The sequence below is a fragment of the Pseudomonas sp. MDV22-iso1 genome (assembly GCF_058145095.1).
Window position 1 is genome coordinate 183,068 of the sequence record NZ_JBYVMF010000006.1, and the last position, 57,616, is coordinate 240,683.

General features: G+C 59.0%; 41 protein-coding genes. 22 read left to right on the forward strand and 19 right to left on the reverse strand.

The features are described from left to right. Positions 1-16 precede the first annotated feature (16 nt). Positions 17-1,477 carry a membrane-bound lytic murein transglycosylase MltF gene (gene mltF, locus AC3ZVB_RS10160; RefSeq protein ID WP_162438717.1) on the reverse strand — a complete coding sequence of 487 codons (1,461 nt, stop codon included), beginning with the start codon at positions 1,475-1,477 and terminating at the stop codon, positions 17-19. A gap of 274 nt (positions 1,478-1,751) precedes the next feature. Between mltF and purL the strand changes: the two genes are divergently transcribed. Both purL and AC3ZVB_RS10170 read left to right on the forward strand, forming a co-directional pair. Continuing rightward, on the forward strand, positions 1,752-5,648 hold the full coding sequence (purL, locus tag AC3ZVB_RS10165) for a phosphoribosylformylglycinamidine synthase (RefSeq protein ID WP_490146422.1): 3,897 nt from the start codon (positions 1,752-1,754) through the stop codon (positions 5,646-5,648). A 5-nt stretch (positions 5,649-5,653) separates the two neighbouring features. After that, complete coding sequence (locus tag AC3ZVB_RS10170; protein WP_162438719.1) at positions 5,654-5,965, forward strand: YqfO family protein; 312 nt, start codon at positions 5,654-5,656, stop codon at positions 5,963-5,965. Between the two features lie 195 nt (positions 5,966-6,160). Here AC3ZVB_RS10170 and AC3ZVB_RS10175 read toward each other — a convergent pair whose 3' ends face one another. The 3 genes from AC3ZVB_RS10175 to AC3ZVB_RS10185 form a co-directional block, all read right to left on the reverse strand. Beyond that, positions 6,161-6,982 carry a peptidoglycan DD-metalloendopeptidase family protein gene (locus tag AC3ZVB_RS10175; RefSeq protein ID WP_162438720.1) on the reverse strand — a complete coding sequence of 274 codons (822 nt, stop codon included), beginning with the start codon at positions 6,980-6,982 and terminating at the stop codon, positions 6,161-6,163. 3 nt (positions 6,983-6,985) lie between these two features. Further along, positions 6,986-8,365 (reverse strand): exodeoxyribonuclease VII large subunit, encoded by a 1,380-nt coding sequence (gene xseA, locus AC3ZVB_RS10180; protein ID WP_194692762.1) that lies wholly within the window; start codon positions 8,363-8,365, stop codon positions 6,986-6,988. 124 nt (positions 8,366-8,489) lie between these two features. After that, positions 8,490-9,386, reverse strand: coding sequence for a LysR family transcriptional regulator (locus AC3ZVB_RS10185; RefSeq protein WP_490146423.1), 897 nt, complete (start codon positions 9,384-9,386; stop codon positions 8,490-8,492). Between the two features lie 100 nt (positions 9,387-9,486). On the opposite strand from AC3ZVB_RS10185, the gene AC3ZVB_RS10190 reads away from it, so the two are divergent. From AC3ZVB_RS10190 to guaA, 4 genes are all read left to right on the forward strand, one after another. Further along, a complete protein-coding gene (locus AC3ZVB_RS10190; RefSeq protein ID WP_162438722.1) occupies positions 9,487-10,254 on the forward strand; it encodes a sulfite exporter TauE/SafE family protein in 768 nt (255 codons plus the stop codon). Between the two features lie 190 nt (positions 10,255-10,444). After that, positions 10,445-10,993: a sugar ABC transporter ATPase gene (locus AC3ZVB_RS10195; RefSeq protein WP_162438723.1), complete on the forward strand. Its 549-nt coding sequence runs from the start codon at positions 10,445-10,447 to the stop codon at positions 10,991-10,993. A gap of 240 nt (positions 10,994-11,233) precedes the next feature. Continuing rightward, positions 11,234-12,703 (forward strand): IMP dehydrogenase, encoded by a 1,470-nt coding sequence (gene guaB, locus AC3ZVB_RS10200; RefSeq protein ID WP_162438724.1) that lies wholly within the window; start codon positions 11,234-11,236, stop codon positions 12,701-12,703. 99 nt (positions 12,704-12,802) lie between these two features. Then, entirely contained in the window at positions 12,803-14,380 is a 1,578-nt protein-coding gene (guaA, locus tag AC3ZVB_RS10205) for a glutamine-hydrolyzing GMP synthase (protein ID WP_162438725.1), read from the forward strand. 151 nt (positions 14,381-14,531) lie between these two features. On the opposite strand, the gene treR is transcribed toward guaA, so the two are convergent. Continuing rightward, entirely contained in the window at positions 14,532-15,236 is a 705-nt protein-coding gene (gene treR / locus AC3ZVB_RS10210) for a trehalose operon repressor (protein ID WP_490146424.1), read from the reverse strand. A gap of 237 nt (positions 15,237-15,473) precedes the next feature. Here treR and treP point away from each other — a divergent pair, with 237 nt between their 5' ends. From treP to AC3ZVB_RS10235, 5 genes are all read left to right on the forward strand, one after another. Next, the gene (gene treP / locus AC3ZVB_RS10215) at positions 15,474-16,916 is read left to right on the forward strand and encodes a PTS system trehalose-specific EIIBC component (RefSeq protein WP_490146425.1); all 1,443 of its coding nucleotides are present in this window, start codon (positions 15,474-15,476) and stop codon (positions 16,914-16,916) included. Between the two features lie 115 nt (positions 16,917-17,031). Further along, entirely contained in the window at positions 17,032-18,681 is a 1,650-nt protein-coding gene (gene treC, locus AC3ZVB_RS10220) for an alpha,alpha-phosphotrehalase (protein WP_490146426.1), read from the forward strand. Between the two features lie 94 nt (positions 18,682-18,775). After that, positions 18,776-19,999, forward strand: coding sequence for a maltoporin (locus AC3ZVB_RS10225; protein ID WP_490146427.1), 1,224 nt, complete (start codon positions 18,776-18,778; stop codon positions 19,997-19,999). Between the two features lie 44 nt (positions 20,000-20,043). Continuing rightward, complete coding sequence (gene ptsP, locus AC3ZVB_RS10230; RefSeq protein ID WP_490146428.1) at positions 20,044-22,578, forward strand: phosphoenolpyruvate--protein phosphotransferase; 2,535 nt, start codon at positions 20,044-20,046, stop codon at positions 22,576-22,578. A gap of 2 nt (positions 22,579-22,580) precedes the next feature. Next, entirely contained in the window at positions 22,581-22,874 is a 294-nt protein-coding gene (locus AC3ZVB_RS10235; protein WP_162438731.1) for a PTS sugar transporter subunit IIB, read from the forward strand. Between the two features lie 131 nt (positions 22,875-23,005). On the opposite strand, the gene AC3ZVB_RS10240 is transcribed toward AC3ZVB_RS10235, so the two are convergent. Beyond that, the gene (locus tag AC3ZVB_RS10240; RefSeq protein ID WP_162438732.1) at positions 23,006-25,078 is read right to left on the reverse strand and encodes a TerD family protein; all 2,073 of its coding nucleotides are present in this window, start codon (positions 25,076-25,078) and stop codon (positions 23,006-23,008) included. 508 nt (positions 25,079-25,586) lie between these two features. Between AC3ZVB_RS10240 and AC3ZVB_RS10245 the strand changes: the two genes are divergently transcribed. Continuing rightward, positions 25,587-26,963, forward strand: coding sequence for a multicopper oxidase family protein (locus tag AC3ZVB_RS10245; protein WP_490146429.1), 1,377 nt, complete (start codon positions 25,587-25,589; stop codon positions 26,961-26,963). After that, a complete protein-coding gene (gene tadA / locus AC3ZVB_RS10250; protein ID WP_194692668.1) occupies positions 26,963-27,460 on the forward strand; it encodes a tRNA adenosine(34) deaminase TadA in 498 nt (165 codons plus the stop codon). The genes AC3ZVB_RS10245 and tadA overlap by 1 nt, the downstream gene beginning before the upstream one ends. Before the next feature lie 168 nt (positions 27,461-27,628). Here the strand turns inward: tadA and cmoB are convergent, their stop codons facing one another. The 9 genes from cmoB to AC3ZVB_RS10295 all read right to left on the reverse strand — a co-directional run bounded on the left by cmoB (position 27,629) and on the right by AC3ZVB_RS10295 (position 38,720). Next, positions 27,629-28,585 carry a tRNA 5-methoxyuridine(34)/uridine 5-oxyacetic acid(34) synthase CmoB gene (cmoB, locus tag AC3ZVB_RS10255; protein WP_490146430.1) on the reverse strand — a complete coding sequence of 319 codons (957 nt, stop codon included), beginning with the start codon at positions 28,583-28,585 and terminating at the stop codon, positions 27,629-27,631. After that, on the reverse strand, positions 28,582-29,361 hold the full coding sequence (cmoA, locus tag AC3ZVB_RS10260) for a carboxy-S-adenosyl-L-methionine synthase CmoA (RefSeq protein WP_178114314.1): 780 nt from the start codon (positions 29,359-29,361) through the stop codon (positions 28,582-28,584). Before cmoA ends, cmoB begins: the two co-directional genes overlap by 4 nt. A 122-nt stretch (positions 29,362-29,483) precedes the next feature. Continuing rightward, on the reverse strand, positions 29,484-30,119 hold the full coding sequence (locus AC3ZVB_RS10265) for a lysoplasmalogenase (RefSeq protein ID WP_490146431.1): 636 nt from the start codon (positions 30,117-30,119) through the stop codon (positions 29,484-29,486). Between the two features lies 1 nt (position 30,120). Further along, on the reverse strand, positions 30,121-30,513 hold the full coding sequence (locus AC3ZVB_RS10270; RefSeq protein WP_490146432.1) for a protease inhibitor I42 family protein: 393 nt from the start codon (positions 30,511-30,513) through the stop codon (positions 30,121-30,123). 130 nt (positions 30,514-30,643) lie between these two features. Beyond that, on the reverse strand, positions 30,644-31,096 hold the full coding sequence (locus AC3ZVB_RS10275; protein ID WP_490146433.1) for a hypothetical protein: 453 nt from the start codon (positions 31,094-31,096) through the stop codon (positions 30,644-30,646). Positions 31,097-31,270: 174 nt separating this feature from the next. Beyond that, positions 31,271-33,688 carry an endopeptidase La gene (gene lon, locus AC3ZVB_RS10280; RefSeq protein WP_194692663.1) on the reverse strand — a complete coding sequence of 806 codons (2,418 nt, stop codon included), beginning with the start codon at positions 33,686-33,688 and terminating at the stop codon, positions 31,271-31,273. Between the two features lie 202 nt (positions 33,689-33,890). After that, positions 33,891-34,190, reverse strand: coding sequence for a DUF6124 family protein (locus AC3ZVB_RS10285; protein WP_490146434.1), 300 nt, complete (start codon positions 34,188-34,190; stop codon positions 33,891-33,893). 514 nt (positions 34,191-34,704) lie between these two features. Continuing rightward, entirely contained in the window at positions 34,705-37,116 is a 2,412-nt protein-coding gene (locus AC3ZVB_RS10290; RefSeq protein WP_490146435.1) for a glucose/quinate/shikimate family membrane-bound PQQ-dependent dehydrogenase, read from the reverse strand. A 221-nt stretch (positions 37,117-37,337) separates the two neighbouring features. Next, positions 37,338-38,720 carry a carbohydrate porin gene (locus AC3ZVB_RS10295; RefSeq protein ID WP_490146436.1) on the reverse strand — a complete coding sequence of 461 codons (1,383 nt, stop codon included), beginning with the start codon at positions 38,718-38,720 and terminating at the stop codon, positions 37,338-37,340. 404 nt (positions 38,721-39,124) lie between these two features. Between AC3ZVB_RS10295 and AC3ZVB_RS10300 the strand changes: the two genes are divergently transcribed. Next, the gene (locus tag AC3ZVB_RS10300) at positions 39,125-39,355 is read left to right on the forward strand and encodes a VF530 family protein (protein ID WP_162438744.1); all 231 of its coding nucleotides are present in this window, start codon (positions 39,125-39,127) and stop codon (positions 39,353-39,355) included. 2 nt (positions 39,356-39,357) lie between these two features. After that, positions 39,358-40,002 carry a Pr6Pr family membrane protein gene (locus tag AC3ZVB_RS10305; RefSeq protein WP_194692659.1) on the forward strand — a complete coding sequence of 215 codons (645 nt, stop codon included), beginning with the start codon at positions 39,358-39,360 and terminating at the stop codon, positions 40,000-40,002. Positions 40,003-40,280: 278 nt separating this feature from the next. Here AC3ZVB_RS10305 and AC3ZVB_RS10310 read toward each other — a convergent pair whose 3' ends face one another. Then, positions 40,281-41,066, reverse strand: coding sequence for a siderophore-interacting protein (locus AC3ZVB_RS10310; protein ID WP_490146437.1), 786 nt, complete (start codon positions 41,064-41,066; stop codon positions 40,281-40,283). Continuing rightward, a complete protein-coding gene (locus AC3ZVB_RS10315) occupies positions 41,063-41,638 on the reverse strand; it encodes a PadR family transcriptional regulator (RefSeq protein ID WP_194692657.1) in 576 nt (191 codons plus the stop codon). Before AC3ZVB_RS10315 ends, AC3ZVB_RS10310 begins: the two co-directional genes overlap by 4 nt. Before the next feature lie 503 nt (positions 41,639-42,141). Between AC3ZVB_RS10315 and AC3ZVB_RS10320 the strand changes: the two genes are divergently transcribed. The 6 genes from AC3ZVB_RS10320 to AC3ZVB_RS10345 all read left to right on the forward strand — a co-directional run bounded on the left by AC3ZVB_RS10320 (position 42,142) and on the right by AC3ZVB_RS10345 (position 49,122). Then, positions 42,142-42,636 (forward strand): CS1 type fimbrial major subunit, encoded by a 495-nt coding sequence (locus AC3ZVB_RS10320; protein WP_162438748.1) that lies wholly within the window; start codon positions 42,142-42,144, stop codon positions 42,634-42,636. Positions 42,637-42,748: 112 nt separating this feature from the next. After that, entirely contained in the window at positions 42,749-45,274 is a 2,526-nt protein-coding gene (locus AC3ZVB_RS10325; RefSeq protein WP_490146438.1) for a CS1-pili formation C-terminal domain-containing protein, read from the forward strand. 4 nt (positions 45,275-45,278) lie between these two features. Then, positions 45,279-46,493, forward strand: a complete 1,215-nt coding sequence (locus tag AC3ZVB_RS10330; RefSeq protein ID WP_490146439.1) for a hypothetical protein — start codon at positions 45,279-45,281, stop codon at positions 46,491-46,493. 44 nt (positions 46,494-46,537) lie between these two features. After that, a complete protein-coding gene (locus AC3ZVB_RS10335) occupies positions 46,538-47,281 on the forward strand; it encodes a molecular chaperone (protein ID WP_490146440.1) in 744 nt (247 codons plus the stop codon). 33 nt (positions 47,282-47,314) lie between these two features. Continuing rightward, positions 47,315-47,815 (forward strand): CS1 type fimbrial major subunit, encoded by a 501-nt coding sequence (locus AC3ZVB_RS10340; RefSeq protein ID WP_194692653.1) that lies wholly within the window; start codon positions 47,315-47,317, stop codon positions 47,813-47,815. A gap of 47 nt (positions 47,816-47,862) precedes the next feature. Then, the gene (locus AC3ZVB_RS10345; protein WP_490146441.1) at positions 47,863-49,122 is read left to right on the forward strand and encodes a hypothetical protein; all 1,260 of its coding nucleotides are present in this window, start codon (positions 47,863-47,865) and stop codon (positions 49,120-49,122) included. A gap of 87 nt (positions 49,123-49,209) precedes the next feature. Here AC3ZVB_RS10345 and AC3ZVB_RS10350 read toward each other — a convergent pair whose 3' ends face one another. Together AC3ZVB_RS10350 and AC3ZVB_RS10355 are read right to left on the reverse strand one after the other, a co-directional pair. After that, positions 49,210-54,009 (reverse strand): NEL-type E3 ubiquitin ligase domain-containing protein, encoded by a 4,800-nt coding sequence (locus AC3ZVB_RS10350; RefSeq protein ID WP_490146442.1) that lies wholly within the window; start codon positions 54,007-54,009, stop codon positions 49,210-49,212. A 161-nt stretch (positions 54,010-54,170) separates the two neighbouring features. Further along, positions 54,171-57,302, reverse strand: a complete 3,132-nt coding sequence (locus tag AC3ZVB_RS10355; protein WP_490146448.1) for a transglycosylase domain-containing protein — start codon at positions 57,300-57,302, stop codon at positions 54,171-54,173. Between the two features lie 52 nt (positions 57,303-57,354). Between AC3ZVB_RS10355 and AC3ZVB_RS10360 the strand changes: the two genes are divergently transcribed. After that, on the forward strand, positions 57,355-57,616 hold a 262-nt coding region (locus tag AC3ZVB_RS10360), incomplete at its 3' end, for a hypothetical protein (RefSeq protein WP_490146443.1).

The following is a 57,616-nucleotide window of genomic DNA, read 5'->3' on the forward strand; positions in this document are numbered from 1 at the left end:
GGCTGCGATCTTTGCTTTAAAGCTGCGGCGTTTCCTGGCTCGGCTTGGTCTTGTCGATGCCCGGTACATGCAGGTTGCCCTCGGCCACTTGATCGCCTTCAAGCTGCGGCTGCGTGACCCAGGTCAGAATGTCGTAGTAGCGCCGAATGTTCGCCACAAAGTGCACTGGCTCGCCGCCTCGGGCGTAGCCGTAGCGGGTTTTGCTGTACCACTGCTTCTGGGACAGGCGCGGCAGGATCTTCTTCACGTCCAGCCATTTGTCCGGGTTCAACCCTTCCTTGGCCGTCAGTTTGCGGGCGTCATCCAGGTGACCGCTGCCAACGTTGTAGGCCGCAAGCGCAAACCAGGTGCGGTCGGGTTCCTGAATCGACTCGTCCAGCTGATCTTTCATGTAGGCCAGGTACTTGGCCCCGCCCATGATGCTTTGTTTGGGGTCGAGCCGATTGGAGACGCCCATGGCCTGCGCCGTATTCTGGGTCAGCATCATCAACCCCCGAACGCCCGTCTTGGACGTGACGGCCGGTTGCCACAGGGACTCCTGATAACCCACCGCCGCCAGCAAGCGCCAGTCGACTTTCTCTTTCTTGGCGTATGCCTTGAAGTGCTGTTCGTACTTGGGAAGCCGTTGCTGCAAATGTTGGGCGAAGGTGGTGGCGCCCATGTAGCCAAGGACATCGACGTGGCCGTAATAGCGATCCTTGAGCCGCTGCAGCGTGCCGTTCTTCTTCACTTTGTCGAGGTAACTGTTGATCTCGTTGAGCAGGCTGTTGTCTTCGCCCGCTGCCACCGCCCAGCTCTGGTTGCTGGCGTCGCCGAGATCGAAAGCGACCCGTATGTTGGTGAAGTAGACCTGGTTCATCGCCACTTCATTGGAGTCGACCAGGGTCAGATCGATCTGGCCTTCGTCCACCATCCGCAGCAGGTCCACGACTTCAACCGCGTCGGACTCTTCGTATTCAATGGCGGGGAATTTCTTTTTCAGTTCTGCCAATTGTTCGGCGTGGGTGCTGCCCTTGAGCACCATGATCTTCTTGCCGACCAGATCGCCTGCATCGGTTGGCCGCGATTGGCCATTGCGATAGATGATCTGGGGGGTGACTTCGAGGTAAGAGTGGGAAAACCGCACTTGCTTCTTGCGTTGCTCGCTGCTGACCAGACCGGCAGCAGCCATGACAGGGCCGTTAGGTTTGCCCACCTGATTGAACAGGTCATCAAGGTTGTCGGCGGTTTCGATTTTGAGCTCGACCCCCAGATCGTCGGCGAAACGCTTCACCAGCTCATATTCGAAGCCGGTTTCACCGTTGCGATCCTGAAAGTAGGTGGCGGGACTGTTTCGGGTAACCACCCGCAGCACACCATCCTCCTTTACGCGCTCCAGTGTGTTGGGTTTATCAACACACCCGTTGAGCATCAGGAAGAGTCCGGTTGCGATCAGCCATTTGGCGTACCGCGGACGCAAAGCCGTTGGGGAAAACATCTGCGCAGTATACGCAAAGGACCACGAGCGCCATATCTCGACAGCGAAGGGCTAGTCTGCTAGAGATCGAAAAACCGCTCCAGAGCCCGCAGGAATGGGCCTGAACGCTTATTTGTGACAGCAAAAATAACCCCGCATGCACTTCGATTTAAGGTTCGAATCCCCAGCCCGACGCCCGGGTATGGCCGCCCGTACCGTTTCGGGTGATGTCGCGGGCGGTTTAGGCTAGAATGCACGGCCTCAAAGCACACCCCTTCCCGAGGCTGTCCCGAAGATGTTGATCCTGCGCGGCGCTCCTGCCCTTTCTGCCTTTCGCCACAGCAAACTCCTTGAGCAACTGAGCCAGAAAGTCCCGGCTGTCAGCGGCTTGTATGCTGAATTCGCTCACTTCGCCGAAGTTACCGGCGTCCTGACCGGCGACGAACAGCAGGTGCTTGCGCGCCTTCTGAAGTACGGCCCAAGTGTTCCTGTCCAGGAGCCGACCGGTCGTCTGTTCCTGGTGTTACCGCGTTTCGGCACTATCTCGCCGTGGTCGAGCAAGGCCAGCGACATTGCCCGCAACTGCGGCCTGGCCAAGATCCAGCGCCTTGAGCGCGGCATCGCCTTCTATGTTGCCGGCCAGTTCAGCGACACCGAAGCGCAGTTGATCTCGGACGCCTTGCACGACCGCATGACCCAGATCGTTCTCGCAAGCCTCGAACAAGCCGCCGGCCTGTTCAGCCACGCTGAGCCGAAACCGCTCACCGCGATCGATGTGTTGGGTGGCGGCCGTGCCGCGCTGGAAAAAGCCAACACCGAACTGGGCCTGGCCCTGGCTGAAGACGAGATCGACTATCTGGTCAACGCCTTCATTGGCTTGAAGCGCAACCCGCACGACATCGAACTGATGATGTTTGCCCAAGCGAACTCCGAGCACTGCCGTCACAAGATCTTCAACGCCAGTTGGGATATCGACGGTCAGAGCCAGGAAAAAAGCCTGTTCGGCATGATCAAGAACACCTACCAGATGCACAGCGAAGGCGTTCTGTCTGCTTATAAGGACAACGCGTCGGTGATCGTCGGTAACGTTGCCGGCCGCTTCTTCCCGGACCCTGAAACCCGCCAGTACGGTGCGGTGCAGGAACCGGTGCACATCCTGATGAAAGTCGAGACGCACAACCACCCGACCGCGATTGCCCCGTTCCCGGGCGCGTCCACCGGTTCCGGTGGCGAAATCCGCGACGAAGGTGCCACCGGTCGCGGCGCCAAGCCAAAGGCTGGCCTGACCGGTTTCACCGTATCCAACCTGCAAATCCCGGGCTTCGAACAGCCGTGGGAAGTGCCGTACGGCAAGCCTGAGCGCATCGTTACCGCGCTGGACATCATGATCGAAGGCCCACTGGGTGGTGCCGCGTTCAACAACGAATTCGGCCGCCCGGCACTGACCGGTTACTTCCGTACCTTCGAACAGTCGATCACTACCCCGCATGGCGACGAAGTTCGTGGCTACCACAAGCCGATCATGCTGGCGGGCGGCATGGGTAACATCCGTGCCGAACACGTGCAGAAAGGCGAGATCACCGTCGGCTCCAAGCTGATCGTGCTCGGCGGCCCGGCGATGTTGATCGGTCTGGGCGGCGGTGCGGCTTCCTCCATGGCCACCGGTACGAGCTCGGCGGACCTCGACTTCGCCTCTGTACAGCGCGAAAACCCTGAGATGGAGCGCCGCTGCCAGGAAGTCATCGACCGTTGCTGGCAATTGGGTGACAAAAACCCGATCAGCTTCATCCATGACGTCGGCGCGGGTGGTCTGTCCAATGCCTTCCCGGAACTGGTCAACGACGGTAACCGTGGTGGCCGCTTCGAACTGCGCAACATTCCAAACGACGAGCCGGGCATGGCCCCGCACGAAATCTGGAGCAACGAATCCCAGGAACGTTACGTTCTGGCGGTCGGCCCGGCTGACTTCGAACGCTTCCAGGCGATCTGCGAACGCGAGCGTTGCCCGTTTGCCGTCGTCGGCGAAGCCACTGCCGAGCCGCAACTGACGGTCACCGACAGCCACTTCGGCAACAGCCCGGTGGACATGCCACTGGAAGTGCTGCTGGGCAAAGCCCCGCGCATGCACCGTTCGGCTGTACGTGAAAACGAACTGGGCGATGATTTCGATCCGAGCACCCTGGAGATCGCAGACTGCGTCGAGCGCGTTCTGCATCACCCGGCTGTCGCCAGCAAAAGCTTCCTGATCACCATCGGTGACCGCACCATCACCGGCCTCGTGGCCCGTGATCAGATGGTCGGCCCCTGGCAGGTTCCGGTCGCCGACGTTGCCGTCACTGCCACCAGTTTCGACGTTTACACCGGTGAAGCCATGGCCATGGGCGAGCGTACTCCGCTGGCACTGCTGAATGCTCCGGCGTCCGGCCGTATGGCCATCGGTGAAACCCTGACCAACATCGCCGCTTCGCGCATCAACAAGATTTCCGACATCAAACTGTCGGCCAACTGGATGTCCGCTGCCGGTCACCCGGGTGAAGACGCACGCCTTTACGACACCGTGAAAGCGGTCGGCATGGAATTGTGCCCTGAGTTGGGCATCACCATTCCAGTGGGCAAGGACTCCATGTCCATGGCCACGCGCTGGAACGACGAAGGCGTCGACAAAACCGTGACGTCGCCGATGTCGCTGATCGTGACCGGTTTCGCGCCAGTGGCTGACATCCGTCAGACCCTGACTCCGGAACTGCGCATGGACAAGGGCACCACCGACCTGATCCTGATCGATCTGGGCCGTGGCCAGAACCGCATGGGCGCCTCGATCCTGGCCCAGGTTCACGGCAAGCTCGGTTCCCAGGCTCCCGACGTTGACGATGCCGAAGACCTCAAGGCCTTCTTCGCTGTGATCCAGGGCCTCAACGCCGACGGTCACTTGCTGGCTTACCACGACCGCTCTGACGGCGGTTTGCTGACCAGCACCGTGGAAATGGCGTTCGCCGGTCACTGCGGTCTGAGCCTGAACCTCGACGGTCTGGCAGAAACGTCCGCCGACATCGCTGCCATCCTGTTCAACGAAGAACTGGGTGCCGTGATTCAGGTTCGCCAGGACGCTACGCCAGACATCCTCGCGCAATTCAGCGCTGCCGGTCTGGGCGAGTGCGTGTCGGTGATCGGTCAGCCGATGAACAACGGCCAGATCAACATCACCTTCAACGGCGAAACCGTGTTCGAAGGTCAGCGTCGTCTGCTGCAGCGTACCTGGGCTGAAACCAGCTACCAGATTCAGCGCCTGCGTGATAACGCCGATTGTGCCGAGCAAGAATTCGACGTGCTGCTGGAAGAAGACAACCCGGGCCTGAGCGTCAAGCTGAGCTTCGACGTCAACCAGAACGTTGCCGCGCCTTACATCAAGAAAGGCATTCGCCCACAGGTTGCCGTACTGCGTGAGCAGGGCGTCAACGGTCAGGTGGAAATGGCAGCCGCCTTCGACCGCGCCGGTTTCAGCGCGATCGACGTGCACATGAGCGACATTCTGGCCGGCCGTGTCGACCTGAACGAGTTCAAAGGTCTGGTCGCTTGCGGTGGTTTCTCCTACGGCGACGTACTGGGTGCCGGCGAAGGCTGGGCCAAGTCCGCGCTGTTCAACAGCCGTGCTCGTGACGCGTTCCAGGGCTTCTTCGAACGTAACGACAGCTTTACCCTCGGCGTGTGCAACGGTTGCCAGATGATGTCCAACCTGCACGAGCTGATTCCGGGCAGCGAGTTCTGGCCGCACTTCGTGCGTAACCGTTCCGAGCAATTCGAAGCGCGCGTGGCGATGGTCCAGGTCCAGGAGTCGAACTCGATCTTCCTGCAAGGCATGGCCGGTTCGCGTATGCCGATCGCCATCGCTCACGGTGAAGGTCACGCCGAATTTGCCAGCGAAGAAGCGTTGCTTGAAGCTGATCTGTCGGGTTGCGTAGCGATGCGTTTCGTCGACAACCACGGCAAGGTCACCGAGAGCTACCCGGCCAACCCGAACGGTTCGCCGCGCGGCATCACTGGGCTGACCAGCCGTGACGGTCGCGTGACCATCATGATGCCGCACCCGGAGCGCGTGTTCCGCGCCGTGCAGAACTCGTGGCGGTCGGAAGACTGGAACGAAGACGCGCCGTGGATGCGTATGTTCCGTAACGCTCGCGTGTGGGTGAACTAAGCGTCGTGTACAAGCTCGCTTTCTTCGTCCCGGCCAGTCATGTCGAGTTGGTCAAGAGCGCTGTATTCGCTGCCGGTGGCGGGCGAATCGGCGCTTACGACCACTGTTCATGGCAGGTGTTGGGCCTGGGCCAGTTTCGCCCGCTGGACGGCAGTCAGCCGTTCATTGGGCAAGGTGGCCAGGTCGAACAGGTTGAGGAGTGGAAGGTTGAGCTGGTGGTGGCGGATGAGTTGATCGTGGCCGTAGTGGCTGCGTTGAAACTCAGCCATCCCTATGAAACACCGGCTTACGAAGTGTGGCGGCTTGAGGATTTCTGATCGTCTGGACCGCTGATATGAGAAACCCGCTGAAGCGTTTTCAGCGGGTTTTTTATTGTCCGGAGTTTGATGAGTGGGTGGAGATTTAAGCCGTGAGAGCTGGCCTGCCAGCGATGGCAACCTGAAAGCCGAGGGCGGGTGGATCAAGATCAAAAGCCAGATCAAAAACCGTCGCTGAAATTTGCCGAATTTGAGTCAAGGCTGAAACGCCCCAATAAAAATCGCCGGATCCACCCGTGCATCATTCAAGCTGATGTTCCAGTGCATGTGCGGCCCGGTTGCCCGGCCGGTTGCGCCAACCTTGCCGACTACACCACCGCGGGCCATTTGCTGGCCGACCTTCACGTCAATCTTCGACATGTGGCAGAACATGCTGATGAACCCTTGGCCGTGATCGACGAATACCGTGTTGCCATTGAAGAAGTAATTGCCGATCAGAATCACCTTGCCAGCCGCCGGCGTCTTGATCGGTGTGCCGGCAGGTACGGCGAAATCCAGTCCGGCGTGAGGATTGCGTTCTTCGCCGTTGAAGAAACGACGTACGCCGAACTTGCTCGACAGTGGGCCGTTGACCGGTTTGTCCAGCAACAGGTTGCTCGGCGTGTTCGGGCTGAAGCTGCGGTAGGCCTGGATTTGCTCGGCCAGTTCACCCTCGATGCGTTTCAGGTTTGCCGGGTTCGGATTGACCTGCTGGGTATTTTTCAGGGTGATGTGCTGTTCCGGGTATTTCTTGTTGCCGACGATGAAGGGCAGGTTGCGGCCGCCGCTGGTGACCTGCTGCGTGCCCGGTTTGACGGTCAACGGCACGCCGACGATGGCCAGCCAGTTGTTCTGTTCCTTGACCACCAGTACCGGTTTGCCCTGGTAGCTGGCTTTCGGCGCCTGGGCGGATGCACCCAGATCGACCACCGCCACGCCGCCCGGTACTGGCTTGTTCAGCAGGCGGGTGATGTAACTGTCAGCGTGGGCGTTGAAGGTCAGGCACAGCAGAAACAGCGAAGCTAAGAAACGCGGCATGGATCAATCCAGTAAAGAAAGGGTGACAGGCGTCAGGTGATTGTCTTCGACCCGAACGTGCAACTCGCCTTCGCCAAGCTTGGCTTTCAGGCGCTGGCCGGTGTGCGTCTGGGCGGCGTTACGAATTGCGTTGCCGCGTTCATCCAGCAGAATGCTGTAGCCGCGGCCAAGGGTCGCCAGCGGACTGACCACATGCAGTGTCTGCATCTGGCTTTGCAGCTGCAGACGCCGGCCTTTAAGGCCTTCACGCATGGCGCGGGGCAGGCGTTCGGCAAGGCTGTCGAGGCGCTGGCGCAACATCGCCAGTTGCCGGCCCGGATGCTGGCCGGCAAGGCGTGTTTCCAGTCGGATCAACCGCTCGCGACGGGTATTAAGGTTGCGTTCGAACGCGCGGCGCATGCGCATGTCCAGGTCGTCCAGGCGTTGCGCTTGCTGACGCAGGCGTTCGCCGGGATGACGCAGACGACGTGACATGCCTTCCAGGCGCAGACGGTCGCGCATCAGACGATCGCGAATACGCATGACCAGACGTCGATGCAGGCTTTCGACCCGGCGAACCAGATCGCTGGAATCCGGTGCCAGCAGCTCGGCGGCGGCGGACGGCGTTGGTGCGCGCACGTCGGCGACGAAGTCACTGATCGACACGTCGGTTTCATGCCCGACGGCGCTGACAATCGGCGTCACGCAGGCGTCCACGGCACGGGCTACGGCCTCTTCGTTGAAACACCAGAGGTCTTCCAGCGAACCACCGCCGCGAGCCAGGATCAACGCGTCGAAGCCGCGAGCATCGGCCAGCTTCAGCGCACGAACAATCTGCGCGGTGGCTTCGCGACCCTGCACGGCGGTTGGAATCAGCGTCAGCTGTACCTGCGGAGCACGGCGTCTGAACACGCTAATAATGTCGCGAATGACTGCGCCGGTCGGCGAACTGATGATCCCGATGCGTTGCGGGTGCGCAGGCAGCGGCACTTTGCGTTCGGCACTGAACAGACCTTCGGCGCTGAGCTTTTCCTTCAAGGCATCGAAGGCCAGGCGCAGGGCGCCATCACCGGCCGGCTCCACGGTATCGAGGATCAACTGATAGTCGCCACGCCCCTCGAACAGCGAAACCTTGCCCCGAACCTTGACCGCCAGGCCGTCCTTCAGCGCCTGGCGAACCCGCGCGGCGTTCTGCCGAAACAGCGCGCAACGCACCTGGGCGCCGCTGTCCTTCAGCGTGAAGTACACATGGCCGGACGCCGGACGGGCGAGGTTGGAGATTTCGCCTTCGACCCAGATGTTGCTGAACACGTCTTCAAGCAACACCCGCGCGCGGCCGTTGAGCTGGCTGACAGTCAGGACTTCACGGTCCAGGCCGAGTCTTGCAAAGGGATCTTTAATCATGGGGCGCATGATAAAGGCAATCTCCAACGGAATACACGATCCCCTGTAGGTGCTGCCGCAGGCTGCGAACTTTTGATCTTCAAAATATAAATCCAGATCAAAAGATCGCAGCCTGCGGCAGCTTCTACATAGGCGCGGTGAAATGTCGGATGAACTGTTCAGTCAGCGCCGTCGGGCTCTGCCGGCAGGCGAGGGCCACGGTGCTCTGGCAATCCGGGTCAGCCAGCGGCAGGAAGCGGATGTCGGGCGGTGCAATGTCTTGCATCGATTCCGGCAACAGGGCGATGCCGAATCCGGCCTGGATCAATTGCAGTTGCGTGGTTTTGCGCGACACCACCCTGGCGGCTTTGGGAAAGAAGCCCTGACGCATGCACAACTCAGCCGACAGGTAACTCAGCCCGCCGCGCTGGGGATGCGGGATCGAGATAAAGGCTTCGTCCTTCAGCAGGCCCAGATCGACGCCCTGTGCGTGGTTATCCACAGCCAGCCAATGCCTGGGTGGAACGGCCAGCAGCAAGCGTTCTTTATATAAAGGAATAATTTGCACCCCTTCACGTTGACGCAGCACGGGCAGGCGCAACAGCCCGACATCCAGACGGCCCTCGGCCAATTCTTCGAGTTGCGCCTCGGAAGAGAGTTTGACGATGTCCATGGACACCCCAGGCTGCTGATCCAGGTAGTCGATGATGCCACGCAGCAGGCGACCACTCATGGGAACGGTGCTGGAATGACTCAAGCGCAAAGTGCCCAACTGGCCGTTGCCTACTTGAGTGGCCAATTCACTGGCCTTGTTCAACTCGGTCAGCAGGTTTTTTGCCCGCGGCAAGAACGCTTCGCCAGCCGCCGTCAGTCGGGGCTGGCGGGCGGTACGTTCGAATAGCGGCGTTTGCAGGCGACTTTCCATGTCCTTGATTTGCCGGCTAAGCGCCGACTGCGCCACGAACAGGCGCTCTGCTGCCGTGCTGAAACTTCCACATTCGGCGATCTCGACGAAGTACCGCAGTTGCCGGGTCGATAACACGAGGCATGCCTTTTTGAGATGGGTAAGCGACTTTTAAGATATTAGTCGCAACCCTCCTCGATAGCTAAAGTCATGACAGGTGTTCAAGGAAGGCGGGCAGATGAACGTTATTGAGTTGTTGAGCCAGTGGCCATTCGGCGCTACGGATTGGCTGGTGATCGGGCTGGGTATCGCCCTGGCGTACATCGTGTTTGGCATTGCCGGCTTCGGTACGGCGCTGGTGGCAGGGCCGATTCTGATTCTGTTCATGCCGCTGTCGAAGATCGTGCCGCTGCTGGTCTTGCTGGATTTCGTGGCGGCCTTTGGCAATTTGCTGCCTTCACGAAAGGAGGTGGCGAAACCCGAATTGCTGCGGCTGTTGCCCTGTATGGCAGTGGGGTGCACGTTGGGGGTGATCTTTCTGCTCAACCTGAAATCTGATCTGCTGCTGTTACTGATGGGTCTGTTCATCAGTGCCTATGCGGTCTATAGCTTGTGGGTCAAAAAACGGCCGGCGCAGTTGTCGGTCGGTTGGGCAGTGCCCATGGGCACGGTGGGCGGGATGTTCGGTGCGTTGTTTGGCAGTGGCGGCTTTTTATATGCGATCTATTTGAACAGTCGGCTGCCCAAGGAAGCGGCCCGCGCGACCCAAAGCGCGCTGATCAGCTGCAGCACGGTGGTGCGTTTGAGCCTGTTTGCCGTCGCAGGCGTGTATGCCGAGCTACCCTTGTTGGTACTGGCGCTGTGTCTGTTACCCGCGATGGCGTTAGGGCTATGGATCGGCCGGCGGCTGACCCTGCGATTGTCCCGCGAGGCATTCGTGCGGCTTGTGACCTGGTTGGTCCTGGCGAGTGGAATTGCCTTGATCGGGCGGTATTTGAGTACTTGACCTGTGCTTGTCAGGGATTAAGCTGCCGGCCGCAAACCCTGTAGGAGTGAGCTTGCTCCGGGCGGCGTTCCGACGATGGCGGTGTATCAGCCAAATCAATATTGACTGATCCACCGCCATCGTCGGAACGCCGCCCGGAGCAGGCTCACTCCTACAAGGGTGGATCATTCAGTATGAGCAGGCTTGCACCATGAATTCCCAAAGCATCATCGTCCCGAAAATTTCTACACTGCCGGTGCACGAACCCCGGGCGCGGGCGATCGTGCGCTGGCTGGTGCGCAAGAACATCATCAAGGAAGAACTGACCACCTGTGGCCGAACCGGCAATCGAATGGCCCATGCCATCGGCGACGGCGCACGCGCGGTCGTGCTGCACCCGGAAGCACTGCCGTTTGGTGAACCGGTCAATGGCCTGGAGATCATCACCAAACGCTGCATCTATACCCCGGCCAAGGGTTTCCTGGAGGAGGCGGGCTGTGCCGAGTGCCGCAAGGAAATCGGCGAAGCGTTGTTTGAAAGTCTGGAAGAGTGGATGCCGGGGCGTACCGACAACTTCACCTGCCCTGAATGCGGGCATGAAGATGACATCAACGGATTTCTGTTTTTGCAGGAATGCGGGTTTTCCAACCTGGGGTTCATCTTCAACAACTGGGCCGAGGCCGGGTTCAAGCAGAGCTTTATCGACGAGTTTGCCGATTGGCTCGATCAGCCGGTCAGCTGGGTGAAAGTCGAACTCTGAAGCACCACAACCCCCTGTAGGAGCTGCCGAAGGCTGCGATCTTTTTATCTTGTTTTTTAAAATCAAGATCAAAGATCGCAGCCTTCGGCAGCTCCTACATAAATGCAGCGGTGCCCGCAAATTCGTGCAGTAATCCCCGTATATCAGTAATGACAATAATACCCAGAGTTTTACATTGAACCCGAGGGGGTGTCTGACTATAATGGCGCGCTTCCATTTTCCCGCTCGGGAGCCCCCGCGATGCTGCGTATCAGCCAAGAAGCTCTGACATTCGACGACATTCTCCTAGTGCCTGGTTATTCAGAGGTGCTTCCTAACGAAGTCAGTCTCAAGACCCGCCTAACCCGTGGCATCGAGCTGAATATTCCCCTGGTTTCTGCCGCCATGGACACCGTCACTGAAGCCCGTCTGGCAATTGCCATGGCTCAGGAAGGTGGCATCGGCATTATCCACAAGAACATGACCATCGAGCAGCAAGCTGCCGAAGTGCGCAAGGTCAAGCGTTACGAGGCCGGCGTGGTCAAGGACCCGATCACCATCGAGGCTGACGCCACGGTTCGTGAACTGTTCGAACTCACCCGCATGCACAACATCTCCGGCGTTCCGGTACTGCACAATGGCGACCTCGTCGGCATCGTGACTTCCCGTGACGTGCGTTTCGAAAATCGTCTGGAAGCTACTGTCCGCGAAGTGATGACGCCTAAAGAGCGCCTGGTCACTGTCAAGGAAGGTGCCGACAAGAACGACGTTCGCGAGCTGTTGCACAAGCACCGTATCGAACGTGTGTTGATCGTCGACGACAAATTCGCCCTCAAAGGCATGATGACCGTCAACGACATCGAAAAAGCCAAGGCTTACCCGCTGGCCAGCAAGGACGATCAAGGTCGTCTGCGCGTAGGTGCTGCAGTCGGTACCGGTAAAGACACCGGTGATCGTGTTGCTGCGCTGGTCAACGCCGGTGTTGACGTGGTGGTGGTCGACACCGCTCACGGTCACTCCAAGGGCGTGATCGACCGCGTTCGCTGGGTCAAGCAGAACTTCCCTGAAGTGCAGGTCATCGGCGGCAACATCGCCACCGGCGCTGCCGCCCTGGCCCTGGCCGAAGCGGGCGCTGACGCAGTCAAGGTCGGTATCGGCCCTGGCTCGATCTGCACCACCCGTATCGTCGCCGGTGTCGGCGTCCCGCAAATCAGTGCCATCGCCAACGTCGCTGCTGCCCTTGAAGGCACGGGCGTTCCGTTGATCGCCGACGGCGGCATCCGTTTCTCCGGTGACCTGTCCAAGGCCATCGTTGCCGGTGCTTCCTGCGTGATGATGGGCTCGATGTTCGCCGGTACTGAAGAAGCGCCAGGCGAGATCGAACTGTTCCAGGGCCGTTCGTACAAGGCTTACCGTGGCATGGGTTCGCTGGGCGCCATGTCCCAGGCTCAAGGTTCCTCCGACCGCTACTTCCAGGACTCTTCGGCAGGCGCCGAGAAGCTGGTTCCGGAAGGCATTGAAGGGCGTGTTCCTTACAAGGGCACCCTGAGCGCCATCATCCATCAACTGATGGGCGGCCTGCGTTCCTCGATGGGTTACACCGGCAGTGCCGACATCGAAGAAATGCGCACCAAGCCTGAGTTCGTGCGGATCACCGGCGCTGGCATGGCCGAGTCCCATGTTCACGACGTGCAGATCACCAAAGAAGCGCCAAACTACCGCGTAGGTTGAGCCTTCCAGCAAAAAGTTAAGTAACCGGGGCTGTTTGATTCAGCCCCGAGTTGTTTCTGAATCACGACTGTTTCTGAATTATTTAGACGAGACTGAATCATGGCCCTCGACATTCACGCTCACCGCATCCTGATCCTCGATTTCGGTTCCCAGTACACCCAGCTGATTGCTCGCCGCGTGCGTGAAATCGGCGTGTACTGCGAACTGCATCCGTTCGACATGGATGAAGACGCGATTCGCGAATTCGCACCAAAAGGCGTCATTCTCGCCGGCGGCCCGGAGTCCGTGCACGAAGCCAACAGCCCTCGCTGCCCGCAAGCGGTATTTGACCTTGGCGTACCAGTCTTCGGTATCTGCTACGGCATGCAGACCATGGCTGAACAGCTGGGTGGCAAGGTAGAAGGCTCCGAGTTGCGTGAGTTCGGTTACGCCCGTGTCGACGTCGTCGGCAAGAGCCGCCTGCTCGACGGCATCGAAGACCACATCGACGCTGACGGCCTGTTCGGCCTCGACGTGTGGATGAGCCACGGTGACAAAGTCACCAAAATGCCTCAGGACTTCCACATCCTCGCCAGCACCCCGAGCTGCCCGATTGCCGGCATGTTCGACGACGCTCGCGGCTATTACGGCGTGCAGTTCCACCCGGAAGTGACCCACACCAAACAGGGCGGTCGCATCCTGTCGCGCTTCATCCTCGACATCTGCGGCTGCGAAGCCCTGTGGACGCCTTCGAAAATTGCTGAAGACGCCATCGCCAACATTCGCGCCCAGGTCGGCACTGACAACGTACTGCTCGGCCTGTCCGGCGGCGTTGACTCCTCCGTGGTTGCCGCACTGCTGCACAAAGCCATTGGCGACCAACTGACCTGCGTCTTCGTCGACAACGGCCTGCTGCGTCTGCACGAAGGTGAGCAAGTGATGGCCATGTTCGCCGAGAACATGGGCGTCAAGGTGATCCGTGCCAACGCCGAAGATCAGTTCCTCGACAACCTGGCCGGCGAGTCCGATCCAGAGAAGAAACGCAAGATCATCGGCCGTACCTTCATCGACGTATTCGATGCCCAGTCCAACAAACTGGACAACATCAAGTACCTCGCCCAAGGCACCATCTACCCGGACGTGATCGAGTCGGCTGGCGCCAAAAGCGGCAAGGCTCACGTCATCAAGTCGCACCACAACGTGGGCGGCCTGCCGGAAGAAATGAACCTCAAGCTGGTTGAACCCCTGCGCGAGCTGTTCAAGGACGAAGTCCGTCGTCTGGGCCTGGAACTCGGCCTGCCGTACGACATGGTCTACCGTCACCCGTTCCCGGGCCCGGGCCTTGGCGTTCGCATCCTCGGTGAAGTGAAGAAGGAATACGCCGACCTGCTGCGTCGCGCCGACCACATCTTCATCGAAGAACTGCGCAAAGCCGATTGGTACCACAAGGTCAGCCAGGCATTCGTGGTGTTCCAGCCAGTGAAATCGGTTGGCGTTGTTGGCGATGGCCGCCGTTACGCCTGGGTCGTGGCCCTGCGTGCCGTTGAAACCATCGACTTCATGACTGCGCGTTGGGCACACCTGCCTTACGAACTGCTGGAAACCGTCAGCGGCCGCATCATCAACGAAATCGAAGGCATTTCCCGCGTCACTTACGACGTGTCGAGCAAGCCGCCGGCGACGATTGAGTGGGAGTGATCCCGCACGTTCCCCTGTTGACTTGATGGCGGGCAACCCTGAAAAGCCGTGTGAAATCTGATTTCACACGGCTTTTTTCATGGGTGCGGGTCAGGCGCTCGAAGTAGAGACCACTACATGTCTCATCAAACGTATTTCGAGAGGTGACGTGTCAGCGCCGCGCCACATCCGAAAAGTAGAACTTGTCCAGCGTATGCCGCGATTCGGTGTACTCGAACTGCCGTCCGTCCTGCAAAAACGTCTGGTTGCTCACCACAATCACATGGCTCTGATCGTCCAGGTCCAGATGCTGCTGATCGTCCTTGTTGCGTGGCACGGCTTCGATGGTGCGCTGTGCATAGGCGATTTGCAGCTGCAGGGTTTGCTCGATGTAGGCGTAGATCGAGTGCTCGGCGATTTCGCGTGACAGGCCTGGGATCACGTCGCTGACGAAATGGTTGATGTCGAGAATCACGCGTTTGCCGTCGATTCTGCGTACACGCTTGATCCGCGTGATCAAGCTGCCTTCTTCCGCCTGGATATGTTCCAGCAGTGCACCTTCCAGAGGGGACTGGCTGAATTCGACCACCTCGGTGCTGACGTCATTGCCCAGCCGGGGCCAGGTCTCCTGGAAACTGACGATGCCCCCCAGCTGAAATTCGATGGGGTTAGTGGACAGGACAAACGTGCCTTTGCCATGGACTTTCTGAGCGAAACCGCGCTCCTGAAGTTGCTCGATGGCCTTGCGCACCGTGCCGCGGCTGGCCTGATAGCTGTCCATCAATTCAGTTTCGGAAGGCAGCCGGGCGCCACGTTCCAGCCGTTCGGTGGTGATGCTGGCAAGCAGATCGGTGTAGATCTGGTTGTATTTGCTCATGGTGATGACTCTGAACCGCGCTGAACTGAAGGTTTCGAACCTTAAGGGCAGGGTGGGAAATTGTCCATGCGGGTTTGGAAGCGTGCCCTCTGTGGGTAGGGCGGTTCCTTCAGTCTACCCGCCAGGCTTAAACAAATTGTAACTCGTCTGTACGAGTTGTTGATTTAACTGGTACAGACGAGTACTTTTCACGTCGGCGTGCTGCCAATAACAAAAAACCACAGCGGAAGAACTAGCATGAGCCACGACTATCCGAACATCGCCCGCGAGCTGCTGTTAAGCCTCGGTGGCAGCGACAACCTCGAGCAGGCCGCGCACTGCGTCACGCGCCTGCGCCTTGCGCTCAAGGACCCAAGCCTGGTCAACAGCGCCACGTTGAACCAGGTCGATCTGGTCAAGGGTTCGTTCTTTACCGGTGGCTTGTTCCAGGTGGTCATTGGCCCCGGCGAGGTGGAAAAGGTCTACGCCGAACTGCGCCGTCAAACCGGTCTGGCCGCGTCAACCATCGCCGACGTCAAACAGAAAAGTGCTGAAAAAATCAACGCTGTGCAGCGTCTGGTGCGGGTGTTTTCCGACGTGTTCATGCCGATCCTGCCGGCGCTGATCATTGCCGGCCTGCTGATGGGCATCAACAACCTGATCGGCGCCAAGGGCATGTTCATTGAGGGCCAGACCCTGCTTGAAGCGTATCCCTCGCTCGACGGCCTCTGGAGCCTGATCAACCTGATGGCCAATACCTCGTTCGTGTTCCTGCCGGCACTGGTGGGCTGGTCGGCGGCCAAGCGTTTTGGCGGGAGCGAAATCCTCGGCATCGTACTCGGCCTGATGCTGGTACACCCCGATCTGCTCAACGCCTGGAACTATGGCAAGGCCGTCGCGGGGCTGGACGGCCAAAGCCTGCCGTACTTCGACATCCTCGGATGGTTTCAGATCGAAAAGGTCGGTTATCAAGGGCAGATTCTGCCGATCCTGCTGGCCGCGTATGTGATGAGCGTGATCGAGAAATGGCTGCGGGCGCGGGTGCCTAACGCCATTCAATTGCTGGTGGTGCCCATCACCACCATCGTGGTCACCGGCGTGCTGGCATTGGCCGTGATCGGTCCGGTCACCCGGCACCTGGGGATCCTCATCACCGAAGGCGTGGTGCTGTTGTTCGACCTGGCGCCGATGGTGGGCGGGGCGATTTTTGGCCTGCTGTATGCGCCGCTGGTGATCACGGGCATGCACCACATGTTCCTGGCGGTGGACCTGCAGCTTATATCCACCCAGGGCGGCACGTTTATCTGGCCGATGATTGTCATGTCCAACCTCGCCCAAGGCAGCGCCGCGCTGGCGGTGTTCTACATGACCCGCAATGTTCGGGACAAAAGCATGGCCTCCACTTCGGCGATTTCCGCTTATTTCGGCATCACGGAACCGGCCATGTTCGGGGTCAACCTGCGCTACAAATTTCCGTTCTACGCCGCGCTGATCGGCTCGGCGCTGGGGTGCATTTTCCTGTCATTGAACAAGGTCACGGCCTCGGCGATTGGCGTCGGCGGCTTGCCCGGATTTATCTCGATCGTTCCAGCGTTCATTCCGATGTTCGTGATCGGGATGATCATCGCCATGGTCGTGCCGTTTGTTTTGACCTGCGGGTTGAGCATGAAAATTGTCCGGCCTGGATACCGGGTCGCCTGACAAACCGCTATCGCGAGCAAGCGGTGCTCCTACAGGGCGCACGCCTTGTAGGAGCAAGGCTTGCCCGCGATGAGGCCATAACGGACACCACAAAACCATTTGAAGGAACCCCGCCATGCAAGACTGGCAACGCTCCGTGATCTACCAGATCTACCCAAAGAGTTTTCACAGCCACGCCGGTAACCCCACGGGAGATTTGCTCGGTGTCGTGGCCAAGCTCGATTACCTGCACTGGCTGGGCGTCGATTGCTTGTGGATCACACCCTTCCTGCGCTCACCCCAGCGCGACAACGGTTACGACATCAGCGATTACTACGCCATCGACCCGAGCTACGGGACCATGGCCGATTGCGAGTTGCTGATCGCCGAGGCCGGCAAGCGCGGGATCAAGCTGATGCTCGATATCGTGGTCAACCACACCTCGATCGAGCACAGCTGGTTCCAGCAGGCCCGCAGCAGCCTAGACAACCCGTACCGCGACTTCTACATCTGGCGCGACCAGCCGAACAATTGGGAATCCAAGTTCGGCGGCTCGGCCTGGGAGTACGAAGCCCAGACCGGGCAATACTTCCTCCACCTGTTCGATCACACACAGGCCGACCTGAATTGGGACAACCCGAAGGTGCGCGCCGAAGTCTTCAAGATGATGCGTTTCTGGCGTGACAAAGGCGTGGGTGGATTCCGTCTGGACGTGATCAACCTGATCTCCAAACCGGCGGATTTCCCCGAGGACAACAGCGACGGCCGACGTTTCTATACCGACGGCCCGAACGTCCACGACTACCTTCAGCAAATGCATCGCGAAGTGTTCGAAGGGCATGACCTGATCAACGTCGGCGAGATGTCATCCACCAGCCTGGAGCACTGCATTCGTTACTCGAAGCCGGCCTCGAAAGAACTGTCGATGACCTTCAATTTCCACCACCTGAAGGTTGACTACCCGAACTTGCAGAAGTGGGTTCGCGCCGATTTCGATTTTCTCGAACTCAAGCGCATCCTTTCCGATTGGCAGACCGGCATGCAGGCCGGCGGTGGCTGGAACGCGCTGTTCTGGTGTAACCACGACCAGCCGCGGGTGGTCTCGCGTTTTGGCAATGACGGAGAGTACCGCGCTGTCTCGGCGAAGATGCTCGGCACGGCATTGCACTTCCTCCAGGGCACGCCGTTTGTGTACCAGGGCGAAGAACTGGGCATGACCAATCCGGGTTTCGATCACATCGATCAATACCGTGATGTCGAAACCCTGAACATCCATCGCCTGCAGCGCGATGCCGGTGTCAACGACGCCGATAACATGGCGGCGATCATGCAGAAATCCCGGGACAACGGTCGCACGCCGATGCACTGGAACTGCGAGCCGAACGCCGGTTTCAGCGCGGGTGTGCCGTGGATCGACGTGCCGGCCAACGCTGCGCAGATCAACGTGGCCACTCAACTCGACGACGCGGATTCAGTGTTGCATCACTACCGTCAACTGATCGCGTTGCGTCGCCATGAAGCGTTGATGTCGGACGGCGTGTACCGGCAGCTGTTGCCCGAGCACCCGCAGATCTGGGCGTATGTGCGCGAAGGCGACGGCGAACGCCTGCTGGTGTTGAACAACTTCTACGGCACGCCTTGCGAGGTCGAACTGCCGGATGACGTGATCAACGAGACGATGGCTCAACGTCGGGTGATCAGCAATTACCCGGACTGTCCGCCGCGACATCGCCAGGTGAGTTTGCGGCCTTATGAGTCGTTCGTGCTGCACCTGACCAACCACTAAAAACACGCGTTTTAAAAAACACGCAGAACGCTGCGCGGGGGAGTTTTGCGCGCCGATTTTGCTGCTGCACACAATAAAAATAATGGGGTGGCTCTTGAAAACAACAATAAATCGCAGTCTTTCAGTGGCAGGGGCTTGTCTGATGTTGCCTCTAACAGCCGAGGCGCTCGAGTTCGGCGGTTACTTGCGCAGTGGGGTCGGCACTTCCGTCAATAGCAGCGCCCAGTCGTGTTTCCAGTTGCCGGGCGCGCAGACCAAATACCGTTTGGGCAATGAATGCGAGCAATATGGGGAACTGGAATTACGCCAGGACCTGTACACCCTGGACGACGGTTCGGTACTCAGCGTCGATGGCATGGCGTCGTTGTACAACCAGTACGATCGCAGCCTGACGTTCAAGGGTGACAACGGTTCGGTTCGCCTGCCGCAGCTGTACGCGCAGTGGTCGAACCTGCCCAGTCTCAACGGTGGCTCGTTGTGGGCCGGTCGGCGTTACTACAAGCGTAACGATATCCACATTTCCGATTTCTACTACTGGAACCAGAGCGCCACCGGAGGTGGTATCGAGGACGTATTGATCGGCGACTTGAAATACAGCTACGCGTTCTCGCGCAAGGACAACCTTTACCAGAAGGACTACATCAATCGTCATGATTTCAACGTGGCCGGTTTCAACACCAACCCCGGCGGTCAGCTGGAAGTCGGGCTGAGCTACATCGACAAGCCCGACAGCCGCGATGCACACCGTGGCTGGGCGATAACCACCCAGCATGTGCAACAGGGTTTTCTGGGCGGAAAGAACAAACTGGCGTTCCAGTACGGCGAAGGTCCCGGCACCGGGCTGGGCTATACCGGTAACGTGAAACTGGACGACAGCAACAAAAGCTATCGGGTGGTGGAGTTCTTCGACTGGCAAGTGACTCCGCGATTTGGCGGGCAGGTCGAGGCGGTCTACCAGAAGGATATTCGTGCGGACGGTGGCGATCAGAACTGGATGTCCCTGGGCGTTCGTCCGGCTTACGCGATCACCGAGCAGTTCAAGCTGGTGACCGAACTGGGGCACGATCAGGTTGACGCCGCGGGCGGTACGCGCAAGTTGAGCAAGTTCACCATCGCCCCGACCTGGTCACCCAAAGGCCCTGAGTTCTGGGCACGTCCCGAGGTGCGTCTGTATTACACCTATGCCAGCTGGAACGAGGCGGCCAAGCGGGCGGCGAATGAACTGGCCAAGGGTTCGGCGCTGTCCGACACCGGCGCCTTCGGCACGGCGCGCCACGGTGCGAATGTCGGTGTGCAGGTCGAGTATTGGTGGAAATAAAAGATCGCATGTCTTCTATAAAGAACAAAACAGCAGGTGACGTCATGGCCACACCCCAACAACTGCAACTGCTAGCACCTTTGTCCGGCGTGTTGATGCCACTGGATCAAGTGCCGGATCCGGTGTTTTCCAGTCGCGTGATCGGCGATGGCGTGTGTATCGACCCGACTTCGCAATCCTTGTGCGCACCGCTGTCGGGCGTGATCAGCAATGTGCAGGCAAGCGGGCACGCCGTTAGCATCACCGACGATAACGGCGTGCAAGTGTTGATGCACATCGGGCTCGACACCGTGAACCTGGCCGGCAACGGTTTCACGCGGCGGGTCGAAGAAGGTCAGCGGGTCGAGGCCGGTCAGGTGCTGATCGAATTCGATGCCGATTACCTCTCCATGAATGCACGAAGCCTGTTGACGCTGATGCTGGTGGTGAGTGGTGAGCCCTTTACGTGGCTGGCACCCGAATCGGGCCTGGTGGAGAGTGGCCAGCCGCTGCTGGGGTTGAATCCGGTCTCGCAGATCCCGAATGTGCCGACGTCGGACGAGGGCGATGCATTGTTTTCAACGGGAGTGACGCTGTCCAACCCTAATGGCTTGCATGCTCGTCCGGCGGCGGTTTTCGCTCAGGCTGCGAAAGCGTTCTGCGCGAGTGTTTACCTGCATAAACGGCAAGAGCGTGCAAATGCCAAGTCCCTGGTCGCGATCATGGCGCTGCAAACCGCCTGTGGTGACATCGTGCAAATCAGTGCAGCAGGGCCGGATGCTGAAGAGGCGATCGAGACGCTCGCTCAATTGCTGATCGATGGCTGCGGCGAGACGGTCGTGAGGGTGGTCGCTGTTGAACCCGTTGTGGCGTCGCCGTTGAACGTCAATGTCTTGCGCGGGGTGTGTGCATCTGCGGGTTCTGCGTCTGGACAGGTGGTACAGGTTGCTGCGCAGAGGCTGGACGTGACGGAACCCGGCAGCAGCCCGCCGGTTGAGCGTGAGCTATTGGCTCGTGCCTTGGCCGAAGCGGTCGCCGGTTTGCAGACGCTGCGCGACAATGCTTCGGGGGACGCCCGCGCCGAGATCTTCAAGGCTCATCAAGAGCTGCTTGAAGATCCGACGCTGCTGGAACGGGCCCATTCGCTGATCAGTGAAGGGAAGAGCGCCGCGTATGCGTGGCGTGAGGCTACCGAAGTTACCGCAACCCTGTTCAAAAGCCTCGGCGGTCCGTTGCTGGCCGAACGGGCGGCGGACCTGACGGATGTTAATCAGCGGGTGCTCAAACTGATTCTGGGTGTGCCGGATGAAGCCTTTGAACTGCCCGACGGGGCGATCCTGATAGCCGACCAACTGACGCCGTCCCAGACCGCTGGGCTCGACACGCACAAGGTATTGGGCTTTGCCACGGTTGGCGGTGGGGCGACAAGCCACGTCGCGATTCTCGCCCGGGCGTTCGGTTTGCCGGCGATTTGCGGCTTGCCGGTGCAAGTGCTGGCGCTGGCCAACGGCACCCAGGTACTGCTCGACGCCGACAAGGGTGAGCTGCACCTTGACCCGGATCTGGCGGCCATCGAACAGCTGCATGCCCGGCGTGAGCAACAACAGCATCGACATCGTCACGAACTGGCGCAAGCGACGCTGGCGGCCTGCACCCGCGATGGTCATCACATCGAGGTAACGGCCAACGTCGCCTCGCTCAGTGACACGGAGCAAGCGCTGACCCTCGGCGGGGAGGGTGTCGGTCTGTTGCGTTCGGAGTTCTTGTATCTGGATCGCAATCACGCGCCCACTCACGAAGAGCAGACGTCCACCTACAGCGCCATCGCCCGCGCACTGGGACCTGAGCGCAATCTGGTGGTGCGCACACTGGATGTCGGCGGTGACAAACCCTTGGCCTACGTGCCGATGGACAGCGAAACCAATCCGTTTCTCGGCATGCGCGGCATTCGTTTGTGCCTGGAGCGCCCGCAGCTGTTGCGCGACCAGTTCAGGGCCATCCTGAGCTGCGTCGGGTTGACCCGGCTGCACATCATGCTGCCAATGATCACGCAGCTGTCGGAGCTGCGTCTGGCCCGCCAGATACTCGAGGAAGAGGCGCTGGCGTTGGGCCTGACCGAGCTGCCGAAACTGGGGATCATGATCGAAGTGCCAGCGGCGGCCTTGATGGCCGACCTGTTTGCGCCCGAAGTGGATTTTTTCTCGATCGGCACCAACGACCTGACGCAATACACCTTGGCCATGGACCGCGATCACTCGCGTCTGGCGAGTCAGGCCGACAGTTTCCACCCCTCGGTGCTGCGACTGATCGCCAGCACCGTGAAGGCGGCCCACGAGCACGGCAAATGGGTCGGCGTGTGCGGCGCCATGGCGTCCGAAACGTTGGCAGTGCCGTTGCTGTTGGGCCTTGGAGTTGATGAGCTGTCGGTGAGCGTGCCCTTGATTCCGACGATCAAGGCAGTGGTGCGGGAAGTGGACTTGCAGGACTGCCAAGCCATCGCCCGGCAAGTCCTGGGCCTGGAAAGCGCCGAGCAGGTTCGCGAGGCTTTACGGCTGTATCACGCAGCGACCGTCAACACTTCACGGGTTATGGAGTACTGAACATGTTCGAGAAAATGCAGCAGGCGTTCTGGAAAGCGTTGACGCCGGATCTGGTGGTGGACGAGCCGAAAGCAGTGGCACCGGTCCTTTCGGGCCTGGCGCCTGATGTCGTGGCAGCATTAGGTGGGGTGGATAACCTCAAATCGCAACAACCCGTAGCGCTGACCCGGGTTCGGGTGGAATTGCAGGATGTGGCGCGGATGGATCGGCAGGCTTTGACCCGTGCTGGTGTGCCGGCAGTCATGATGCTGGATGACGGAGTTGTGCATCTGATTACCGGCCTTCAGGGATCCTAGGGTTTTCAAAAGACCGCAGCCGTCGCCAGCTCCTACATTTTGAATGTCGTAATCCGTAGTAGCTGCCGAAGGTGGAATGCTCCGAAGCAAAAGCTGCCGTTTTCAATGAACGGCAACGGCTGGCGTAGGTATTAGAGAAACTGTGATCGAATCAAATCCGTATCGAATGGCGTTATTCCTTGATCAGGCGCAAACACAGCCTGTGCCTGTTGTGGCGAAGCCACCCGTTCGCCCCGTGCTCGAACATGTAAATCGAACAGCGTCTCCAAATCAGGCCGCGGTGTATGTACCAACGCCCGCAGCATCAACGATATCCCACTGAGGTTGTTCCCGACATTATTCCAGCGGGTAGATGAAGTGAGTCCAAGATCGGCCCAAATCATGCGCCGTTCCTGCAAGTCCATCACGAATGGCAGACAGATAACGGTGTCGGATGCTATATCGATACGGTCGAACACGGATCGAGGCTCGAATACCTCACCCGAAGCTGTGTCAGCGCGGGCCATCCAGCCTGCGAAGCACTCTGGAAGATCGCAGTACGGCTGCTCGGTGAATGAATTAATAGACGTGACGACGTAGCGGATACCCTTCTTAACGAGAAGGTCAAGGTCGAGATCGATGAACTCCGAAGCCCCGTCGGGCGCGTCGACGATGTCTCCGCTGTGGTACCCGCCGAAACCTTTCAGGTTGTAGTACGCGACCGTTTCTATGAACACGAAGTTGACGTCGAAAAATGCAGCTGATAAGTCGATGTCCGTGCGTCCGCGACCGTTCTTCCACCACAAGAAAAGGCGAATGAAACGTGTGTCAGGCATAGGCAACCGACTGCCTCGCACCAGCGTTCGTAGCGACTTTGATGAGGCACGCTGCGCCAGCGGCACCCTGAAGTCGCGTAATGCTGGATCGATGAAACAGCGGCCTAACGGCGGCAGTGACACGAAACGCTTTACGAGAGCGTCCTCGCAGATCCGAGCTGCACGAGCCAGCACGTCGGGGGTGAGGAGTTCGCGTCGATCCCTGATGCCATACACCTTGGCGAATGAACCTTTCGGTGTGAAGGCTCTTAGGGGAAGGGGGCGCGGAGCACGTACTTGAGCCAGCAACTGCAGCAGGACAGGTGAGGACACTTGTGTCGCAACAGCCTCGAAAGCGTTGAGAACCGACTCTGGTTCCGTCGCGCGCCGCAGGGTCGCGTCCAGCCGTCGCGCGAACTCGCCAGGACGGCTCTGTAGTATGGGCGTAAGTGTTGCTATGTGACGCTGGGCAAGCAATGTTTCGACACGTGATTCAAATGAAGTTGACGCTTCGTTGCGACGCGCTGCCGTGATGGCGGCTAACGCTCGTGGATATTTGTCGGCGTAGTCGCCAGGATGCAGTACTTCAGCCAGGCGTTTCCAGCGCTCAGCATGTCGCATTACGTCTTCTGCAGCGTTGGGTATGTGGTCGAGTAGGCGCAACAGCAGGCGGCGCATCGAGCGCTTCATCGCTGTGAAACGTGTTGAAGCTGTCGTCAGCGACACGTCTCCTCCATTCAGCGCGACCGCAAGTCGTAGCACATCAGTCGCCGTTTCGACGTTTCGCTCCAGGAATGCATCCACCCGTGCATCGCTGGTGACATGCAGGATAAGTGCGCCGCCAAGCTGTGCACGGATCTCCCGGAACGGGACGGCCTCAGGTAGCAGACGGAACACATCGCTTTTGTAATTTCGGACAAACCAGACGACATCGGCAGTTTCCGCGTCGGAGAGCGAGGTGTGCGATGAAACCAGCGGTTCGAGCAGTGACTCGAACTCAGAGACGCTTCCCGGTTCGATAACGCGGGATATGAAGTTGCCTTCAAGCATCGCAGGCCGCAGGTGTTCAGTCGGTGGTAAACGTCGAAGCGTGAGGTAGTGAATGACGGCGTTAAAGTACAACTCTGCCTCTGAGGCCGTCAGAACTTGATCTGGAAAGTCAGGATAAAACGGTCGGTGGTGTACGTGAGCGCCAGTCTCCCGCCGAAGCACTCCGACAATTTCGCGCAGCCAGTGCTTTAGTTCTGTCGCTGACAACATGCCGATTTGCTCAATCAGAGGCTCTGATAGTACGCATCGGAACGCCGCGACTTCCCGGACAGCCGACGCGACCTGAGCGCGCGTGGCACCGCCAGTGCCAATCGGTACGTGAACTTTGGTTCGGCGACGCAGGAACAGCTCCTGATTCATGCTTGATTTTCTCCTTGGCCGCCGTTGCGGACGAGCTGCAGCATCGTGTTTACAGCCGATATAAAAACGCCTGCAATAAGCAGGCGCGGTGTGGAGAGCGGAACCCCTAGGTCATAGGAGGTTTAGAAGGAAGGTGTTCCATAGCCACGGAGGCATTCTACGTAAGGTTGTTTATGTTTGTGGTGTCTCAAGGGTAACAAGCTGCTTCACCAGAAAAATAGAGGCTGATCAGCGGCAAGTCGCTCGTCCATCCTCCAGACGAGCAGTGGCGTCATTAGCTAAGTGCCTTCACGGGGTGGTGAAGTACCCATATTGTCCATCGTAGAGGTGGCATTGGTTTTTTTGCCGCGCGCCGAATGTTCGATCAGCCCTCTTTTTGGAAAATACAGTAGACAAGCGCCACACGCTTATTCATCGAGTATTCCTTACTGTTTCTCATCCGCAGGTGTATCGTATTCGCCTTTTCAGGCCCTAAAGCCTGTCGCTGATACGTGAGGTAGTTGAGTTCATGTCCTTTACCCGTCGCCAAATCCTCGGTGGCCTGGCCGGTCTTGTAGTCGTTGGTGTCGGAGCGGGGGGCGCGTCGCGGTACTGGCTTGGCAAGATGGCCGACGCCAACGCGGGCCACGACTATGAGTTGATCGCCGCGCCCCTGGATGTCGAATTGGTACCGGGCCACACAACCGAGGCCTGGGCGTTCGGTCCGTCGGCACCGGGTACCGAATTGCGGGTGCGCCAGGGCGAATGGCTGCGGGTACGATTCATCAACCACCTGCCGGTCGCGACCACCATTCACTGGCACGGCATCCGCCTGCCGCTGGAAATGGACGGCGTACCTTACGTCTCCCAGCTTCCCGTGTTGCCAGGCGAGTATTTCGACTACAAATTCCGCGTGCCCGATGCGGGCAGCTTTTGGTATCACCCCCATGTGAACAGCAGCGAAGAACTGGGTCGCGGTCTGGTCGGCCCACTGATCGTTGAAGAGCGCGACCCCACCGGATTCAAGTACGAGCGGACCTTGAGCCTCAAGAGCTGGCACGTCGATGAGGAAGGCGCGTTCGTCGCGTTCAGCATTCCTCGCGAAGCCGCGCGTGGCGGCACGGCGGGGCGTTTGTCGACCATCAACGGCGTCTCGCAGGCGGTGGTCGAATTGCCAGCCGGACAGATCACCCGCGTGCGCCTGCTCAACCTCGACAACACCCTGACCTATCGCATCAACATTCCCGGTGTCGAAGCGCAGATCTACGCGCTGGACGGTAACCCCATCGAGCCGCGCCCCATGGGCAAGGAATACTGGCTCGGCCCCGGCATGCGTATCTGCCTGGCGATCAAGGCTCCGCCCGCTGGCGAAGCGTTGTCCCTGCGCAACGGCCCGGTGCGCCTGGGCACGTTCCGTTCGGTGGCCAATGCTGAAGCGCCGACTCAATGGCCGCCCGCGTTGCCCGCCAACCCCGTGGCCGAACCGGACCTGGCCAATGCCGAAAAACTCAACTTCAATTTCGAATGGGTGGGTTCGGTGTCGTTGAACGTCGACAACGGCAAACCGCCAAGCCTGTGGCAGATTAACGGCAAGGCCTGGGACATCACCGACAAGACCTGCGCCGATCGCCCGATTGCCAAGCTCGAGAAGGGCAAGAGCTACATTTTCGAATTGAAAAACATGACCCAGTACCAGCACCCGATACACCTGCACGGCATGAGCTTCAAGGTCATCGCCTCGAACCGGCACAAGGTCATTCCGTATTTCACCGACACCTACCTGCTGGGCAAGAACGAGCGGGCACAGGTGGCTTTGGTGGCGGATAACCCGGGCGTGTGGATGTTCCATTGCCATGTGATCGATCACATGGAAACCGGCCTCATGGCCGCCATCGAGGTGGCGTGATGCGTCAGATTCGTCCCGCCGCCATCATCGATCGCAGCCGTGACCGTGAATTCATGCGCGAAGCCCTGGCCCTGGCCGCACAGGGTGCCGCGCTGGGCGAAGTGCCGGTGGGGGCGGTGCTGGTGCAGGATGGTGAAATCATCGGTCGCGGCTTCAATTGCCCGATCAGTGGCCATGACCCCAGTGCCCACGCCGAGATGGTCGCCATCCGTGCGGCGGCGTTGGCCGCCAGCAACTATCGCCTGCCGGGCAGCACGCTTTATGTGACGCTCGAACCGTGCAGCATGTGCGCCGGGCTGATCGTGCATTCGCGGATTGCGCGTGTGGTGTATGGCGCCCTGGAACCCAAGGCCGGGATTGTGCAGAGTCAGGGGCAGTTTTTTACCCAAGGCTTTTTGAACCATCGGGTATTGTTTGAAGGCGGGGTGCTGGCGGAAGAGTGCGGTGCTGTGCTCAGCGAGTTCTTCAAGGCGCGTCGTGCAAAATCAACAGACTAAACACGAAACCAATGTGGGAGTGAACTGTGGCGAGGGGATTTATCCCCGTTGGACTGCGCAGCAGTCCCCTAAGCAAAAGCCTGGCGTCTGCTTCGCAGCCGAACGGGGATAAATCCCCTCGCCACAGTTCGCTCCCACAGTGGATCTGCGGTGCTGGAATTTTACTGTTTACTTACGTGCCACGATCACCGCACGCATCGGCGCCGGCAGCCCTTCGATCGTCTTGCTGTGATCATCCGGATCGAGGAAATCACTCAACGACTGGTACTTCATCCACTCTGTTCCGCGCTGTTCTTCGACGCTGGTGACGCTGACGTCCACACAACGAACATCCGTGAACCCGGCGCGGCGCAGCCATAGCATCAACGCGGGCACCGAGGGCAGGAACCACACATTACGCATCTGTGCATAACGGTCTTCCGGCACCAGCACCTGCTGCTGATCGCCCTCGATCACCAGCGTTTCCAGCACCAGTTCCCCACCCTTGACCAGGCAGTCCTTCAGCGCGAGCAGATGCTCGATCGGTGAGCGGCGGTGGTAGAAAACGCCCATGGAAAACACGGTATCGAAACCTTCAAGGTTCGGTGGCAGGTCTTCAAACGGGAACGGCAAGTGCCAGGCATTGGGTTCGGACAGGTAACGTTGCACCGCCTGGAACTGGCAGAAGAACAGCCAGTTCGGGTCGACGCCGATCACGCTGTCGGCACCGGCACCGAGCATGCGCCACATGTAATAGCCGTTGCCGCAGCCGACATCGAGAATGCGTTTACCCTTCAGGTCCAGATGCGGCGCAACGCGCGACCACTTCCAGTCCGAGCGCCATTCGGTATCGACATGCACGCCAAACAGGTCGAACGGCCCTTTGCGCCACGGCGACAACCCCATCAACGCCGTGCGCATCTGCACGCGGGTTTCATCGTCGCAGTCGGTGTCCAGCTTCAAGCCGTTGAGCAAGTCGACTTCACTGGGCTGGATCTTCGGCAGCGCATCCAGCGCGCTTTGCCAACGCTCCAGATCGCCATGACCCTTTTCCATTTTCTTGTCGAGCTGGGCTTGCAGTGTGCTGGCCCAATCGGCCAGTGGAGTACCGGCCAGACGGCGGGCGAGGGGGGACAGATCAATCATGGCAGGGCAATCAACGAGGCAAAGTTAAGACACTGGAACCACGGCACGACTTTCGAGAATCCGGCCGCCAACAAGCGCTCGCGGTGTTCTTCGAGGCTGTCGGGCTTCATGACGTTTTCGATGGCGCTGCGCTTCTGGGCGATTTCCAGTTCGCTGTAGCCGTTGGCGCGTTTGAAGGCGACATGCAGGTCGGTGAGCAGCGCGTGTTCTTCGAGGTCGTTGAAGCGCAGCTTTTCCGACAGAATCAATGCGCCGCCCGGTACCAACGATTGATGAATACGGCTGAGCAATGCCGTGCGCTGGTCCGGGGCAATGAATTGCAGGGTGAAGTTGAGCGCCACCACTGAGGCCGGCTGGAAGTCGAGGGCGAGAATGTCACCCTCGACTACCTCCACCGGCAGCAGCTCCTGGAACATCGAGTCCTGACCATTAAGGTATTCACGGCAACGCTCGACCATGGCCGCAGAGTTATCCACAGCGATAACGCGACAGCCATCCGTGCGCACGTGACGGCGCAGGGCCTGGGTCACGGCGCCTAGAGACGAGCCCAGGTCGTAAAGCACGCTGTTGGGCTGGGCAAACTGCGCAGCCAGCACGCCGAGGTTTTCAACGATGGTCGGATAACCCGGCACCGAGCGTTTGATCATGTCCGGGAACACCCGCACCACGTCCTCATTGAAGGCGAAGTCGGGCACCTGGGCCAAAGGCTGGGCGAAAAGGCGATCGGGTTCTTTGCTCACGGCGGTTCCAGCGGTGTAGGTGGAAAAGGCCGGCATTTTAGCCAACTTGGGGCGGGGATGCGCGGGTTGTCTGACGGTGTGTTGTTGAATGACCGCGGCAACGGAATTTATTGTTGTTGATCGTTCCCACGCACCGCGTCGGAACGATCACACAGGGTTCAGTGCGGTCGCTGGCTAAACGCCGACGCCGCAATCCCCCATTGCCCCAACCAATAGCTGAGGATGATCACATAAGGCGCGGCCTCGAACGGCATGACAAAGCGACTGATCCCGATCACGCTGTCAGAAAACACAAACGCCACTGCGCCCGCTGCCGCCAGCATCGCCGAGCGCTTGGGCACATCGCTGCCGAGCCGGGCCAATGCGCGCCAGAGCATGGCGCTGATGGCCAGGCCGTACACAATCACTGGCACCAGCAACGGACCCAATCCGTGAGAAATCAGAATCCCCAGCAGCACCGCGCCCACACCGAGTGCCAGGATCAACGGCACTACCGCCAGGCGCCGGCAGTCGCTCAAATAAGCTTTCAGATAGGCCAGATGCGCGACCAGGAAAGCCCCCAGGCCAAACACGAACAAGTCCCCAGGCCATGCCAGCAGCACATCGCCCAGCAGAGAGAACATCAATCCAAGGCTGATCCAGCGGCGATAGTCGCTGGGCGGTGCATCGTGCAGCCAGCCGAGCAAGGCCAGCACGGGCAGCGGTTTGACCAGCAAACACAGCAGCGTCGCGTGCACGCTCAGGCCATAGAGGAACGTCACGGCGCCCATCAGCGCGAGGATTAGCCAGCCCACGTCAGTTCACCGAAATCGCGCAGTCGAAGGTGTCCACCGGCAGCACTTCCGGTGCCCATGGCTGCTGAGAGGTCAGGCGCAAACGTCCGTTGCCGTTGGCGAATGCCTGGAAGCGCCAGGTCGAGAGGCCGGCACTGCCGACGATCCCGGCGTCTTCCGGATTGCTGTACACCTCAGGGCTGAGCGCCCGCAATACGCCACCGGCTGAGTCCTGGATTGCCCAGCGATAACCCGTGGTCGGGTTACTCGGCAGGGTCAGGATCAGGTTTTGTCCGTTGTTCAATTTCACCGGACACTGGCTTTGTTTTTCCACGGTCACGTTCTGTTTGGGTTGCGTAGCACAAGCGGCCAGCAGCAAGAGGGCGAGGGGGACAAACAAGCGGGTGGGGGACATAAGGTCAGTGGCTCCGGCGTTCACGACGAACGGCGAGCATAACTGAAGATGAGACAAATTGTGACCAGAGCCTAGTGGAAGAGAATGCTAACGCGCCGGCCCTGGTCCATAAACGGTTTGGCTGTACAGATTAGGGTTTCATAGTGAATGAAAACTCGCCTTCGGATGTGAATGTCCGATTTTGTGGGTCATTAAATACTACATCCAGTGTGCCGGAGTATTTTCCGTTTATAGCGTCAACGTACAAGTTAATGACACCCTCAACGGCCGGGTAGCGAATGGATTCCGGATACGATTCGACAAAGAGAATTTCGATCGATTTATCGGTTGATTTAAATGGGTGGATACCTGTTGTTATATTTCTCGGTAGATAAATTTCAAATTTACGTGCTTTGGGGGTGCCTGCGCCGGCCGAGAAAAAAACAAACATAATCTGGGGGGATGAGCCCCAACTCATCCCTTCAGAGTTGAATGCGTCGCGATCCTGAAGGGTGGCGTTCAAGTAGTTTTGTTGGTCGCTCCGACGGACCTTAATGGTGTCATCGGTGCAAGGGGCTGCGAGATTTGGTTTTCGGGTGTCCATAAGTCTTGCTCTTTCAAGGAATGTAGAAGCCTTGAAGGTATCGTCAGTGAGAAGCCCGGGATACTGTTAGAACTGTCAGTTTTCAATTCGAAATTTCGATTAATAGCGAGCTGTTTGACGTGAAAAAAAACGGCCAGACTGCAGTCTGACCGTTTCGGTGTCGGTTCTGTCGGCTTAGAACAATATCTTCGCCACATCCGCAAAACGCTTGGCGAAATGCACCGTTATCCCTTCCTTCAGATAATCCGGCAACTCCTCGAAACTGCCACGATTCGGCTCCGGCAGGATCAATTCGAAAATCTTCTGCCGCCGCGCCGCAATCACCTTCTCGCGCACCCCGCCAATCGGCAAAACATGCCCGGTCAACGTCAGCTCGCCGGTCATCGCCACGCCTTTCTTCGGCGGTTGGTTGCGGGCCAGGGACAGCAGGGCGCTGGCCATGGTCACGCCGGCGCTCGGGCCGTCTTTCGGGGTGGCGCCTTCTGGAACGTGCAGGTGGACGAAAGCTTCGTCGAAGAATTTCGGATCGCCGCCGAACGACTTCAGGTTGGAACTGACGTAGCTGTAAGCGATTTCCGCCGACTCTTTCATCACGTCGCCCAGTTGCCCGGTGAGTTTGAAGCCACGGTTCAAGGTGTGAATCCGCGTCGCTTCGATCGGCAGGGTCGCGCCGCCCATGCTGGTCCAGGCCAGGCCCGTGATGACGCCGGTGCCTGATAGCACCTGTTCGTTGCGGAACACCGGATGGCCGAGGGAGGCTTCGAGGTCTTTCGGCCCGAGCTTGATCACTGCTTTGGGATCGTCGATCAGCTTGACCACGGCCTTGCGCACCAGTTTGCCCAGCTGTTTCTCCAGCTGGCGCACCCCGGCTTCGCGAGCGTAACCGTCGATCAACGCCTTCAGCGCGCTGTCGTTGATGCTCAGGCTGCCTTTGGACACGCCGGCTTTCTCAAGCTGCTTGGGCCACAGGTGACGTTTGGCGATGGCGATTTTTTCTTCAGTGATGTAACCCGACAGGCGAATGATTTCCATCCGGTCGAGCAACGGGCCGGGAATCGAATCCAGGGTGTTGGCGGTACAGATGAACAGCACTTTCGACAGGTCCATGCGCAAGTCGAGGTAGTGGTCGAGGAATTCGACGTTCTGTTCCGGGTCGAGGGTCTCCAGCAGCGCCGAGGCCGGATCGCCCTGGTAGCTCTGACCCATCTTGTCGATCTCGTCGAGCATGATCACCGGATTCATCACTTCAACGTCTTTCAACGCCTGCACGAGTTTGCCCGGTTGTGCGCCGATGTAGGTGCGGCGGTGGCCCTTGATCTCGGCTTCGTCGCGCATGCCGCCGAGGCTGAAGCGGTAGAACGGACGCCCCAGGGATTCGGCGATGGATTTGCCCACGCTGGTTTTACCCACACCTGGCGGGCCGACCAGCAGCACGATCGAACCGCTGATCTCGCCTTTATAGGCACCCACGGCGAGGAACTCGAGGATACGGTCCTTGATGTCGTCCAGGCCGGCGTGGTGCTTGTCCAGCACCTTGCGCGCGTGTTTCAGGTCGAGCTTGTCCTCGCCATACACGCCCCACGGCACCGACGTCGCCCAGTCCAGATAGTTGCGGGTCACCGCGTACTCGGGCGAGCCGGTCTCCAGGATCGACAGCTTGTTCATTTCCTCTTCGATACGTTTTTGCGCCTGAGCGGACAGCACCTTGCCTTCCAGACGCTGTTCGAACTGTTCGATGTCGGCGCTGCGGTCGTCCTTGGTCAGGCCCAGCTCCTGCTGGATGACCTTCAACTGTTCCTTGAGGAAAAACTCGCGCTGGTGCTCACCGATCTTGCGGTTCACTTCGGCGGAGATTTCTTTCTGCAGGCGCGCGACTTCGACTTCCTTGCGCAGCATCGGCAGGACTTTTTCCATGCGCTTGAGCATTGGCACGCAATCGAGCACTTCCTGCAACTCATTGCCTGTCGCAGACGTGAGGGCGGCGGCAAAGTCGGTCAGGGGCGACGGATCGTTGGGGCTGAAGCGATTGAGGTAGTTCTTCAGCTCTTCGCTGTACAGCGGGTTGAGCGGCAGCAGCTCCTTGATCGCGTTGATCAGCGCCATGCCGTAGGCCTTGACCTCGTCGGTCGGCTCGGTGGGCTGGTGCGGGTATTCAACTTCCACCAGGTACGGCGGGCGATGGTGCTTGAGCCAGGTGCGGATGCGCACGCGGGTCAGGCCTTGGGCAACAAACTGCAGCTTGCCGTTTTCGCGGCTGGCATGGTGCACCTTGACCAGCGTGCCGTAGAGCGGCAGGGCCGAGGTGTCGAAGTGGCGCGGGTCTTCCTGGGGCGTGTCCATGTAGAACAGGGCCAGGGAGTGGTGATCGGATTTGCTGACCAGATCCAGTGTTTCAGCCCACGGTTCTTCGTTGACGATGACCGGCAGTACTTGCGCCGGGAAGAACGGGCGGTTGTGGATCGGGATGATGTAAACCTTGTCCGGCAGGTTCTGGCCTGGCAGGGCGAGGCCTTTGCCGGTGGAATGGTGTTCGGCGTTCTCCGGATCGGCGTATTCGCTCAGGTCTTCGGGGAGTTCTTGCTGGTCGCTCATGGGGCACCTGCGCAATGGGATATGGGTCTTAGATGGGGCAGGCGGGGGGTGGTTTCAATGGGAGGGGTTAATTCAGGGTATTCGAGTATTGCGCAAGCGTTCGATTATTCCGCAATAACGCAGCACATGATTGTGGCGAGGGAGCTTGCTCCCTCGCCACAGGCCACAGAGCAAAGGTCACAGACACAGAGGGCTGCGTCTTTTAGGGAAGATTGATTTGATCCAGCACCCGGTTCGCCGTGATCTCCGCCAGCATGATGCTGTTTGAAATACCCAGCAAAACATTGCGCGATCCACCGTCGAGGTGGTCTACCAATTGATGGACCATCACATCGACCGAAGCCAGCGTCTCGACCAGATAAACCACCAGGGTCTCGGTCGTGGCCTGCGGGTCCACTGTGAATAGGGTACTGGGCGTGCGGGGTGAGGCTTTGATGTCGGCAATCGACGGGCGGGGAGGGAGGTCGTCGACTTCAGGGGGATTCGGGGTTGGTTTGAACATGGTGAAGCTCCATTCGAGGAAACGGAGTTCGCCACGACTGCGACCAAGCAGTGGGGCGGCGAACCGTACGCAGGTTGGTCGACCAGGGAATGGAACCCGGCAGGGCCGAAGCCCTCCCACGCACAGCTCGCCATGAAGCAAGCACGAAAAGTGCGCCATTCTAAACCTGGGCGACCAAACCCGTTCGCTGAATTTGCAGCGACTCCAAAAGCCTATCTTTCCGGCTTCCGATACAACAACCGATAGAGCTTGTCGGAATCCTCCTCCAGATCAGATGTGGTTGTAGGACTCGCGCAGATTTTTCAGACCGACCTCGATCCCTTGTAGGAGCTGACGAGTGAAACGAGGCTGCGATCTTTTGACTTTGCCCTTTAAAAGCAAAGTCAAAAGATCGCAGCCTCGTTTCACTCGACAGCTCCTACCAGCTCCTACCGGAGAGCAGATTGCATCAAAAGCCCACAAAAAAAGGCGACCCCCTCGCAGGAGTCGCCTTTGTTTTAACTGCCGCTAAAACTTATTCGGACAGTTTGTACGCGATCACATAGTCACCTTGCTTGGTGCCCAGCGAGCCATGACCGCCGGCAACGACCAGCACGTATTGCTTGCCGTCCTTGCCGGTGTAGGTCATCGGTGTGGTTTGTGCGCCTGCTGGCAGACGACCTTCCCACAGCTGCTTGCCGTTTTTAACGTCATAGGCGCGCAGGTACTGGTCGAGGGTGCCGCTCAGGAAGCCAACGCCACCGGCGGTCACGAAGGTCCCGCCCAGGCTTGGAACGCCCATGCTCAGCGGGATCGGAACCGGCGAGCTGTCGCGCACGGTGCCGTTCTTGTGCTTCCACAGGACTTTGGAAGTGGTCAGATCGACTGCCGCCACGTAGCCCCAAGCGGGCGCCTGGCAAGGCAAGCCCATTGGCGACAGCAGCGCTTCGAGGACAACACCATACGGCGCGCCTTTGTTCGGCTGCACGCCTTCGGTTTCGCTTTTACGCGGGCCTTGGGCCGCGATTTCGGCAGCGGGGATCATTTTCGATTTGAACGCCATGTAGCTCGGGTTCACGAACGCGATCTGACGCACCGGATCAACCGAGATACCGCCCCAGTCGAACACGCCGAAGTTACCTGGATAAACGATCGAACCCTGCAGCGATGGCGGCGTGAACGGGCCGTCGTAGCGCATGGATTTGAAGTCGATCCGGCAGATCAGTTGATCGAATGGCGTCACGCCCCACATGTCGCGTTCCTGCAACGGTGGCGGCATGAGGTTCAGGTCGGATTTCGGTTGGGTCGGCGACGTGTGGTCACCTGCGACGGCGCCTTGTGGAACCGGCACTTCATTGATTGGCACAATCGGCTTGCCGTTGCTGCGGTCCAGCACGTAGATGCTGCCTTGCTTGGTCGACGCGAGTACCGCTGGCTTCACGCCGTCAGCGGTTTTCAGGTCCATCAGGGTTGGCTGGCCACCGACGTCCATGTCCCACAGGTCATGGTGGGTGAACTGCATGCGCCAGCGTACCTGGCCAGTGGCGATGTCCAGCGCGGTCAGGCCGGCGGCGTGCAGTTCCGACTCAGGGGTACGATCACCACCGAACTGGTCCGGGGTCTGGTTGCCCATTGGCAGGTAAAGCATGCCGAGTTTTTCATCGACGGCGAACATGGACCACATGTTCGGCGAGTTACGGGTGTAGACCTTGTCATCGGCAATCGGCGTGGTGTCGTCCGGATTGCCGCTGTCCCAGTTCCACACCAGTTTGCCGGTGTGCACGTCGAACGCGCGGATCACGCCGCTTGGCTCGTCGGTAGAAACGTTGTCGGTCACGTGGCCGCCAATCACTACCAGGTCTTTGGTCACGGCCGGTGGCGAGGTGGAGTAGTAACCGCCGGCATTGAAGCCGCCGATGTTGGCGCTCAGGTCGATCTGGCCTTTATCGCCGAAGTCTTCGCACATTTTGCCGGTGTCGGCATCCAGAGCGATCAGACGGGTATCGGCGGTCGGCAGGAAGATGCGACGCGGGCAAACAGCGCTGACCGGGGCAGGGCTGGCGGTGCCGGTCGGGCTCTGCTCGGAAGCGTAAACGGCGTCATCGTGATACGACACGCCACGGCAGGTCATGTGCGCCCAACCCTTGAAGTTCGCCGCGTTTTGCGTCGAAAGCTTCGGATCGAAACGCCAGATTTCCTTGCCGGTGTCCGGGTCCAGCGCGATCACCTGGCTGTGCGGCGTGCACACGTAGAGCATGCCGTTGACTTTCAGCGGGGTGTTTTCAGCGGTGGTTTCGCCCGGATCGTTAGGGCCAGGAATGTCACCGGTGCGGTAGGTCCAGGCTGGAACCAGCTTGTGAGCATTTTCCGGGGTGATCTGCGCCAGTGGCGAGTAACGGTCGCCATGCGCGCTGCGGCCGTAGGAATTCCAGTCACCATCGGCCATGGCCGGTGCGGTGTTGGTCATGCCGTCAACGCTGTCGCGATCCAGTTGGCCCTTGATTTCACCCGGGTTGGTGAATTGGCTGGCCAGTGCAGTAACGCCCGCCAGCACAACAGCCACGCTCAGTGCGCCGGTGCCCATGGGGGCGGCGCCGGTAAGCAGCAGTGGACGACGGAACCACGGCAGCAACATGACGATGCCGAGGGCGAACAGCAGTGCCAGACGCGGCACCAGTTGCCACCAGTCGAGGCCGACTTCCCACAATGCCCATACAGTGCTGGCGAACAGCACCAACGCGTAGAGGCCCAGTGCCGCGCGGCGGGCAGCAATCAGCAGCGCACCAGTCAGCGCCATGCCGATACCGGCCAGCAGGTAGTACAGCGAGCCGCCCAGCATGCTCAGCTTGATCCCCCCGGCCAGCATGGCCAGGCCCATTAGCAGAAGCAGAATGCCGAGCAGCGTCGGCAATAGACGGCTTCGACTCAAAGCACCATCAGTGCTCATAGTGTGGTTCTCCGTGACGTTTTAAGTAAGTCCGCGCAAGTTCACTGTAGATGACGATCCTGTGCGGGCATGGTTCATATGAAAATGGTTCGGTGATGCGGTCCCTGTAGGAGCGAGCTTGCTCGCGAAGAACCTGAGAGCGCTGTGTGGTGTCAGGTTCCCAGCGTTTTCGTTGACGACCATCGCGAGCAGGGCTCGCTCCTACAGGGGGGTGGTGTTGGTTAGAACGAAGACTGGATCTTGATTCCGCCAATCAGCGCGTCATCGACCTGGTCCACGCCACCGGGATGGCGGATGTATTGCAGGTTCGGGCGCACGGTCAACCAGTTCGTGACGTGCACGCCGTAATAGAGTTCGGCGCTGTATTCGGTGTCCTGCGGTGGCAGATAAGACGGATCGTCAAAGTCATAGACGGCGCGAGCCTGATTGGTCGCCTCGGCGTTCTTGCGATAGGCCGGGTTGACGTGGACGCGGGCCATGGCGAAACCGATGTCGTCCTTGGCGCGTGCATTGAACAGGCCTTTGTAGACGACGCCTGCCTGGACGTAGTTGTCGATGGCATTGGTTTTCTTGTCGTGCATCGTGCCGTTGGCGAACACGCTCAAACCGCGGGAGTTGTCGCTGGCGCGGCTGGTCAGTTGTTGTTGCACACCCAGCCACACGCCGTGTTTGCTGGAGGCACTGCGGTAAGCCTCGCCACTCAAGGCAGCCGGCTGACCGTTGCTGTCCTTGTAGGCGTCGGTGGCCTTGGCGTTGCTGTAGTAGTAACCGGCGCGGTACTCGCCTGGCAGGCCATTGAGCTTGGGCGACCACACCAGTTCCACCGGCAGGATCGCACCCTGCGTGCCGCTGCCACTCAATTTGAAACCATTACCGCGATCCAGGTTGGACGGGTTCTGCTCATAGGCACCGACCTGCGCGTACAGCTCGGGTGTCAGGTGATATTTGACCCGCATGGCCCACTGGCTGACTGGCCAGTTGTACCAGATGCCGCCGACCCAGTTACCGACCTGGGAACCGCAGAACGCCAGGTTCTGGAAGTCGCAGGGGAAGCTGTTGAAGTCTTCGCCTTCGCCGAAACGGCCAGCCTTGATGTCGAGTTTCTGATCGAAGAATTTTTGCTGATACCACATCTGCGTCAGACGCCAGGTTTGCCCGCGCCCCCAGACTTCCTGGGCCGAGGTGAACCCACCGACGCGGGGATCGTTGATGCGGTCATTGCTGATGTTGTTGCCGCTGCGTTCGGTGATCGTCGGCTGAAACTCCGCGTCGTCCCAGCCCAGGATTTTCTGCAGGTCCAGGTGCGTGCCGAAGCCGAACTGGTCGCTGTACCGCGCCGTGCGATCGTGGTCGTAACCGCCGTGCAGGTTGCTGCCCATTTCACCGGTGTAATCGACTTTGAAGTCGTAGCCTTTTTCCGAAAGTTCGGTGCGACTGCCGTTCCAGTCACCGAGCATCCACGGTGATTCGCTATCGAAGGCCGGAGCGGCCTGGGTGCAGGTGGCAAGGCCTAATGCGGTGAAGCCGCCAATCAGGTTGAGGGCTTTTCGACTGGCAACAGACAAGCAGACAGCGCTGTCTCGCAAAGTGTGGAAATCGGGCATGGGGGGAGATTCTTGATCTTTTTCTGGGGGATGAACTGAAAACAGCAGGCGTGAAGCAGGCAGCGGAAGCGTTTCAGCGGGTGCGGGCGTAAGGATAATGTTCTGTTACAAATAGAGAAAGGGCTTTTACTGACATGCAGCGTTTCGGATTTGGTAACAGTCAGTGGAGAAGATCGCAGCCTCGTTGCACTCGACAGCTCCTACAGGTGATCGCATTTCAATTTGGCCGCTGCGATAGTTCCTGCAGGTGAATGCATCCAATGTAGGAGCTGTCGAGTGCAACGAGGCTGCGATCTTTTGCGTTTCACCTACATTTAACTCACCGTACACAGATCGCTTCCCCCAAACGAAGCCCTCGGCTAAGGTGCGCGGCTTCCAATCCCCACATCGCTCGAAGGCCCGGCATGACCGAACAGAACAACAACCCGCTGCACGGCGTGACTCTGGAGCAAATCCTCAATGCCCTGGTTGAGCATTACGAATGGTCGGGGCTGGCCGAGCGCATTGATATTCGCTGCTTCAAGAGCGATCCCAGCATCAAGTCGAGCCTGACCTTCCTGCGCAAAACCCCGTGGGCGCGGGAGAAAGTCGAGCGTCTGTACATCAAGTTGATGCGCACCAAGCGACCGGTCTGAATATGGTCAACCACTCTGCCGCGCGACGACGTTTTGTGGCCGTGGCGGCCATCCTCGGCTGGGCAGGTTTGAGCATTCAGCTGTACCTGATTCTCTACTCACGCTGGACGCTGGAAGCCAGTTTGCTCGGGGGGCTGATCAGCTTCTTCAGCTACTTCACGGTACTGAGCAACACGCTGGTAGCCACCGTCCTGACCTGTGAACTGACATCCCGCGACTCGGCAGCACGCCGCTGGTTTTTGCAGCCGTGGGTGAGCAGCGCGGTGGCGGTGAGTATTGCCGTGGTTGGGCTCGCGTACAGCGTGCTGCTGCGCCATCTGTGGCATCCCGAAGGCTGGCAGTTCCTGGCCGATGAGTTGATGCACGACGTCATGCCGCTGCTGTTTCTGGTCTATTGGTGGTGCTGCGTGCCCAAAGGCACGTTGCGCCTGCGACATATCGGCCTGTGGGTGATTTATCCGCTGGTGTACTTCGCCTATTCGCTGTTTCGCGGGCATGTGCTGGCGGTTTACCCGTATCCGTTTATTGACGTGGACAAGCTCGGTTATCCACAGGTGTTGGTGAATGCGGGCGGGTTATTGGCGGGGTTTGTGGTGATTGCGCTGTTGGTTATCGGGCTGGATCGGTGGCGCGCGGGTCGAAGCTGAACACCCACTGTGGCGAGGGGACTTCTGTGGTGAGTGGACTTCTGTGTTGAGTGGACTTCTGTGGCGAGGGGACTTGTCCCCGTTGGGCTGCGAAGCAGACCCAAAATTTATGCCCCCCCAAAATGTCGACAGCTGTCGAAGATTTTGGGAGCGCTTCGCACTCCAACGGGGACAAGTCCCCTCGCCACAGAAGTCCCCTCCACAGAAGAGCTCAAGCCCCAGCAGAGCTCAAGCCCCAGAAGACCTTTAGCCACAGGAAACCGGCAAGACAAAAGCTGTCATTCGTCGTCGCTGTCATCCAGCCGCCAGTAGCCGACCGCCTTGACGAACTGCTCGTCCAGCCCGTGCTCATCCAGCAGAATCCGACGGATCTGCCGCGACACTTTGGTCTCGGTCGCTACCCACGCATACAGATTCCCGCCAGGCACCTGCAACTGCTTCACGGTCGTCAGCAAGTGGTCTTTACCACCCTCGCGCAATACCCAGATCACATCGACCTGCGCCGCGCTTTCGAGCCGTTGCTGCTCGGCGCCGTTTTCCACTTCAATAATCACCAGCGCCCGACGGTTGGCCGCCAGTCCCTCCAGCCGACGCGCGATGGCGGGCAGGGCGGTCTCGTCGCCGATCAGCAGGTAGCTGTCGAAAATGTCCGGCACGATCATCGAGCCCCGTGGCCCGCCGATGTGCAGGAACTGGCCAGGTTTGGCCTGTTCGGCCCACGTCGACGCAGGACCATCGCCGTGCAAGACGAAATCGATGTCCAGCTCCCGTGTGTTCAGGTCGTAGCGACGCGGCGTGTAGTCGCGCATGGCAGGCTTGGGGCCGTCGTCTTTGCCCGCACCGAGCACCAGGGTTTCCAGCGCCGCCTGTTCCGCCGCGTTTTGCGGGAACAGCAGCTTGACGTGGTCATCGGTTCCGAGACTGATGAAACCTGCCAGTTCAGGGCCACCCAAGGTGATGCGGCGCATCCGCGGGGTCAGGTCGACCACGCGCAATACTTCCAGTCGACGACGTTTGATCTCATGCATGACGCGGTGGATGGTTTGGGTTTCTACAGCAGTCATTCGGCGTTCTCCTGGGTGGCTTGAACGGCAGGGCCGTCGACGATGGCTTTGGCGGTGTCGTTGAGCAGCGAGCTGACGCGAAGGATTTCCGCCGGACTCCATCGCCCGTGATGCAGTTGCAGCGCATGACGCAGGTTATGCACAGCCTCATGGATCTCGGCGGGACGATCATGGCCGCGCAATGAGCGTTTGCTCACGTCGATGCGCATCCGCACACCTTCCAGCGCAATCGCCTGATCCGCGAGGGACTGGCGACCGGCGTCAGTCACCCCATAGCGTTTCTTGCCGGCTTCGGCATCGCCCTGAATCAGGTCGCTTTCTTCCAGAAAAGTCAGGGTCGGATAGATCACGCCGGGGCTGGGGCTGTAGGCGCCGTCGAACATGTTTTCGATCTGGCGGATCAAGTCATAGCCGTGACACGGCTGCTCGGCTATCAGCGCCAGCAGCAGCAATTTCAAGTCTCCGGGGGCGAAAACCCGTGGGCCGCGGCCACCGCGTTCGCGGCCAGGGCGCTTCTCAAAGCCGTCGCGGCCGTCACCGTGTTCGCGGTGGGGGGAATGATGGTCTCTCATTTTTTGCGTTCTCTTCGTCGTATTTAGATACAACGTAAGATATATCTTTAGCCAAGCGCAAGATGCGGGAGGAAAAAAGCGGCCTCAAGCTGACGAGCGGTGGGTAACCCCGCTGTGCAAATTATCAAAGGGCCAGCAAGACCTTTCTCACACCCAAAATTTAACCAGAAGTTAAAGCTATTACTCTAATTATTTTAGAGTTAGTATTCTAAAATTGTTAAAGCCCCGTGTTACATAGTTAAAGTTGCTGTATGGTTTTTTTAATGAAACTGTATGTAGGCCGTAACTTACAGTCACTGTTTGCTATTTGGGTTTTTTGTTTCTTTTTCCTTCGAGGTGTGGGGTGGTTTAACTACGCGCTCTTGGGAAGTTGCCTGCTTACTTTGATTCTTGAACAGTCGAAGATGCTCGGGCATTAAAAGTCCAGGCAAGTGGCCGACTAAAGGTCCTCTTGTTTGCAACTTTCAATGAACCGACTCCATAAAGAAAACAGGTACTTAACAATGTTCAAGAAACTCGCAATCGCTGCTCCTCTGGCTCTTCTGGCTTTGGGTTCGTCCGGTGCATTTGCTGCCGGTGAAGCGGCTCACTCGATCAGCATCGTTGCTCATGTGCCGACCAACGGTTTCTACGTGGTGCCGACTAACCCTGATCTGGTGAACAAGGATCAGGACATGAGCTTCCAGCCAAGCTCCGGCAAAATGGGGGAGGTCAATGGCTTCTTCGATTTGCGCAACAACAATGGCTCGGTCCACGCCAGCCTGGACACCACGCCAAAGCTGATCTCCGGCGCCAACTCCGCTGATCTGAAAGTCACCCTCAATAATGTCGAACTGACCACTACACCAAAACCGGTTGTGGGCGAGGCTGAGTCCGATGTCAACTTCCGTGCGGCGCTGAACATTGCACTCAAAGACGCCACCATTCCTGCACCGGGCGATTACACCGGTGTTGTCGCAATGACCTTCGACGCCGTTCCTCCGGTCGTCACTCCTTGATCGAGTCATCGATCAACAAACGCTGACTGTTCAAGTTCGCGTCACCCGAGGGGGCAAACAGCAGTGTTTGCTCCGTCGGATTTCAATGAGTTCGTAATCAGAGAAAGAGTTCATGTTCCCGATGACACCCATCGCGGCGGCGCTTGCGCTGCTGTTTTGTGCCAGTGTAGCGGCGGCTCCGGTTTCCTCTGCCGGAACGACACCGCGAAGCCTGTTGGCCCAGGCCAAAGGTCTGCCGGCGGATTTCGAAGAGCATTTCTTTGATGTCCCTCTGGCTGTTCGGGTGGAGCTCGATCAGCAGCCACTGGGGGAAGCGATGGTGGTGCTGTCTCGCGATGATCGCATTACCTTGCTCGAATTCACCGACACCAGCGAAAACCGTTTCAGCCCCGCCGAACGGGAAAAATGGGCGAGCTACCTCAAACCAGGCGTGCCACTGGGCAACTGCACCGGCACGTGTCCGGATCAGGTGCTGGCGGTGCACTACAACCTGGAAAGCTCGTTGGTCTCCATCCTCACCGAAAACGCTGAGCGCGATGTGCAAGCCAAACGTTACTTCGATCAGCCTCTGGGCGGCAGTAGCGGTTTGATGGTGCGTAACCAGCTCAACCTCAACGGTGGCCAGGATCAGGATCTGGGCGGACGCTATGGCCTCGAAGCCAGCGCAAGCCTGGGCAACTGGAGCCAGACGTTCAACATGCAATTGGCCCGCCTCGGCGGTCCCGATGACAAGCTTTATCACGCGGTCCATGAGCTTTACACCCAGCGCGAACTGCAAGGCAGCTTCCTGCGCCTGGGCTATTTCACCCCCAATTCCGAAGGGCTGACCCGCCAACCGCGTACGTTTGGCACCAGCCCCGACACTGCCGTCGGCGTCATGTACGGCAGCTCCGACAGCCTGGCGATCAACAGCCCGATGCCCAGCGTCTACCCGATCTACGTCACGGCCAATCGCCAGGGCTCGGTGGAGATCTATCGCGACGGTCTGCTGATCAACACCCAGTCGGTGCCCGCCGGTTTGCAGACCCTCGACACCCGGCCACTGCCGGGCGGCATCTACGAAGTGGAAGTGCGCCTGGTCGAAGACGGCCAGATCACCTCCACCACCCAGGAGTTGGTGTACAAGCCCAACAACTGGCGCAACCTCGACGATCGTTGGCGCTACAACCTGTTCGCCGGAGAAGAAAGCAAGCTGCTGAGCAACTGGGATCAACAATCCAGCGGCAGCCCCACGGCAGGCGCCTCGGTCAACTACCTGATGCACCCGCGGGTGATTCTCGGGCTGTCGGCGCGGCAGATTCGCGAAAAACTGCAATACGGCAGTTCCATCGACTGGACCCTGGCCAACCACCTCAGCCTGTACGCCAACGTCTATCAGACGCAGGATCATGGCACCGGCCTCGATCTGCAAAGCCTCTATAACTATGGCGCCGGCAGCATCGTGATCAGCCACAACCGCAGCTGGCTGGACACCACCAACCTCTACGAAACCCTGCCGGACGGCACGCGGATACGCCAGCGCAATGTGTTTGTCGGCGAGACCAGCAACTCATCCCTGGCGCTCAATCATAGGCTCAGCAGCAAAAGTTCGATCAATGCCCGGGTGTCCCACAGCGAAGGCAACGTTGAAGGTGTCGGTCTGGACCTGGGCTGGAACCAGCGCACCACGTTGTTCGGTAGCGATGGCAACTGGCGGCTGTCGCTGTTCGATCGGCCCGGCAGCTACAGCAGCGGCAGCGCGCGCAATCGCGGTGTCGACCTGAGCGTCAACCTGGCATTGGGCGCACCCGGCCAGCAGATCACCGGCAGCATCGGCTCGCGCACGGCGCGGGACGGCGGTCGCGACAACAACGGTTCGATCGGCTGGCGCAAGGATCTGAAAGATCACGTACTGCAAAGCGTCTCGGTCACCGCGCTCACCGACACATATGGCGTCGGCCTGTCCAGCCTGGCGAACTTCCGCACCGACCAGATCAATGGCGATGGCTTTGTTCAGCGCTCGTCCTACAACGGCAACTTCACCGGTGGCCTGAACCTGGACAGCACCCTGGCCATCGGCGGCGAAAAAATGATGTTGACCAGCCAGTACGAGATGCGCGGCGCGGGCCTGATTGTCGATGTGGAATCGGACATCGATGACATTGCCCTGCGCGCCGACGACTACAGCGGCGGCAGCGCGGCGTTGAGGCCGGGGCGTAACTTCATCCCGATCACCGCGTATCAGAACAGCTCGGTGAGTTTCGACTTCGAGGGCAACCACGTACCGGCGGCGACCATCGAGCCGGCACGCACCCGCTATCACCTGAACAAGGGCGGGGTGGAGTATCGCAAGATCCGTGTGATGAAAACCCTGACCGTGCTCGGCCGGCTGATCGATGCCAAAGGGCAGCCGCTCAAGGGCCATCACGTGATCAACCACGCCAGCCGGGGGGTAACCGAAGTCGATGGTTTCTTCTCGATGGAAATGAACGCCGGCTCGCCGACCCTGGAAGTGCGCCAGGGCAATCAGTTGCTGTGTCAGTTCCGCCTCGACGCGAGCCGTCACCGCAGTGAAAACAATGTGCTGATGATCGGTGATCTGCGCTGCACGCCGGACACCTTGGCGGACGTCACGTTTACCGAACAGAAGGCGGGTTGATCCTATGAAAAAGTCCACGTGCTGCCTGGGGTTGTTATTGGCATTGAGTCTGCCTTCGGCGGAGGCGGCGAATCGGGAAATCAGGGCGTTGTTTCAGCCCGATCCTTCGCAACCGAACAAAAATGAATTTCTCAACAAAACACCGAACAGTGGGTATTGCGCGAGCTATCCGAGCGAATGTGCCGACAACAACATGTTCAGTATCCAGCTGCCGGTTCGGTTCAACTCCAGTCGCTCGATCGCGACCGGCGAAAGCATCGGACTGAAAATGCCGGCCAACTGGCGATGGTTGACCGTCACCAATGCCGAAACGCAGCAAACAGAGACCGTTGCAGTGCGCATCACCGGTGCTGGCTCCACATTTGTTCTGAGCGATACAGCCGCCAACCTGGTTGGGGTAACGAACCCGCTGGAAGGCCATCAAAAGCTATGGACCAGTAGCAGTTGGGTTTATGCGTCGCCACCCTGTCAGTACAGCGGTATGGGGGCATATGGCGACAATTACTATCGATTTTTCTGGAAAACACCTGTGGAGGCATTCTGTGTGAAGGTGGCTGCCTACCCCATTCCCTCCATCTACTTTGACACCCTCGACATCGCCTATGAGTTACGCACGCCGAACCCCTTGGGCATGTCGAGCGGGCTTTATACCGGTGCCATTTCCTACACCGTGGGCCCCGGCGCCGATATCGATCTGGGATCGCTGATGATTCCAAACGACGGCAGCCTGACCCTGGACTTCGTCCTCGACGTACAGCACACCCTGAAAGTCGATCTGCCACCGGGCGGCAACAAGGTGGCGCTGGAACCCGAGGGCGGTTGGCAGCGCTGGATCGATGGCGGTCGCAAACCCACCAGGATCTACCGCGACCAACTGTTTTACCTGTCGGCGTCGTCGCGCTTCAAAGTCATGATGCTGTGCAACTCGACCGGTGGCACTGCCTGCAAGCTGGGCAGCCCCCAAGGCAATGTCACCGAGGTGGAAACATTCCTCACGCTGCCCGATGGCATTACGGGAGTCGACGGGGGGCCAGTCAAGCAGCAACCGTTGCGGTACAACACTTGGGCCGGCCCCTTTCAACCCGGGTTCTATCTGGATCGCAAGGCCGGCTCGCTAAGGTTCGAGATGCGCCGAGCTGCCATCGACTTCCTGTTGCGCCCCGGCTTCACCGACACGCTTAGCGGCAATATCACCATTATCTGGGACTCGGACGTATGACCGTTGCGGTCAGTTCTTTCACATTTTTCACAGGATTGAAAACCATGAACCGAGTGTGTTTGCTGGGGTTGCTCAGCGTGTTTTGCATGCCGGCGAACGCCGGGCCGCAGATCAATGTCGGCACCGTGTATGACTATCTGGATGCGGATAAAAGTACCTACCTGAAACGGGTATTCAACAGCGGCGACAGCACCGCTTTCGTCAAGGTCAACGTGCTGGAAATCGTCTACGACGCCGACGGCACGCCCAAGGAGGTCCCGGTCGAGACCGCCACCGACGGCGCCTCGCGCAATGGCGTGATGGCAAGCCCCGCGCGGCTGATCGTCCCGGCCCAGGGCATGCAGGGCACGCGCCTGTTGTACATGGGCGAGCGGGACCGCGAACGCTACTTCCGTGTGCGGTTCGTGCCGGTGGTGCCGGAGAAGGAAGACGAGTCCCTGGTCAGTAGCGAAGAGCGCGAGGACTACAAAAAGAACCTGTCGGCGGGGGTCAATGTGATGACCGGGTTCGGCACCGTGTTCTTCGTTCGGCCCAAGGACGCACGGTTCGAGAGCGTCATCAATGAAACCGACAATCGTTACGAGTTGCGCAATAACGGCAATACCGTGGTGATTGTCGATGAATTCAAAAGCTGTTCATTGAGCAATGAAAGCGACTGTGGCGCGACCACCAAACACCACGTCATGGCCGGCAAGGTCTTTGGCTTCGATAAGGAAAAGGGGCGCGAGTACCGGTTCAAACTGATCGAAGGCGACCGCAAAAAAGACCTGAAGATTGTCAGTCGCTAGACCGGCTATTCATTGACGCAACGGGTAACGAACATGATCAAGCAATGCGCCGCCGTCGTGCTGACGGCAATGACGGTACTGACGGGCTCGTTGACATGGGCGGCCCGGGAAGAGCACACCTTCGAGGTGTCCCTGACCATCCCGAGCCGTTCGTTTTACCTGATCCCGGCTGAAGCCGACTGGATACACCGGCCACAGCGACTGCACTGGGACCATCCGACCTCGACCCTGAGCAGTGTGCGCAAGAACTTCGATGTGCGCCATGACACCAGCGCGATTGAAGCCCGCCTGGAGGCCACGCCCTACCTGTCCAATGGCAGGCCGAGCGACGACATCGCGTTGCGGGTCAGTTTCAACGGTGTGGAGTTGAGCCCTGATATTGCCCCCCGGCAAGTCGTGTCGGCGGCCGACGCGGCCGCGGGCATCCGGGTGCCACTGGAAATCGAGCCGGTAAAGCCGGTCGGGGGCTATCGGCCAGGGGACTACAGCGGCAACGTCCTGTTGTTGTTCAGTGCCAGGGCGCCGGGGGAGTAGGGGATGCCGGCACCGGAGTTCAGATACCGCACCAGGGATGCAAGACAATGAGTGTGTTCAACAGAAAATACGTCAAACGTTGCAGTCGTAGCCTGTGCATCGGCTTGCTGTCAGGACTGTTTGCAGTCGCGGCGCGGGCGGAGATACATAACATTGAAGCCACGTTTCAACCGGACCCGGCGAACCCGCACAAAAACCAGTTCAAGAATCAGACGCCCTCGGAAGGGTTTTGTCGCCAGGCGCCGCAAGCCTGCGAGTCGGCGGGGCTGTTCAGTCTGATCGCGAGTATTCCGTTTACCGCCAATGCGCCCATCAAGGCCAATCATGCCGATCCGCGTCAGGGAGGGATGGCGAAAGTCCCCTCCAGCTGGCGAGACGTCACGGTCACCCACACGTCGGGCGAAACCACGACCTTACAATTGAGAATCGCGGGCATTGGTCATGAGTTGGGTTTGCCCCTTGCCGTTCATGAGATTACCGAAGGAGGGTGGTGGGACGAATTGTGGGAAGGTGGCGCCTGGCTCTATGCACCAGCGCCCTGCCAGGGCGTGGGGATGTACACCTCTGGCTGGCATGGTTACAACAGCTTCTGGAAAGTCCCCGAAGGCGCCGGGATGTGCAGTAAAAAGGCGAAATTCGACATTCCGATGGCCATGCGTTACCTGTATTTCGTCTATGCCTACGAGTTACGCACCCCTGATCCGTTGAAAATGGGTTCGGGCGAATACACCGGCACCGTGACGTACACCGTAGGCCCGGGTCAGGACTTCGACATGGGCGACGTCATGATCCCGGCAGACAATCTGTTGATCATGAACTTTCGTCTGATTGTCTCGCATACGCTCAAAGTCGACATTCCCCCGGGTGCCAACCGCGTCATCCTGGAGCCCCAAGGCGGTTGGCAATCCTGGCTGTCTGAGGGGCGTAAACCCACGCGTCTGTTTCGCGATCAGACGTTCAATATTTCCGCGTCGAGCCGCTTCAAGATGAACCTGCAATGCCAGTATGTCAGCGGCATTAACTGTGCACTGTGGGAACCGATTTCCGGTCACGCCGTGCCGCTGGAGGTTGGGGTTACTTTGCCAGGTGGATTGACGGACGGATTGGGACAAGCGGTGACTCGTCGAAGCCTGCGTCGTGATGGTGTGGGTACCGAGCTGTTTCAGGCGGGTTTCTACGTAGACCAGAAACCCGGCACGCTGCATTTCGAAGTGGCCCGAGAAGCAGTGAATGACATGCTTCATCCGGGCGTTTCCCGAAGTTACTCGGGCAATGTCACGGTCATCTGGGATTCGGAAGTGGGCTGAACAACGTGGCAGACAAACAATCAGCCCCGAGTGGATGACACTCGGGGCTGACGTAGGGGCAGTCTCTGGCGAACTGCCCAATTGCGGTCAAATGCCTGCTTTTGCCATCGCTTCACGGGTCAGTTGTCTGGCCGGAACATTCCGTGTGGCGTCCAGCTCAGATATCAGGCGCTGATACAGCGGCGCGCTCATTTCTTCTCCGGTAAACACTTCGCTTTGTGCAACCCCCAGCTGTTCTGCCAGGTCTTCGAGGGTTTTTTTGCGCAAGGCCAATTGCGTTACATCCGTTTCGCGCGCCCAGGCTTCCTGGGCTATTCGCAAGTCTTCGATCTGCTCGTGTTTCGATTCGAACAGGCGCTTTTGCGTCTCTAGCGCCGTCGGATGGTTGGCTTGCAAATGTTGCTCCCAGAACGGATTCTCGAATGACTCAAGCATCTGGTTGATCAATCCGTCGCCTTCTTCGCCTTTAATAATCTTGTTGTAAGCGAGGTCGATCATTTTATCGTCGACGCGCGCCGTGCTCCGATGCAGCAAGCCTTCAGACTGCCAAGGCAAGTCCAGGCGTTTGGCCAATCCCGTCTCGTACGCCAAGTGAATTTCCACGTCGTCCGGTGCGTGATAATTCGGAACTGGCGGTATGCGTTGGCTTGTTTCGCGCTGAGAGACGATCTCTTCTCTGGCAAGTTTCCCCACTTGTTCCAGGCGAGCCGTTTGTTTGGCCAGTTTGACCAGGCTTGTTTCAAGGTCCAGCGCCGACGTCGACTCCGCGCGCGCCTTGGATACCAGTATTTTTATGCCCATGTTGTTGAACAGTTGCGATCCGGCATCACCACAGGTTTCAGGCTGACGGGCCATTTCGAACAGTTCCCTGCGCAAGTCGGCGTCCAGGGCGGCGGCTTCGATCATCTGCCACACTCGCCTGGTCAGCTGTTTTCGCGATTCAGGATGCTTATAGTCCTCGCTCACTCTCTGTTTGCGGATCACTTTGAAAAAATCCTCGGAACCGTGTTCCGCCGCCAAATCGTGCCAGGACTCAACCCGATAGGTGCCGACACCGGTGGAGGCGCTGAACATTTGCGAGTCGTCCGGTAACGACCGCCAGTAGCTGATTTCATCAGTCGCAACCCGGTCATAGGTTTGTTCGAAAGCCAGGCCTACCGATTCGCGATAGCTTCCCAGGCGACTTCGATCGGTGATGGACAGATTTTTGGTATCGAGACGTGTTCGAGCCACGATCAATGCATGATCAGATCCCGGCACGACTTCGGGCAGGTTTGTAATCGGACTGCCTCGCAGGTCCAGATGAAATCCGCGGGGACGGGATTTTGCGTTAACCCCATCCTTGAACAGGTGTTCCGGCCAAGCGTCCAGCCCGGTCGTACTCAGGCTCAGTACTTTCAGCCTGGGCATGCGCCCGACATCCAACGGCTGCACCAAAGGATTGCCGTCAAGCCTCAGGGTTTGCAGGCGTGTGAGGTCTCTCAACTGGCCGGCGGATTCGGCAGTCAACTTGATGCGGTTGTTTGACAGGCGCAAGGTTTCGAGCAGACGCATCTTGCCGATGCCAGTCGGCAGTTCGGTCAGGCCGCTGTAGCGGGCGCTCAAATGACGAATCTGCGGGAAGTCGCTCAACAGGCCATCGCTGCCAGGGGAAAACCGGACGTTGTCCATGTTAAGCACAGTCACTTGGTCGAGGTATTTGTTGATACCGGGTTGCTCACGCAGGTCCTTCCACCAGCGATCGAGGTTGGGACCGGGAAGGTCGGTGGACAAATCCAGTGTATAGCCGGCATCCGGGTGGACGCTGCGCTCGCCGAATGCCTCGCTTTTGCGTTGGAAACATTCAAGAAGCCGGTCATGCAAGTGACGTCCGCCATTGTCCATAAAGTCGCGAAAGTTGTTGGTGGGCACCACTACATCCGAGCTATCCATGGAAGGATGTTGATCTTGACGCCACTTTTGCAGCGTACTGCGTAATGCCTCCAATTCCTCGCTGAGCCGGTCAATGCCCTGCTCCGGATCACCCTTGGCGCGCAAGGCCTCAACGAACGTAGTCGCCTCCTGCTCGCTCAATGTCGGATACAGGTTCCTGACCCGTTTCTGCGGGGTTGTCGGTTCGAAAAACCAGGGCCATCCGCGTACCAGCTTCTCGGTTTCGACAGAGGCCACCGGGCGAATGGGTGGTTCTGCCATCACGGTTCGGCGCTCGGCCGCTGGCGCGGTTTTCTCCATTATCCACAGTTTTAACTGGCTTCCCTGACCTCGTTGATAGCCCAGTGCCGCACGCCGATCGTCAGGCAGGGCGCGCAGGATCGATTCGTAGAAGTTGCTGGTGCCGTAAAGTGTTGTGTTCGCGCCGTCGCGCACTTCGTATTTACCTTGCTCATCCCTGATCAGCCGCCGAACCGTCGAAGCCTCTTCCGGGCCGATGCTGCTGCGCAGCGTTTCACCATCGGTGCCGTCCAGCACTTCCAGACGCAAATCGCCGAAGATGTCCTTATTGAACTGGAGCGTGTTGAGCGCCAGTTTCTCTGTACCCGGAGTCATCATGTCGTCGCGATAAAATCCCGCATAGGCGCGCGCATTGGCGGCTTCGAAATTCACTTCGCGGGCCAGGGATTTGATTCTGAGCGGCAGTCGATTCTCATCGGTCATTCGCTGCAGTTCGGCCGGCCTGGCGTTAGCCAGGAGTGTTTCGGTGAGGGTGAGGGGCATGTCCGGGAACGTTTGCCGAAGCAAGCCGACGTGTGCATTGGTTGACTCTTCACTGGCCTCGTACAGCTCTGCGCCTATCTCGCTTTGACGTGCCTGGGCTTCGTCATACGCATTGAAGCGCTTGATACTGTCCGTCAGTATCGGCGACGGTGCAGCCTGTTCGATATGCATGCGGCGCAACACAGGTTGCTCCGTGCCGCTGCTGATGCGGATCTGTTGCAGCTGCGTGGGCGAAAAACGATCGACGCGGTGACCCAGACGGCGCATCAGGGTTTCACCTCGCCAATCCCCCGGATTTTCTGCCTCATGCACCCAGGCACCGTGACCGTTATGTTCCAGTTTGGGTGAATAGGCATTGGGGCGAGTGGGATGCTTGATGCGGTGCGTGTTGGAGCTCGTCTCGTTCGAGGCCTTCTCGACGACATACACCTTGCCTTCCAGCGGCAGGATGTAGTGGTTGGCGTTTTGATGCAGGCCGATCTCGTTGGGTGTCGAATTAACGGGCAATGTGAAGTCCGAGCGTTCGTAGGGCACCAGATCGGGATGCCACAGCGTCTCTCTGCCATCAGGCAGCTTGACCCGTTTCATTCCATCGACCAGCGGCGACAGTTTGAGCTTGAACGCGCTGCCTATTTGCGCACCTGCAACGAAGGCTGTCAGCTGGATGACATCCGTCACCACGCTGATCACATGCTCGGCCGCTTCTAGCCCAAGGCCTTCCGCCAGATCGACGAGCCCTTCGATGACGTCACTGGTCAGCTGATAAACGGTGTAGGCCATCATCATCTCGCCCACTCCCGGCACGAACGGCGTGGCGATCAACAGCGCAACATTGAAGATGTCGGACACGATTTTTTTGAAATTATCCCACCAGGCCCAACGCGCTTTGCTGTCGGTGTCATCAGTGGACACAGCGATTTCCCGTGCGTCGTTGAGGACCTTGTTGAGTTTTTGCTGGTAGGTGTGTGTCCAGAAATCCCGGGTAAGCGGCAGGTGCTGGAATTGCAGGCGCGGGCGGGTCACCGGTTCCTCACGCCACGTTGGGCGCTGATCCGTTGCATCCTCTTTTTGATGCCATTTGACGCTGGAAAGACGTTGGTCGAGGTCTGCAAAAAAGTGCCCGCGTTGCTGTTGATCCACGAACTGGCTGAAGAATTGTCGGTAGGTCTGCTTCGAAGATGCGCCGATCTTGTTTTCGCGCAGTTGGCGCGTCAGCTCGGTCATGAAGGCGTCTGTTGATTCATATTCCTTGAGCGGGTGATCCGGGTCATGGGGCACATAGGCGATGAGCCGTCGAATGCCTCGACTGTCCTTGATGGCAGGAATCAGCAGGACAATACCGGTCAGACGGGTCTCCATCATCGAGAGGTCGCAGCACAGCATTTGTCTGCCGTTAAGCAGGAGTTGAGGTGCCTCCTTTGTCAGGTCCAGCACCAGTTTGTAAACGTCGTACTGGATATCCCCGGTGGTTAACGCCAGTTGCGCGGCGACGGCGAGTGCGTCTTTCTGGCTGTTGGTGACCTTGAGTTTCATCACGGCTTCGGCCACGGGTTCACCGGGCAGCAGAACGCTTTCGAGGTGCGCTTTGTACCGCGCGCCGATGTCCAGTTCCCGGCACAGCGCCTGAAACTGTCCGACGGTCATTTTGTGCCTTATCGGCAGAACATCGAAGTGTCCGCGTTGGTCGGGTTTGCTGATGAATTCCGAGCCCGTATCGACCGTTTCGTTTTTTGCGAAGTTGTGCAGCGCTGCATCCAGCAGCGAAACGGTTCGCGTGGTGACACCGTTCGAGAGATTGATCGTGTACCACGGCAGGTTTTTGGGAAGGTACAGGCGCAAGTACGTCGTCTTGACGTCATCGGTGATGCCGTATTTTTCCTTGAGTTTTGCCTGAAGCAGGGGCGCAGCAAAGGAATGAACGTCCTGCAGTTGTTCGAACAGTTTGTCGACCTGGTTCTGAGAACTCCAGGCTTTGAGGTTGGCGGCTTTCAGCGAGTCGTGAAGAGCGCTGGGTACCGTGCGGTACCACGGCTCCATGTTCAGGGCTGTGGCACTCAGTGCCTTGGCTCTGCCGACGGTGGCGGTTTTGAACGGGTCACGGAGGGTGTTCTCGATGAACGTGTAGTGCCGGCCTTTGTCGGTGGTTTGGGCAGGCGAGGGGGCGTCAGACATGGCAATCATCCTTGATCGTTTTAAGAAGGATCAGCCTATCTGTCGGGGCTCAAAAAAAAAGCCTGAATACCTGCGCTAAACCGGGGTTTGGTGCGGGCAAACCTTTGAATAATCGAATCTGAAAAATAACGGAATACCACCTGCTACCGGACAATACCGGGTCACGAAGTCGGATGGGCTGCCGCCACGGACGAACCCTCCACGGGGTGGCATTGCGAAGCACTGCCCGGTTGCAGATACGGCGTCAAAATCGGCGCCATGCCCTTGAGCACCTGCACCGGCAACGCCGAGGTGAACTTGAAGGCTTCGGCAGTACGTCCCGGCACAAACGCGGTCAAGGTGCCGAAATGGGTGTCGCCGATGTAGAAGACGAAAGTCGCGGTGCGGTTGATCGATTTCGAGCTGAGAATTCGCCCGCCCGAGCCGACGGCTTCAATACGGTTATCCCCGGTCCCGGTCTTGCCGCCCATCGCCAACGGTTTGCCATCGGGCGTGATGAAACTGCCGGAGACGCGTTTGGCGGTACCGGCATCCACCACCTGCGACAAGGCCTCGCGCATGGCTGTCGCGACTTCGGAAGGCATCACCCGTTTGCCGACGTCCGGGTCATTGATCAGCCTGGTTTCATAGGGTGTGTTCGCGGCGAAGTGCAGGGTGTCGATGCGCAAGGTCGGCATCCGTACACCGTCGTTGAGGATGGTGCCGATCAACTCGGCCAGCGCGGCCGGGCGGTCGCCGGAGCTGCCGATGGCGGTGGCCAGCGACGGCACGAGGTGGTCGAACGGATAGCCGACTTTCTGCCAGCGCTGATGAATGTCGAGGAACGCCTCGATTTCCAGCATGGTACGAATGCGGCTGTCGCGGGCGCCTTTGTGACGGCTCTTGAACAGCCAGCTGTAGACTTCCTGACGCTCGAACTGGCTGGCTTTGACGATCTGGCTCCACTTGGCATCCGGGTTGTTCAGCAGGTAGCCCATCAGCCATAGATCCAGTGGGTGAACCTTGGCAATGAAGCCCTGGTCCGGCAGGTCATAGGCGCCGGGACTGTAGTTCTCATAGAGTCGCTCAAGGCGTTCATCGGTCAGCTTCTCGGTGAGCTTGGCACCTTTGAGGTGTGCGCGAACAAAGGCGTTGAAGCTTTCCTGACTGGCTTGTGGCAGCAGGTAACGATGCACTGCAGCCATGCGAATCGGGGTCGGGCGAATGCTGTCGAGGAAGGTCTCCAGTCGCGCCTGGGTGTCTTTGTTTTTGTACTTTTTCCAGAACTTCAGCAGAAACGAAGTGCCTTCGCGGTCGGCGAACGAGGCGAGGTATTCCTGGCGTCTCGGGTCGCGATCATCCTTGAGTAATTCGGCACTGTTGTTTGGGCCGGAGTAGGTGGCATAGCGCACCAGGTCGCGCATCAGGCGAATGAACGGCAAGTTGATCGACTCGCGCAGGGCGTCACGCAGAGTGGGTAGTCGGCCGTTGTCCTCTTTGCGAAAGTTGTTAAACGTGTGCAGCCCGCCGCCAGTGAAAAACGCCTCGCCCGGGCTGGCGGAGTATTTACGATCCAGCGCGGCGCCGAGCATGGTTTGCAAATTGCGGTCTTTATTCTGGATCAAATAGTCGATGGCCCAGCGGCTCAGACGGTCCTGGTCCGGTACATCGAGTTTCTTGAGTTCCGGTACGGTCATTGCGCCGTATTTATCGTGCAGCTCGGCGATGATTTGCAGGTAAGTGGTCATCACGCGCATTTTGGCCGTGGAGCCGAGCTCCAGCTTGCTGCCTTCGTTGATGTCGAACGGTTGGTCGGTGCTGTCGGTTTGTACCCGCACCCGCGAACCGTCGGGGGTCAGTTCGAACAAGGTGAAGCTGTAACGTACCTGGGTGGTGCTGGTGGGGGTCAGCAGGCGCTCGCCCATCAAGCCGATCTGCGCGGCAAAGACCGGGTCCGCGAGGTGCTTGAGGTATTCGGTGGCCCGGGTTTGCAGATCGCCTTGCAGGGTGCTGGTGGCGGACAGGTCCAAACGGTCAAGATCGTACAGGGGACGATTGAGCAGGCCGCCCAGGCGACTGCGCGCCACGCTGATGCCCTTGTTGGTTTCGATCGGCTGGATAGTGGGCTGCGTCGCCCAATCGCGATAGGTCACTTTGCTGGCCAGCGCGGCGGCCGACAGTGGGGCATCGATCACATTATTCAGCGCGAGCAGGCGGATGTGGCTGTCGGTAAGGTTGGCCAGCTCATCGTGACCCTTGGTCAGGTAATGGGAAGGGCGCCGCTGGGCGATCATGAGCGACAGCATTTCGCGCAAGGCCAGGCCCTTCGCCGCCATGGTTTTCGGGTCCGTTGCCGTGCTGGCCAGGGTTTCGTTGGCCGTGTTGAAGTCGGCGCCGTACCAGACGCGTAACCCTTCCGCCATGCCATGCACTTCGCCATGGCCCGGAACGGCTGACAGGGGCACGCTGTTGAGGTAGTCACGCACCACATTCTGCCGCGCCACGAGGGTGTCCGGTCCCGCCTGATAGGCGCGGACGGTGGCGGAAATCATTTGCCGGATCTTTTCCGCGCCCGACACCGTCAGGCCGTCGGGCGAGTGCCGGTACTTCTCCAATTGCGTGGCCAGGGTACTGCCACCGGCCGACTGCCCAGGCATGTGCAGCAATTTTGCCACTTGAGACCACGCCGCCATGCCGAACCGTGGCCAATCCACGGCAGGGTTGGCCAGGGGCTGGCGGGGGTCGAGCAGGAAGCGGTTTTCGATAAACAGCAGACTGTTCACTACCACCGGCGGTATTGCCTCGAAGCTGGAATAGAGCTGCTGCGGGTATTTGTATTGATACAGCGGTGACCCACGGCAATCGGTGATCGACAGTCCCGCCTGGATTTTTTCCGCATAGGGCACGAAAAAGCCTTTGCCGCTGTAGTCCATCAACGCTTGGGAAAATCGGGTTTGCGATTGCACCACGTAATCGCGCTTGATCAGGCGCGGCAGAAAGTCGCTCAGCGAGCTGTAGCCCAAGCGCAAATCAAACGGACCGGCGCCGGGGTAGCGAATGGCATCGCTGGGGCCGGGTTGCAGGTCGTAATTGAGGGTGGCGGCAAACTTGCTGACTTCCCTGGACTGGAATTTTGACGTGCGCATTTCCTTGGCAGCAGCGAGCCCAAGGACGATGGCGATAATCAATACCAACAACCAAAAGGCCTTCCACCCATGCTTGGTGCCACGGGGTTTTTCAGGTGGCGGCGCATCATCCACAGCTTCAGTCTGGACCACGGTTTTACTCGAATCGGTTTGCCATAACGCGCCCATAGTCGACTGATCCATTCACGCAGATTGATCGGACTTGTCTGAAGCTTAGTCGGTGGTTGGCGATGGTGAAAAAATTGTGAATACAGAAATATCGATTTCCGATCGTCAAGTCCCTGTGAAAAGGCGTTTTTGTGGTAACGGGATACAGGTGTCCAAGGGATTCAGGTGGTGGGGTATTCATGTGGTGAGGGGATTCATGTGGTGGGGTATTCATGTGGTGAGGGGATTCATGTGGTGGGGGATTCAAGTGGTGGGGGATTCAAGTGGTGAGGGGATTCATGTGATGGGGGACTCATGTGGTGAGGGGATTCAAG

Bases quoted from the DNA above. Each gene is read 5' to 3' on its own strand.
- AC3ZVB_RS10275 (WP_490146433.1), bottom strand. From the start codon at position 31,096: ATGGACACCCGAAAACCAAATCTCGCAGCCCCTTGCACCGATGACACC.
- AC3ZVB_RS10190 (WP_162438722.1), top strand. From the start codon at position 9,487: ATGAACGTTATTGAGTTGTTGAGCCAGTGGCCATTCGGCGCTACGGAT.
- lon (WP_194692663.1), bottom strand. From the start codon at position 33,688: ATGAGCGACCAGCAAGAACTCCCCGAAGACCTGAGCGAATACGCCGAT.
- AC3ZVB_RS10355 (WP_490146448.1), bottom strand. From the start codon at position 57,302: ATGGGCGCGTTATGGCAAACCGATTCGAGTAAAACCGTGGTCCAGACT.
- AC3ZVB_RS10270 (WP_490146432.1), bottom strand. From the start codon at position 30,513: ATGTCCCCCACCCGCTTGTTTGTCCCCCTCGCCCTCTTGCTGCTGGCC.
- cmoA (WP_178114314.1), bottom strand. From the start codon at position 29,361: ATGCCGGCCTTTTCCACCTACACCGCTGGAACCGCCGTGAGCAAAGAA.
- AC3ZVB_RS10305 (WP_194692659.1), top strand. From the start codon at position 39,358: ATGGTCAACCACTCTGCCGCGCGACGACGTTTTGTGGCCGTGGCGGCC.
- AC3ZVB_RS10340 (WP_194692653.1), top strand. From the start codon at position 47,315: ATGATCAAGCAATGCGCCGCCGTCGTGCTGACGGCAATGACGGTACTG.
- AC3ZVB_RS10290 (WP_490146435.1), bottom strand. From the start codon at position 37,116: ATGAGCACTGATGGTGCTTTGAGTCGAAGCCGTCTATTGCCGACGCTG.
- AC3ZVB_RS10320 (WP_162438748.1), top strand. From the start codon at position 42,142: ATGTTCAAGAAACTCGCAATCGCTGCTCCTCTGGCTCTTCTGGCTTTG.
- AC3ZVB_RS10195 (WP_162438723.1), top strand. From the start codon at position 10,445: ATGAATTCCCAAAGCATCATCGTCCCGAAAATTTCTACACTGCCGGTG.
- cmoB (WP_490146430.1), bottom strand. From the start codon at position 28,585: ATGATTGATCTGTCCCCCCTCGCCCGCCGTCTGGCCGGTACTCCACTG.
- AC3ZVB_RS10325 (WP_490146438.1), top strand. From the start codon at position 42,749: ATGTTCCCGATGACACCCATCGCGGCGGCGCTTGCGCTGCTGTTTTGT.
- AC3ZVB_RS10310 (WP_490146437.1), bottom strand. From the start codon at position 41,066: ATGACTGCTGTAGAAACCCAAACCATCCACCGCGTCATGCATGAGATC.
- AC3ZVB_RS10350 (WP_490146442.1), bottom strand. From the start codon at position 54,009: ATGTCTGACGCCCCCTCGCCTGCCCAAACCACCGACAAAGGCCGGCAC.
- AC3ZVB_RS10300 (WP_162438744.1), top strand. From the start codon at position 39,125: ATGACCGAACAGAACAACAACCCGCTGCACGGCGTGACTCTGGAGCAA.
- guaB (WP_162438724.1), top strand. From the start codon at position 11,234: ATGCTGCGTATCAGCCAAGAAGCTCTGACATTCGACGACATTCTCCTA.
- AC3ZVB_RS10345 (WP_490146441.1), top strand. From the start codon at position 47,863: ATGAGTGTGTTCAACAGAAAATACGTCAAACGTTGCAGTCGTAGCCTG.
- AC3ZVB_RS10335 (WP_490146440.1), top strand. From the start codon at position 46,538: ATGAACCGAGTGTGTTTGCTGGGGTTGCTCAGCGTGTTTTGCATGCCG.
- AC3ZVB_RS10235 (WP_162438731.1), top strand. From the start codon at position 22,581: ATGTTCGAGAAAATGCAGCAGGCGTTCTGGAAAGCGTTGACGCCGGAT.
- AC3ZVB_RS10175 (WP_162438720.1), bottom strand. From the start codon at position 6,982: ATGCCGCGTTTCTTAGCTTCGCTGTTTCTGCTGTGCCTGACCTTCAAC.
- AC3ZVB_RS10285 (WP_490146434.1), bottom strand. From the start codon at position 34,190: ATGTTCAAACCAACCCCGAATCCCCCTGAAGTCGACGACCTCCCTCCC.
- treC (WP_490146426.1), top strand. From the start codon at position 17,032: ATGCAAGACTGGCAACGCTCCGTGATCTACCAGATCTACCCAAAGAGT.
- mltF (WP_162438717.1), bottom strand. From the start codon at position 1,477: ATGTTTTCCCCAACGGCTTTGCGTCCGCGGTACGCCAAATGGCTGATC.
- guaA (WP_162438725.1), top strand. From the start codon at position 12,803: ATGGCCCTCGACATTCACGCTCACCGCATCCTGATCCTCGATTTCGGT.
- AC3ZVB_RS10245 (WP_490146429.1), top strand. From the start codon at position 25,587: ATGTCCTTTACCCGTCGCCAAATCCTCGGTGGCCTGGCCGGTCTTGTA.
- purL (WP_490146422.1), top strand. From the start codon at position 1,752: ATGTTGATCCTGCGCGGCGCTCCTGCCCTTTCTGCCTTTCGCCACAGC.
- AC3ZVB_RS10315 (WP_194692657.1), bottom strand. From the start codon at position 41,638: ATGAGAGACCATCATTCCCCCCACCGCGAACACGGTGACGGCCGCGAC.
- AC3ZVB_RS10295 (WP_490146436.1), bottom strand. From the start codon at position 38,720: ATGCCCGATTTCCACACTTTGCGAGACAGCGCTGTCTGCTTGTCTGTT.
- ptsP (WP_490146428.1), top strand. From the start codon at position 20,044: ATGGCCACACCCCAACAACTGCAACTGCTAGCACCTTTGTCCGGCGTG.
- AC3ZVB_RS10240 (WP_162438732.1), bottom strand. From the start codon at position 25,078: ATGAATCAGGAGCTGTTCCTGCGTCGCCGAACCAAAGTTCACGTACCG.
- treP (WP_490146425.1), top strand. From the start codon at position 15,474: ATGAGCCACGACTATCCGAACATCGCCCGCGAGCTGCTGTTAAGCCTC.
- AC3ZVB_RS10330 (WP_490146439.1), top strand. From the start codon at position 45,279: ATGAAAAAGTCCACGTGCTGCCTGGGGTTGTTATTGGCATTGAGTCTG.
- xseA (WP_194692762.1), bottom strand. From the start codon at position 8,365: ATGATTAAAGATCCCTTTGCAAGACTCGGCCTGGACCGTGAAGTCCTG.
- tadA (WP_194692668.1), top strand. From the start codon at position 26,963: ATGCGTCAGATTCGTCCCGCCGCCATCATCGATCGCAGCCGTGACCGT.
- treR (WP_490146424.1), bottom strand. From the start codon at position 15,236: ATGAGCAAATACAACCAGATCTACACCGATCTGCTTGCCAGCATCACC.